At 68.2% G+C, this 57,160-nt stretch carries 53 protein-coding genes, 2 tRNA genes and 1 pseudogene (2 of these 56 running past the window's edge); 37 read left to right on the forward strand and 19 right to left on the reverse strand.

Going from position 1 to position 57,160, the window contains the following annotated elements; translation table 11 throughout:
* The 3 genes from ACZYVJ_RS21850 to gatB form a co-directional block, all read left to right on the forward strand.
* Nucleotides 1–691 carry the 3' portion of an ATP-dependent 6-phosphofructokinase gene (locus ACZYVJ_RS21850; RefSeq protein WP_463833279.1) on the forward strand. Its footprint begins 341 nt before the window's first position, so the window shows 691 of its 1,032 coding nt (coding positions 342–1,032); its start codon lies off the left edge, out of view; its stop codon occupies nt 689–691.
* Nucleotides 692–983: 292 nt separating this feature from the next.
* Nucleotides 984–2,006: a MinD/ParA family ATP-binding protein gene (locus tag ACZYVJ_RS21855; RefSeq protein ID WP_463833280.1), complete on the forward strand. Its 1,023-nt coding sequence runs from the start codon at nt 984–986 to the stop codon at nt 2,004–2,006.
* An 83-nt stretch (nt 2,007–2,089) separates the two neighbouring features.
* On the forward strand, nt 2,090–3,604 hold the full coding sequence (gene gatB, locus ACZYVJ_RS21860) for an Asp-tRNA(Asn)/Glu-tRNA(Gln) amidotransferase subunit GatB (protein ID WP_463833281.1): 1,515 nt from the start codon (nt 2,090–2,092) through the stop codon (nt 3,602–3,604).
* A 32-nt stretch (nt 3,605–3,636) separates the two neighbouring features.
* On the opposite strand, the gene ACZYVJ_RS21865 is transcribed toward gatB, so the two are convergent.
* Nucleotides 3,637–4,767, reverse strand: coding sequence for a PQQ-dependent sugar dehydrogenase (locus tag ACZYVJ_RS21865; protein ID WP_463833282.1), 1,131 nt, complete (start codon nt 4,765–4,767; stop codon nt 3,637–3,639).
* A 263-nt stretch (nt 4,768–5,030) separates the two neighbouring features.
* Here ACZYVJ_RS21865 and ACZYVJ_RS21870 point away from each other — a divergent pair, with 263 nt between their 5' ends.
* Complete coding sequence (locus ACZYVJ_RS21870; protein WP_463833283.1) at nt 5,031–5,897, forward strand: DoxX family protein; 867 nt, start codon at nt 5,031–5,033, stop codon at nt 5,895–5,897.
* A 9-nt stretch (nt 5,898–5,906) separates the two neighbouring features.
* Here ACZYVJ_RS21870 and ACZYVJ_RS21875 read toward each other — a convergent pair whose 3' ends face one another.
* The gene (locus ACZYVJ_RS21875) at nt 5,907–6,263 is read right to left on the reverse strand and encodes a PH domain-containing protein (RefSeq protein ID WP_463833818.1); all 357 of its coding nucleotides are present in this window, start codon (nt 6,261–6,263) and stop codon (nt 5,907–5,909) included.
* A gap of 446 nt (nt 6,264–6,709) precedes the next feature.
* Here ACZYVJ_RS21875 and ACZYVJ_RS21880 point away from each other — a divergent pair.
* The 3 genes and pseudogenes from ACZYVJ_RS21880 to ilvC all read left to right on the forward strand — a co-directional run.
* Nucleotides 6,710–8,496, forward strand: a pseudogene (locus tag ACZYVJ_RS21880) (acetolactate synthase large subunit); the annotation flags it as partial.
* Nucleotides 8,496–8,996, forward strand: coding sequence for an acetolactate synthase small subunit (ilvN, locus tag ACZYVJ_RS21885; RefSeq protein WP_463833284.1), 501 nt, complete (start codon nt 8,496–8,498; stop codon nt 8,994–8,996). The pseudogene ACZYVJ_RS21880 and the gene ilvN, both read left to right, overlap by 1 nt.
* A 62-nt stretch (nt 8,997–9,058) precedes the next feature.
* Complete coding sequence (gene ilvC / locus ACZYVJ_RS21890) at nt 9,059–10,060, forward strand: ketol-acid reductoisomerase (RefSeq protein WP_007775535.1); 1,002 nt, start codon at nt 9,059–9,061, stop codon at nt 10,058–10,060.
* A 72-nt stretch (nt 10,061–10,132) separates the two neighbouring features.
* Here the strand turns inward: ilvC and wrbA are convergent, their stop codons facing one another.
* Nucleotides 10,133–10,735 (reverse strand): NAD(P)H:quinone oxidoreductase, encoded by a 603-nt coding sequence (wrbA, locus tag ACZYVJ_RS21895; protein WP_463833285.1) that lies wholly within the window; start codon nt 10,733–10,735, stop codon nt 10,133–10,135.
* The gene (locus ACZYVJ_RS21900; protein WP_463833286.1) at nt 10,732–12,183 is read right to left on the reverse strand and encodes a phytoene desaturase family protein; all 1,452 of its coding nucleotides are present in this window, start codon (nt 12,181–12,183) and stop codon (nt 10,732–10,734) included. Before ACZYVJ_RS21900 ends, wrbA begins: the two co-directional genes overlap by 4 nt.
* 29 nt (nt 12,184–12,212) lie before the next feature.
* Between ACZYVJ_RS21900 and serA the strand changes: the two genes are divergently transcribed.
* Both serA and ACZYVJ_RS21910 read left to right on the forward strand, forming a co-directional pair.
* The gene (gene serA / locus ACZYVJ_RS21905; RefSeq protein ID WP_463833287.1) at nt 12,213–13,799 is read left to right on the forward strand and encodes a phosphoglycerate dehydrogenase; all 1,587 of its coding nucleotides are present in this window, start codon (nt 12,213–12,215) and stop codon (nt 13,797–13,799) included.
* A gap of 46 nt (nt 13,800–13,845) precedes the next feature.
* Complete coding sequence (locus ACZYVJ_RS21910; RefSeq protein ID WP_463833288.1) at nt 13,846–14,856, forward strand: 3-isopropylmalate dehydrogenase; 1,011 nt, start codon at nt 13,846–13,848, stop codon at nt 14,854–14,856.
* On the opposite strand, the gene ACZYVJ_RS21915 is transcribed toward ACZYVJ_RS21910, so the two are convergent.
* On the reverse strand, nt 14,756–16,060 hold the full coding sequence (locus ACZYVJ_RS21915; RefSeq protein WP_463833289.1) for an MFS transporter: 1,305 nt from the start codon (nt 16,058–16,060) through the stop codon (nt 14,756–14,758). The genes ACZYVJ_RS21910 and ACZYVJ_RS21915 overlap by 101 nt on opposite strands.
* A gap of 144 nt (nt 16,061–16,204) precedes the next feature.
* Here ACZYVJ_RS21915 and ACZYVJ_RS21920 point away from each other — a divergent pair, with 144 nt between their 5' ends.
* The 4 genes from ACZYVJ_RS21920 to ACZYVJ_RS21935 all read left to right on the forward strand — a co-directional run bounded on the left by ACZYVJ_RS21920 (nt 16,205) and on the right by ACZYVJ_RS21935 (nt 18,875).
* Nucleotides 16,205–17,011: a fumarylacetoacetate hydrolase family protein gene (locus tag ACZYVJ_RS21920; protein WP_463833290.1), complete on the forward strand. Its 807-nt coding sequence runs from the start codon at nt 16,205–16,207 to the stop codon at nt 17,009–17,011.
* Nucleotides 17,008–18,495 (forward strand): glutamate--tRNA ligase, encoded by a 1,488-nt coding sequence (gltX, locus tag ACZYVJ_RS21925; RefSeq protein ID WP_463833291.1) that lies wholly within the window; start codon nt 17,008–17,010, stop codon nt 18,493–18,495. The genes ACZYVJ_RS21920 and gltX overlap by 4 nt, the downstream gene beginning before the upstream one ends.
* 151 nt (nt 18,496–18,646) lie before the next feature.
* Nucleotides 18,647–18,718, forward strand: a tRNA-Gln gene (locus ACZYVJ_RS21930).
* A gap of 84 nt (nt 18,719–18,802) precedes the next feature.
* Nucleotides 18,803–18,875, forward strand: a tRNA-Glu gene (locus ACZYVJ_RS21935).
* Nucleotides 18,876–18,887: 12 nt separating this feature from the next.
* Here ACZYVJ_RS21935 and ACZYVJ_RS21940 read toward each other — a convergent pair.
* Both ACZYVJ_RS21940 and ACZYVJ_RS21945 read right to left on the reverse strand, forming a co-directional pair.
* Nucleotides 18,888–19,400, reverse strand: a complete 513-nt coding sequence (locus ACZYVJ_RS21940; protein WP_463833292.1) for a pyridoxamine 5'-phosphate oxidase family protein — start codon at nt 19,398–19,400, stop codon at nt 18,888–18,890.
* Between the two features lie 119 nt (nt 19,401–19,519).
* Nucleotides 19,520–20,221, reverse strand: a complete 702-nt coding sequence (locus ACZYVJ_RS21945; RefSeq protein ID WP_463833293.1) for an IclR family transcriptional regulator — start codon at nt 20,219–20,221, stop codon at nt 19,520–19,522.
* Nucleotides 20,222–20,306: 85 nt separating this feature from the next.
* On the opposite strand from ACZYVJ_RS21945, the gene leuC reads away from it, so the two are divergent.
* The 3 genes from leuC (at nt 20,307) to ACZYVJ_RS21960 (ending at nt 23,219) form a co-directional block, all read left to right on the forward strand.
* Nucleotides 20,307–21,746, forward strand: a complete 1,440-nt coding sequence (leuC, locus tag ACZYVJ_RS21950; protein ID WP_463833294.1) for a 3-isopropylmalate dehydratase large subunit — start codon at nt 20,307–20,309, stop codon at nt 21,744–21,746.
* Nucleotides 21,747–21,772: 26 nt separating this feature from the next.
* Nucleotides 21,773–22,369, forward strand: coding sequence for a 3-isopropylmalate dehydratase small subunit (gene leuD, locus ACZYVJ_RS21955; RefSeq protein ID WP_463833819.1), 597 nt, complete (start codon nt 21,773–21,775; stop codon nt 22,367–22,369).
* Nucleotides 22,370–22,580: 211 nt separating this feature from the next.
* Nucleotides 22,581–23,219 (forward strand): HU family DNA-binding protein, encoded by a 639-nt coding sequence (locus ACZYVJ_RS21960; protein ID WP_463833295.1) that lies wholly within the window; start codon nt 22,581–22,583, stop codon nt 23,217–23,219.
* A gap of 123 nt (nt 23,220–23,342) precedes the next feature.
* Here ACZYVJ_RS21960 and mutT1 read toward each other — a convergent pair whose 3' ends face one another.
* From mutT1 to cofC, 3 genes are all read right to left on the reverse strand, one after another.
* On the reverse strand, nt 23,343–24,290 hold the full coding sequence (mutT1, locus tag ACZYVJ_RS21965; RefSeq protein ID WP_463833296.1) for an 8-oxo-(d)GTP phosphatase MutT1: 948 nt from the start codon (nt 24,288–24,290) through the stop codon (nt 23,343–23,345).
* An 84-nt stretch (nt 24,291–24,374) separates the two neighbouring features.
* Nucleotides 24,375–26,564 carry an RNA degradosome polyphosphate kinase gene (locus ACZYVJ_RS21970; RefSeq protein WP_463833297.1) on the reverse strand — a complete coding sequence of 730 codons (2,190 nt, stop codon included), beginning with the start codon at nt 26,562–26,564 and terminating at the stop codon, nt 24,375–24,377.
* A gap of 88 nt (nt 26,565–26,652) precedes the next feature.
* Nucleotides 26,653–27,315 carry a 2-phospho-L-lactate guanylyltransferase gene (gene cofC, locus ACZYVJ_RS21975; RefSeq protein WP_463833298.1) on the reverse strand — a complete coding sequence of 221 codons (663 nt, stop codon included), beginning with the start codon at nt 27,313–27,315 and terminating at the stop codon, nt 26,653–26,655.
* A gap of 119 nt (nt 27,316–27,434) precedes the next feature.
* Between cofC and ACZYVJ_RS21980 the strand changes: the two genes are divergently transcribed.
* Nucleotides 27,435–28,469 (forward strand): NAD(P)H-dependent glycerol-3-phosphate dehydrogenase, encoded by a 1,035-nt coding sequence (locus ACZYVJ_RS21980; protein ID WP_463833299.1) that lies wholly within the window; start codon nt 27,435–27,437, stop codon nt 28,467–28,469.
* Nucleotides 28,470–28,550: 81 nt separating this feature from the next.
* Nucleotides 28,551–29,696 carry a D-alanine--D-alanine ligase family protein gene (locus ACZYVJ_RS21985; RefSeq protein WP_463833300.1) on the forward strand — a complete coding sequence of 382 codons (1,146 nt, stop codon included), beginning with the start codon at nt 28,551–28,553 and terminating at the stop codon, nt 29,694–29,696.
* 52 nt (nt 29,697–29,748) lie between these two features.
* Here the strand turns inward: ACZYVJ_RS21985 and ACZYVJ_RS21990 are convergent, their stop codons facing one another.
* Nucleotides 29,749–30,309: a DUF3515 domain-containing protein gene (locus ACZYVJ_RS21990; protein ID WP_463833301.1), complete on the reverse strand. Its 561-nt coding sequence runs from the start codon at nt 30,307–30,309 to the stop codon at nt 29,749–29,751.
* 138 nt (nt 30,310–30,447) lie between these two features.
* Between ACZYVJ_RS21990 and ACZYVJ_RS21995 the strand changes: the two genes are divergently transcribed.
* From ACZYVJ_RS21995 to ACZYVJ_RS22005, 3 genes are read left to right on the forward strand one after another with little or no spacing between them, the layout of a single operon-like run.
* On the forward strand, nt 30,448–31,410 hold the full coding sequence (locus ACZYVJ_RS21995) for a thiamine-phosphate kinase (RefSeq protein ID WP_463833302.1): 963 nt from the start codon (nt 30,448–30,450) through the stop codon (nt 31,408–31,410).
* 41 nt (nt 31,411–31,451) lie between these two features.
* Nucleotides 31,452–32,135, forward strand: a complete 684-nt coding sequence (locus tag ACZYVJ_RS22000) for a uracil-DNA glycosylase (RefSeq protein ID WP_463833303.1) — start codon at nt 31,452–31,454, stop codon at nt 32,133–32,135.
* A gap of 5 nt (nt 32,136–32,140) precedes the next feature.
* Nucleotides 32,141–33,070 carry an NADP-dependent oxidoreductase gene (locus tag ACZYVJ_RS22005; protein ID WP_463833820.1) on the forward strand — a complete coding sequence of 310 codons (930 nt, stop codon included), beginning with the start codon at nt 32,141–32,143 and terminating at the stop codon, nt 33,068–33,070.
* 30 nt (nt 33,071–33,100) lie between these two features.
* Here ACZYVJ_RS22005 and ACZYVJ_RS22010 read toward each other — a convergent pair whose 3' ends face one another.
* Genes ACZYVJ_RS22010 through ACZYVJ_RS22025 form a run of 4 tightly spaced genes read right to left on the reverse strand, consistent with a single transcriptional unit; the run spans nt 33,101 to nt 36,822 of the window.
* Nucleotides 33,101–33,931, reverse strand: a complete 831-nt coding sequence (locus tag ACZYVJ_RS22010) for an oxidoreductase (protein WP_463833304.1) — start codon at nt 33,929–33,931, stop codon at nt 33,101–33,103.
* A 1-nt stretch (nt 33,932) separates the two neighbouring features.
* Complete coding sequence (locus tag ACZYVJ_RS22015) at nt 33,933–35,177, reverse strand: hypothetical protein (RefSeq protein WP_463833305.1); 1,245 nt, start codon at nt 35,175–35,177, stop codon at nt 33,933–33,935.
* On the reverse strand, nt 35,167–36,375 hold the full coding sequence (locus ACZYVJ_RS22020) for a sulfotransferase family protein (RefSeq protein WP_463833306.1): 1,209 nt from the start codon (nt 36,373–36,375) through the stop codon (nt 35,167–35,169). The genes ACZYVJ_RS22015 and ACZYVJ_RS22020 overlap by 11 nt, the downstream gene beginning before the upstream one ends.
* A 3-nt stretch (nt 36,376–36,378) precedes the next feature.
* A complete protein-coding gene (locus tag ACZYVJ_RS22025) occupies nt 36,379–36,822 on the reverse strand; it encodes a nuclear transport factor 2 family protein (RefSeq protein ID WP_463833307.1) in 444 nt (147 codons plus the stop codon).
* Between the two features lie 95 nt (nt 36,823–36,917).
* On the opposite strand from ACZYVJ_RS22025, the gene ACZYVJ_RS22030 reads away from it, so the two are divergent.
* On the forward strand, nt 36,918–37,820 hold the full coding sequence (locus ACZYVJ_RS22030; protein ID WP_463833308.1) for an SDR family NAD(P)-dependent oxidoreductase: 903 nt from the start codon (nt 36,918–36,920) through the stop codon (nt 37,818–37,820).
* 2 nt (nt 37,821–37,822) lie between these two features.
* On the forward strand, nt 37,823–38,644 hold the full coding sequence (locus ACZYVJ_RS22035; RefSeq protein ID WP_463833309.1) for a mycofactocin-coupled SDR family oxidoreductase: 822 nt from the start codon (nt 37,823–37,825) through the stop codon (nt 38,642–38,644).
* 9 nt (nt 38,645–38,653) lie between these two features.
* Here ACZYVJ_RS22035 and rpmB read toward each other — a convergent pair whose 3' ends face one another.
* Nucleotides 38,654–38,848: a 50S ribosomal protein L28 gene (rpmB, locus tag ACZYVJ_RS22040; RefSeq protein ID WP_046185726.1), complete on the reverse strand. Its 195-nt coding sequence runs from the start codon at nt 38,846–38,848 to the stop codon at nt 38,654–38,656.
* Nucleotides 38,849–39,311: 463 nt separating this feature from the next.
* Here rpmB and ACZYVJ_RS22045 point away from each other — a divergent pair, with 463 nt between their 5' ends.
* From ACZYVJ_RS22045 to ACZYVJ_RS22060, 4 genes are all read left to right on the forward strand, one after another.
* Nucleotides 39,312–39,974: a hypothetical protein gene (locus tag ACZYVJ_RS22045; protein WP_463833310.1), complete on the forward strand. Its 663-nt coding sequence runs from the start codon at nt 39,312–39,314 to the stop codon at nt 39,972–39,974.
* Between the two features lie 177 nt (nt 39,975–40,151).
* Nucleotides 40,152–41,855: a DAK2 domain-containing protein gene (locus tag ACZYVJ_RS22050; protein WP_463833821.1), complete on the forward strand. Its 1,704-nt coding sequence runs from the start codon at nt 40,152–40,154 to the stop codon at nt 41,853–41,855.
* A gap of 2 nt (nt 41,856–41,857) precedes the next feature.
* On the forward strand, nt 41,858–44,077 hold the full coding sequence (recG, locus tag ACZYVJ_RS22055) for an ATP-dependent DNA helicase RecG (RefSeq protein ID WP_463833311.1): 2,220 nt from the start codon (nt 41,858–41,860) through the stop codon (nt 44,075–44,077).
* Nucleotides 44,074–44,787 (forward strand): HNH endonuclease family protein, encoded by a 714-nt coding sequence (locus ACZYVJ_RS22060; protein ID WP_463833312.1) that lies wholly within the window; start codon nt 44,074–44,076, stop codon nt 44,785–44,787. The genes recG and ACZYVJ_RS22060 overlap by 4 nt, the downstream gene beginning before the upstream one ends.
* Before the next feature lie 4 nt (nt 44,788–44,791).
* Here ACZYVJ_RS22060 and ACZYVJ_RS22065 read toward each other — a convergent pair whose 3' ends face one another.
* On the reverse strand, nt 44,792–45,637 hold the full coding sequence (locus ACZYVJ_RS22065; RefSeq protein ID WP_463833822.1) for an aldo/keto reductase: 846 nt from the start codon (nt 45,635–45,637) through the stop codon (nt 44,792–44,794).
* Nucleotides 45,638–46,076: 439 nt separating this feature from the next.
* On the opposite strand from ACZYVJ_RS22065, the gene ACZYVJ_RS22070 reads away from it, so the two are divergent.
* From ACZYVJ_RS22070 to ACZYVJ_RS22095, 6 genes are all read left to right on the forward strand, one after another.
* Nucleotides 46,077–47,195, forward strand: a complete 1,119-nt coding sequence (locus ACZYVJ_RS22070; protein ID WP_463833313.1) for an alpha/beta hydrolase — start codon at nt 46,077–46,079, stop codon at nt 47,193–47,195.
* Nucleotides 47,196–47,296: 101 nt separating this feature from the next.
* Nucleotides 47,297–48,064, forward strand: coding sequence for a DsbA family protein (locus tag ACZYVJ_RS22075; RefSeq protein WP_463833314.1), 768 nt, complete (start codon nt 47,297–47,299; stop codon nt 48,062–48,064).
* Nucleotides 48,061–48,708, forward strand: a complete 648-nt coding sequence (locus tag ACZYVJ_RS22080) for a vitamin K epoxide reductase family protein (protein WP_463833315.1) — start codon at nt 48,061–48,063, stop codon at nt 48,706–48,708. Before ACZYVJ_RS22075 ends, ACZYVJ_RS22080 begins: the two co-directional genes overlap by 4 nt.
* Before the next feature lie 10 nt (nt 48,709–48,718).
* Nucleotides 48,719–49,273, forward strand: a complete 555-nt coding sequence (rsmD, locus tag ACZYVJ_RS22085; protein ID WP_463833316.1) for a 16S rRNA (guanine(966)-N(2))-methyltransferase RsmD — start codon at nt 48,719–48,721, stop codon at nt 49,271–49,273.
* Between the two features lie 70 nt (nt 49,274–49,343).
* Nucleotides 49,344–49,826, forward strand: coding sequence for a pantetheine-phosphate adenylyltransferase (gene coaD, locus ACZYVJ_RS22090; RefSeq protein WP_463833317.1), 483 nt, complete (start codon nt 49,344–49,346; stop codon nt 49,824–49,826).
* A gap of 277 nt (nt 49,827–50,103) precedes the next feature.
* Nucleotides 50,104–51,813 carry a thiamine pyrophosphate-requiring protein gene (locus ACZYVJ_RS22095; protein WP_463833318.1) on the forward strand — a complete coding sequence of 570 codons (1,710 nt, stop codon included), beginning with the start codon at nt 50,104–50,106 and terminating at the stop codon, nt 51,811–51,813.
* A 5-nt stretch (nt 51,814–51,818) separates the two neighbouring features.
* Here ACZYVJ_RS22095 and ACZYVJ_RS22100 read toward each other — a convergent pair whose 3' ends face one another.
* Nucleotides 51,819–52,982, reverse strand: a complete 1,164-nt coding sequence (locus ACZYVJ_RS22100) for a permease (RefSeq protein WP_463833823.1) — start codon at nt 52,980–52,982, stop codon at nt 51,819–51,821.
* Nucleotides 52,983–53,447: 465 nt separating this feature from the next.
* Here ACZYVJ_RS22100 and sepIVA point away from each other — a divergent pair, with 465 nt between their 5' ends.
* The 4 genes from sepIVA to mutM all read left to right on the forward strand — a co-directional run bounded on the left by sepIVA (nt 53,448) and on the right by mutM (nt 56,427).
* Complete coding sequence (sepIVA, locus tag ACZYVJ_RS22105) at nt 53,448–54,185, forward strand: cell division protein SepIVA (protein WP_064880965.1); 738 nt, start codon at nt 53,448–53,450, stop codon at nt 54,183–54,185.
* A 68-nt stretch (nt 54,186–54,253) separates the two neighbouring features.
* On the forward strand, nt 54,254–54,853 hold the full coding sequence (locus ACZYVJ_RS22110; protein ID WP_463833319.1) for a YceD family protein: 600 nt from the start codon (nt 54,254–54,256) through the stop codon (nt 54,851–54,853).
* Between the two features lie 17 nt (nt 54,854–54,870).
* Entirely contained in the window at nt 54,871–55,563 is a 693-nt protein-coding gene (gene rnc, locus ACZYVJ_RS22115; protein WP_463833825.1) for a ribonuclease III, read from the forward strand.
* 15 nt (nt 55,564–55,578) lie between these two features.
* Entirely contained in the window at nt 55,579–56,427 is an 849-nt protein-coding gene (gene mutM / locus ACZYVJ_RS22120) for a DNA-formamidopyrimidine glycosylase (RefSeq protein WP_463833320.1), read from the forward strand.
* Nucleotides 56,428–56,442: 15 nt separating this feature from the next.
* Here the strand turns inward: mutM and ACZYVJ_RS22125 are convergent, their stop codons facing one another.
* Nucleotides 56,443–57,160, reverse strand: the 3' portion of a protein-coding gene (locus tag ACZYVJ_RS22125) for a PIG-L deacetylase family protein (RefSeq protein WP_463833321.1). 59 nt of this gene lie beyond the right edge of the window; 718 of the gene's 777 nt are visible here — the last part of the coding sequence; the start codon falls outside the window, past its right edge — the gene reads right to left on this strand; it ends in the stop codon at nt 56,443–56,445.

Here is a 57,160-nt window from a genome sequence, read left to right on the forward strand (position 1 = left end):
GGACGAGAACGTGCCCGTGGTCGGTGTGCCGAAGACCATCGACAACGACATCGATTGCACCGACGTGACTTTCGGCCACGACACCGCGTTGACCGTCGCCACCGACGCCATCGACCGGCTGCACAGCACCGCCGAATCGCACCAGCGGGTGATGCTGGTCGAGGTGATGGGCCGCCACGCCGGCTGGATCGCGCTGAACGCGGGCCTGGCTTCGGGCGCGCACATGACCCTGATCCCCGAGCAGCCCTTCGATGTCGAAGAGGTCTGCCGGCTCGTCAAAAGGCGCTTCCAGCGCGGGGATTCGCACTTCATCTGCGTGGTCGCCGAGGGCGCCAAGCCCATTCCCGGATCGATCGCGTTGCGCGAAGGCGGGATTGACGAATTCGGCCACGAGAAGTTCACCGGGGTGGCAGCCCAGCTCGGTGCCGAAGTGGAGAAGCGGATCAACAAGGACGTCCGGGTGACCGTGCTGGGCCACGTCCAGCGAGGCGGCACCCCGACGGCGTACGACCGGGTGCTGGCCACCCGGTTCGGGGTGAACGCGGCCGACGCCGCACATGCCGGGGAATACGGCCAGATGGTGTCGCTGCGCGGGCAGGATATCGGTCGGGTGCCGCTGGCGGACGCGGTGCGCCAGCTCAAGCTGGTGCCGGAAAGCCGCTACGACGACGCCGCCGCGTTCTTCGGTTAGCCGCGGCGCCAGGCGAACAACCGGTGGATCTCAGGGAACCGCGGCTTGAATTAGCCCGCTAATGATCCAGGTGGTTCGTAATTGCGACGATTTGGTGGTTTCCGGACCGGTCCTCAGGGGTTATACCGGGGGTATGAGCCACCGCGGTGCGATTCGCGGATTCGTTCAGCAATCCGCTGTCGCGGCGAGACCACCGGGCTCGCCGAATCAGATGCCAGGTCCGCGCAGGCGGCGCGCCGACGGCGACCCCGCAGCGGCGACTGTGCCGCAGTCCCACGGTCCGAATCAGCCCGTGGCCGGACCGCCACAACCTCCGCCGGCCGCGCCGTCGCCACTCCGGCGGGTGCCACCACCACCGCCTCGGCCCGAGCCGACGCTTGGCGCGACGGCGCTGGACCGCTTCGACGCGCACGACACGGACGCCGCGGGGTTCAACTGGCGGCAGCTGCTTCATCGCGTCACCGGGATCGAGGTCGGCCCGGGCAAAAACACGGCCTATGAGAACGAGCTGCGGCGACACATCCGCGCGACCGTGGGTGGCGCCTTCCCGATCGCCGTGCTCAACCTCAAGGGTGGGGTCGGCAAGACCACGGTGGTCGAGGCGCTGGGGTCGACGTTCGCCGCCGTGCGCGACGACCGGGTGCTGGCCCTCGATATCGATGCCGGAGACCTGGCGGAGCGCCACGGCCGGCGCAATCCGCACAGCATCGCCGACCTGCTGCACGGCAAACCGGCGGCGCAATACGAGGACATCCGCGCGCTGACGTATATGAACGGCTTCGGGCTGGAAGTGCTCGGGTTGCCGGACTCCGACTGGCGTCTGGAGCGCCCCGACATGCTGCGGGCCTTCTCGATGCTGCGAAACCAGTACTCGCTGATGTTGGTCGACTGCGTCAAAACGCTCAATTCCGGTGTGATGGACGCCGTTCTACCGGAATCGCGCGCCCTGGTGGTGGTCACCAGCCCCGCCATCGATGCGGTACGTAAAACACGGGCGACGCTGGAGTGGTTGTGCCACAACGGGTATCAATCATTGATGCAGTGGACCGTGCTGGCGGTCAACCACGTCGAGCCGGCCAAGGTCGACGGTGTGGCCGTCACCGAACTCGACCGGCTGTCCGCCCGCGTCGGCGCCACGGTGGTGCTGCCGTTCGACCGGCACGTGCACGATGGCCGAAAGATCGCGCTGGACCGGTTGAGCAAGGAGAGCCGGCGCAGTTATCTGGAGATGGCGGCCGTGCTGGCCGACATGTTCCCGGGCCGGGGAGGGCAGCGCGACCGCTTCCCGGCGGCGCGATCACCGCGCACGGGTTGATACAGGTGCACCACTGATTCGATCGGTGGTGACCCGCTTCGCCCGGCTCCGCCGCGCTCGCGATCACCACTAGGATCGAGCGCATGAGTGTTGCCGCCAGCGCCGATCTGATGGACTACGACGACGTCATCGCGCGTTTCGATCCGGTACTCGGCCTCGAGGTGCACGTTGAACTGTCCACCGTCACCAAGATGTTCTGCGGCTGCACCACCGCATTCGGCGCCGAACCCAACACCCAGGTGTGCCCGGTGTGCCTCGGCCTACCCGGCTCGCTGCCCGTGCTCAACCAGAGCGCGGTCGAGTCGGCAATCCGCATCGGGCTGGCATTGAACTGCGAGATCGTGCCCTGGTGCCGCTTCGCCCGGAAGAACTACTTCTACCCGGACCAGCCGAAGAATTACCAGATTTCGCAGTACGACGAGCCGATCGCAATCAACGGCTACCTCGAGGCACCGCTGGAGGACGGCACCACGTGGCGGGTCGAGATCGAGCGCGCGCACATGGAGGAAGACACCGGCAAGCTCACCCACATCGGCAGCGAGACCGGCCGCATCCACGGCGCGACCACATCGTTGATCGACTACAACCGCGCCGGCGTGCCGTTGATCGAAATCGTCACCAAGCCCATCGAGGGTGCCGGAGCCCGCGCACCGCAGATCGCCCGTGCCTATGTGACGGCGCTGCGAGACCTGTTGCGCGCCTTGGACGTATCCGACGTCCGGATGGACCAGGGATCGATGCGCTGTGATTCCAACGTGTCACTCAAGCCGACCGGTGCGACCGAGTTCGGCACCCGGACCGAAACCAAGAACGTCAACTCGCTGAAAAGTGTTGAGGTCGCGGTGCGTTACGAAATGCAACGCCAAGCCGCAGTCTTGGTGTCAGGTGGCCGAATCATCCAGGAAACCAGGCACTTTCACGAAGCCGGCGGCTACACGAGTCCGGGCCGCACCAAGGAGACAGCCGAGGACTACCGGTATTTCCCTGAGCCGGACCTAGAGCCCGTCGCGCCCAGCCGCGAGCTGGTCGAGCGGCTGCGTCAGACCATCCCCGAGCTGCCGTGGTTGAGCCGCAAGCGCATTCAGGACGAGTGGGGCGTCTCCGACGAGGTGATGCGTGACCTGGTCAACGCCGGGGCGATCGAATTGGTCACCGCGACCATCGGGCACGGCGCATCCAGCGAGCAGGCCCGCGCCTGGTGGGGGAACTTCCTGATGCAGAAGGCCAACGAGGCCAACGTGGTGCTTGACGAGCTGGCCATCACACCAGCCCAGGTCGCCGCGGTGGTGGCGCTGGTCGACGAGGGCAAGCTGTCCACCAAGCTGGCCCGCCAGGTCGTCGAGGGTGTGCTGGCCGGCGAGGGCGAACCCGAAGAGGTGATGACCGCCCGCGGTTTGGCGCTGGTGCGCGACGACTCGGTGACGCAGGCCGCGGTCGACGAGGCTTTGGCCGCCAATCCCGATGTGGCAGAAAAGATTCGCGGGGGCAAGGTGGCCGCGGCCGGCGCGATCGTCGGCGCGGTGATGAAGGCCACCCGCGGCCAGGCCGACGCCGCGCGGGTGCGCGAATTGGTGTTGGCCGCCTGCGGCCAGGGCTAGCGCCCCGGGTCAGTCGACCGACGGGCGAGACGTCAGCTCTTGTCGTCGCTGTTGCGCGGGAACCCGCCGCCCTGCGGGAAGAGCGGGAACACCACGTCGTCGAGCTTCTCGGCGTCCCCGGCCGTCTTGTTGACCGTTGCGCCCCAGACGTTTCCATCCGGCGACATGCGCAGCGCCCAGGCGTGCGCGTGGGTGTCCTTGCGAACGACGTCGGGCTCACCGGTGACGGCGCCGGTGGCCGGCGCCAACCGGACCGCGACCGTCAGCTTGGTGTTGATCAGGTTGACCAGCACGGTCCCGTCCATCGCCGCGCATCCGGCCACGCCCGGCTTGTCCGGCCAGGTCCATACCGTGGACACGTCCGACGTTTTGGTGATGCGCTGCAACCGATCCGCCGTCGGGGTGCGGTCGGCGACATACAGTGAGCCATCCACCGGGTCGGTGCACAGACCGCCGCCTGCGCCCACCCCGGACAGCGCGGTCGTCGGCGGCGCCTGGCCTACGGTGGTCGGCTGCTCGATCCGCAGCACCTTGCCGGCCAGCGATTTGGGGTCGGCGGCCAGCGCTGGATTGCCCGCGTCGCCGGTCATCACGACCAGCGTGGTGGGGCTGGTGAAGATCAACGCTCCGGTGTTCCCGGTGGCGCCCTTGGGGATTCCGGTCAGGATGTCCTTGGGGATGTCGCCGTCGGCCACCCGGATGACCCGGTTGTCGGTCGGCGTACTGATGTAGGCGTACATCAGGCGGTCCTGCGTGTATGTGGGCGACATGACGATGTCCATCAGGCCGCCATCCCCGGACCCGTCCACCGGGATCACCATCTTCACCTTCGGCTCGGCGCTGACGGAGATCTCCTTGACCGCCCCGGTGGTGCGCTCGGCGACGAGTGCGGTTTTGCTGTCGGGGCCCATGATCAGGCCGCTGGTGCTCTCCAGGCAGCCCTGCATCACCCCGGGAGCGGGGCAGGCCTTGGGAAATGGCGTGGGCGGCAGCGGCGGCGGTGGGGGAGGCGTCGAGCTGGGCTGCGGCTTCAGTTCGGGGGCGGTGGTGAACGGTTGCGATTGGGCGTCGTTGAAGCGTGCGCACCCGCTCGTTACCAGCACGAGGGCGCACAGCACGGCGAACCCGCGCCGAACCGACCGCCCCGATCGCCCTAGTCGCATGACCGTCAGGCTACGGACACTGCCAGCGGCGCCGCCACACACGTCCCCGATGGCCGCCGCCGAAAACGCGGCCACGACCGCTTTCGGCCCGTACCCGGCGCCGCCTCCGGCGAACAGCGATCTCGCGCCGCGGGCCCCCGAAACGGGCTCGGGAGGCAATTTGGCGCCGATCCGGGCCGGTTTGACGGGCAACCCACCGATTGCCAGGCGAAAGCGCCGCTCAAATCCCCAATTCAGGACCGAATGCCCTTACCCTGACACCCGTGACCAGTCAACCGAATGACGCACATTGGCAACGGCCCGGTGAATCGCCGGAGCCGACCCCGGGACGCCCCGCCTCGGCGCGGCTGGTCGATCCCGAAGATGATCTGACGCCAGTCGGCTACCCCGGCGACTTCAACCCGTCGACCGGAACCACCACCGTCATACCCTACGGCGCCGCCCCCGCGGTCGCCGGCTCCGGGGCCGGGGGCTACAACCTGCTGGAACAGCAGGAGCCCCTGCCTTACGTCCAGCCGCATCCGGCGGCCCGGCACGCCGCCCCCGAGGCCACCGACATCGACGACGACGACGATGAACACCACGACCGGTTGCATGACGTCGGCCGGCGCGGAACGCAGCATCTCGGTTTGCTGCTGCTGCGCGTCGGGCTGGGCGTGGTGCTCGGCGCCCACGGGCTGCAGAAGCTGTTCGGCTGGTGGGGCGGATCCGGTGTGACGGGGTTCAAGAACTCACTGTCCGACGTCGGTTACCAGCACGCCGACATCCTCGCCTACGTGAGCGCCGGCGGCGAGGCCGTCGCGGGCGTTCTGCTGATACTGGGCCTGTTCACACCGGTGGCCGCGGCCGGCGCGCTGGCGTTCTTGATCAATGGCCTGCTGGCCAGCGTCTCGGCGCGGCCGCACACCCGCATCTTCTCGTTCTTCCTGCCCGAGGGCCACGAATACCAGATCACCCTGATCGTCATGGCCGCCGCGGTCGTCCTGTGCGGACCCGGCCGCTACGGCCTGGACGCGCGCCGGGGTTGGGCGCATCGACCCTTCATCGGGTCCTTCGTCGCCCTGCTGGCGGGCATCGCGGCCGGTGTCGGGGTCTGGGTGGCCCTCAACGGCGTGAATCCGATCGGCTGACCGGCCTTCTCACTGGTAGGGGTTGGGAACCCGCCCCGCGCTGGCCTCGGTCAGCTCGGGCAGCGTGGAGAACGTGACCGCGGGCAACCGCACCTCGGCGCCGCTCTTGAGGCGCGCGCGTCCCCACTTACCGCGGTGGAAACGCAGCCCGTCGATGTCGTCCCAGCGCACCCGCTGACTGCCGAAAAGCGTACGAACGGTCACACCCTGGTCGTCGGCGACGGTGCGTAACCGAACGATCAACGCCGACAGCAGCACCGGAAGGAACAGCAGCGGAAGCGACGGCGGCCACAGCATCACCGGAATCAGCAACCCCAACGTCAAGAACCCGACGGCCAGATGCGCTATCGGCGACACCTTGATCACGACGGGCGCTGCGGAGGGTGTTTGGGGAGACGATCCGGTGACCACCCCACCATCATTTCACCCGGCACCGGGCAGCGATCCCGCGAGCGCCCGCCGGGCGCTGTCGCCGACCGTGCTGCTGACCGGTCGCCGAAGGTCACGGATTTGACTGCTGAGCTGTGCGAAGGCTACCGTCGGACGCTATGGATACCGCCGGAAAGCCCGGGATGCTCGTAGTAATTAGTCAGCGCGTTGGTGCCTGACTTGCCCTTCGGCATTTGAAGCAATCCAGCACCAGCGCGCAACCCTCGTGCAGCAGATGAGCTGTCGGGGGTTTTTTGTTGCCCCCAGCGAGATTCCCGGAATGAATAAGGACTGAACGACAGTGAGCGCTCCCATCAGGCAGTACGCCTCCGCGGCACCGGACGCTGCCGACATCGCCACGGACGCGACCAAGCCCGCCGCCAAGTCCGTGGCCGGCAAGCCGAAACGTGTTGGGCCCGAGCAACTTACCGGCGCACAGTCGGTGATCCGCTCGCTGGAGGAACTCGGCGTAGAGGTCATCTTCGGCATCCCCGGCGGCGCGGTGCTGCCGGTGTATGACCCGCTGTTCGACTCGAAGAAGCTGCGCCACGTGCTGGTCCGCCACGAGCAGGGCGCCGGCCACGCGGCCAGCGGCTACGCGCACGCCACCGGCAAGGTCGGCGTCTGCATGGCGACGTCGGGGCCCGGCGCCACCAACCTGGTAACCCCGCTGGCCGACGCCCAGATGGACTCGATACCCGTCGTCGCCGTCACCGGCCAGGTCGGACGCGCGCTGATCGGCACCGACGCCTTCCAGGAAGCCGACATCTCGGGCATCACGATGCCGATCACCAAACACAACTTCCTGGTCCGCTCGGGCAACGAGATCCCGCAGGTGCTCGCCGAGGCATTCCACATCGCCTCCTCGGGCCGCCCCGGCGCGGTGCTCGTCGACATCCCCAAGGACGTGCTGCAGGGCCAGTGCACGTTCAGCTGGCCGCCGCGGATGGATCTGCCCGGATACAAGCCGAAAACCAAGCCGCACAGCCGCCAGATCCGCGAGGCCGCCAAGCTGATCGCGGCCGCCCGCAAGCCGGTGCTCTACGTGGGCGGCGGCGTCATCCGCGGTGAGGCGACCGAGCAGCTGCACGAGCTGGCCGAGCTGACCGGCATCCCCGTGGTGACCACGCTGATGGCGCGCGGCGCGTTCCCCGACAGCCATCCGCAGCACATGGGCATGCCCGGCATGCACGGCACCGTCGCCGCGGTGGCGGCGTTGCAGCGCAGCGACCTGCTGATCGCGCTGGGAACCCGCTTCGACGACCGGGTGACCGGGAAGCTGGACACCTTCGCCCCCGAGGCCAAGGTGATCCACGCCGACATCGACCCGGCCGAGATCGGCAAGAACCGCCACGCGGACGTGCCGATCGTCGGCGACGTCAAAGCCGTCATCATCGAGCTGCTCGAGTTGCTGCGCCAGGACGGGATCCCCGGCAAGCTCGACATCACCGAGTGGTGGGGCTACCTGAACGAAGTTCAGTCCACCTACCCGCTGAGCTACGACCCGCAGAGCGACGGCAGCCTCGGCCCGGAGTACGTCATCGAGAAGCTGGGCCAGATCGCCGGTCCGGACGCCCTGTACGTCGCCGGCGTCGGCCAGCACCAGATGTGGGCGGCTCAATTCATCTCGTACGAGAAGCCGCGCACCTGGCTCAATTCCGGTGGGCTGGGCACCATGGGGTTCGCCATCCCGGCGGCGATGGGCGCTAAGATGGCCCGCCCCGACGCCGAGGTGTGGGCCATCGACGGCGACGGCTGTTTCCAGATGACCAACCAGGAGCTGGCCACCTGCGCGATCGAGGGCGTGCCGATCAAGGTGGCGCTGATCAACAACGGAAACCTCGGCATGGTGCGCCAATGGCAGACGCTGTTCTACCAAGAGCGTTATTCGCAAACCGATCTGGCCACGCATTCGCACCGCATCCCGGACTTCGTGAAGCTCGCGGAGGCGTTGGGCTGCGTCGGATTGCGTTGCGAGCGTGAAGAAGACGTCGAAGACGTGATCAACCAGGCCCGGGCGATCAACGACCGCCCGGTGGTGATCGACTTCATCGTCGGGGCCGACGCGCAGGTGTGGCCGATGGTGGCCGCCGGCACCAGCAACGACGAGATTCAGGCGGCCCGCGGAATCCGCCCGCTGTTCGACGACGAGAGCGAAGGGCACGCCTGATGCACACGCACACCCTGTCGGTGTTGGTCGAGGACAAACCCGGCGTGCTCGCCCGCGTGGCGGCGCTGTTCTCGCGGCGCGGGTTCAACATCGAATCGCTGGCCGTCGGTGCCACCGAGCAGAAGGACATGTCGCGGATGACCATCGTGGTCTCCGCCGAAGAGACCCCGCTCGAGCAGATCACCAAGCAGCTCAACAAGCTGATCAACGTCATCAAGGTCGTCGAGCTCGACGACGACAACTCGGTGTCCCGGGAATTGGCGCTGATCAAGGTGCGCGCCGACGCGGGCATCCGCAGTCAGGTGATCGAAGCGGTGAACCTGTTCCGCGCCAAGGTGATTGACGTGTCGCCGGAGGCGCTGACGATCGAGGCGACGGGTGACCGCGGCAAGATCGAGGCGCTGCTGCGGGTCCTGGAACCGTTCGGGATCCGCGAGATCGTCCAATCCGGAGTGGTGTCGCTGGCTCGCGGTCCGCGCGGAATCGGCACGGCTAAGTAAGTTTTCAGTGCAAACAAGAAGGAGATAGTGAAGTGGCTAACCCGTCTGGGGAGACATTGCCGATGTTCTACGACGACGATGCGGACCTGACGATCATCCAGGGTCGCAAGGTCGGTGTCATCGGATACGGCAGCCAGGGACACGCGCACTCGCTGAGCCTGCGCGACTCCGGCGTGCAGGTGAAGGTGGGCCTCAAAGAGGGTTCGAAGTCGCGGGCCAAGGTGCAAGAGCAGGGCCTGGACGTCGACACCCCGGCCGAGGTCGCCAAGTGGGCCGACGTCATCATGCTGCTGGCGCCCGACACCGCGCAGGCCGACATCTTCAAGAACGACATCGAGCCCAACCTCAAGGATGGGGACGCGTTGTTCTTCGGCCACGGCCTCAACATCCACTTCGACCTGATCAAGCCGCCGGCCAACGTCACCGTCGCGATGGTGGCACCGAAGGGCCCGGGGCACCTGGTGCGCCGGCAGTTCGTCGACGGCAAGGGTGTGCCCGCGCTGATCGCCGTCGACCAGGACCCGAACGGCGACGGCGAGGCGCTGGCCCTTTCCTACGCCAAGGCCATCGGCGGCACCCGCGCCGGCGTCATCAAGACCACCTTCAAGGACGAGACCGAGACCGACCTGTTCGGTGAGCAGGCCGTGTTGTGCGGTGGCACAGAGGAATTGGTGAAGACGGGTTTCGATGTGATGGTCGAGGCGGGCTACCCGCCGGAGATGGCCTACTTCGAGGTGCTGCACGAGCTCAAGCTGATCGTCGACCTGATGTACGAGGGTGGCATCGCCCGGATGAACTACTCGGTGTCCGACACCGCGGAATTCGGTGGCTACCTTTCGGGTCCGCGCGTCATCGACGCCGGTACCAAGGAGCGGATGCGAGAGATCCTGCGCGACATCCAGAGCGGCGACTTCACCAAGAAGCTGGTCGCCAACGTCGAGGGCGGCAACAAACAACTCGAGCAGCTGCGCAAGGAGAACGCCGAACACCCCATCGAGGTCACCGGCAAGAAGCTGCGCGACCTGATGAGCTGGGTCGACCGGCCGATCACCGAAACGGCCTAGCGTTTGCGCGCCGAAGGTGCACTCAGGGCGAGTATTCAGCGATTGTTTCGCCGTGAGTGCACGTTCGGCGGCTCAGGACGCCGCGAGGCGTCCCGCCGTCTCGACCACCCGGCGGGCCAGATGCTCGAGGGCGGCGCCGGTCGGCTCGTCCAAATCCTTGATGTTGTCGTGGGTGGTGACCAGGCTCGCCCCATAGGGATTGCCGTCGACGAACTTGCACGGGTCCGTGTAACCGGGGGGCACGATGATGCCGCCGAAATGCATCAGCGTGATGTACAGCGATACCAGGGTGGTCTCCTGACCGCCGTGCACGGTGTTGGACGACGTGAAGCCCGCGTACACCTTGTCGGCGAGCTTGCCCTGGGCCCACAGCCCGCCCAGCGAGTCGAGGAAAGCGCGCAATTGCGCTGCCGGAGAACCGAACCGGGTCGGTGAACCGAAGATCACCGCATCCGCCCAGACGACGTCGTCACTGGTGGCCGCCGGAAGGTCCTTGGTGGCCTCATAGTTCGCCGTCCAGGCCGGGTTGTGGGCGAACGATTCGGGATCCTGCGTTTCGGCGACGTGCCTCAGGCGGACTTCGGTGCCCGCCGACTCGGCCGTGGCGGCGACGCGGTGCGCCATCGTGGTGTTATGGCCGGTGGCCGAGTAGTAGATGATCGCAAGTTTCGTCACGGCGTCATCGTAGGCCGCAGATCCGGAATCGTGTCGATCCCGAATTCCCGGCGCAACAACGTGCGGGCCGCGTAGTAGCCGGCCATGCCGTGCACACCGCCGCCCGGCGGTGTGGCCGCGGAGCACAAATACACCTTGGGAATGGGTGTGCGCCAAGGGTTTAACCGCGGTGTCGGCCCGGCGATCGCCCGCCAGGCGGAATTGCCGCCCATCCCGATGTCGCCGCCGACGTAGTTGGCGTTGTGGTCGCACAACCGGGCGGCCGGCACCGCGCGCGCCGCCACCACGACGTCGCGGAAGCCGGGGGCGAACCGCTCGACCACCGCGGTCACCGCTTCGGTCGCGTCGATGGTGGACCCCGACGGCACGTGGGCATAGGTCCAGAAGGGCCGGCGTCCGGCGGCGTCGATTCGGCCGGGGTCGGCGACGTGCGGCGACGCGGCCAGCACCATGGGCCACTGCGCGTGCCGGCCGGCGGCGATGTCGGCCTCGGCGCGAGCCATCTGCGCGCGGCTGCCGCCGAGATGCAGGGTGGGGGCCTGCCGCAGCCGGGCGTCCGACCACGGGATCTCGTCGCCCAGCACGAAGTCGACCTTGGCAACCCCCGGGCCAAAGGTATAACGCCGCAACGCTTTAGCGTAGCGGTCGGGCACGGCGTCGCCGTAGATCGCCAGCAGCGCGGTCGGCGCGGTGTCGAAGGCGACGACTGAGCCCGGGGGGCCGGGCGGCTCCGTCACTTCGGTGCCCGCCGTGAGTTCGCCCCCGTGTGCGCGTAGGTCGGCGATCAGGGCGTCGGTGATCGCCTGGCTGCCGCCCACCGGAATCGGCCAGCCGACCGAATGCGCGAGGGTGGCAAGCATCATGCCGGCGCCGGCCGCGGTCAGCGACGGCATCCGCGAAATGATATGCGCGGCAACGCCAGTGAACAGCGCGCGGGCGTCCTCGCCGGCCAGCGTCCCCCACGCCGGGGTGCCCTGGGCCAGCATCCGCAGCCCCAGCCGCAGCGCCGACGGCACCGACTTCGGCACCGACCGTTTGTCGCCCAGCAGCAGGGCCACCACGTCGTCGGAACGCTCGACCAGCGGGCCGAGCAGGCGTCTGAAGGACGCGCCGTTCTCGAGTTCGGCGCAGGTGCGGTCCAGGTCGCGGTAGGCGATGACCGCGGGGCGCCCGGGCAGCGGGTTGGCGTACGAAATCTCGGGTACCGCCAGTTGGACGCCGCGGGCGGGCAGGTCGAACTCCTTGAAGAACGGCGACGCCAGCGCCAGCGGGTGCACGGCGGAGCAGATGTCGTGCAAGACTCCCGCAGAATCTGGGTCGGGTGCGGTGCGCGCACCCCCGCCGAAGGTCGGCTGAGCTTCGACGACCTGCACTTTCAGGCCGGCCCGGGCGCAGATTACGGCAGCCGTCAACCCATTGGGTCCGCTGCCGACGATGGTGACGTCCACGCGTCAATTACAGCCGATAGGCTGGCCGGGTGAATCTGCCTGTTGTACTCATTGCCGACAAGCTCGCCGAATCCACCGTCGCCGCTCTGGGTGACCAGGTCGAGGTGCGCTGGGTAGACGGCCCGGATCGGGAGAAGCTGCTGGCCGCCGTGCCGGAGGCCGACGCGCTGCTGGTGCGTTCGGCCACCACGGTCGATGCCGAGGTGCTGGCGGCCGCGCCCAAGCTGAAGATCGTCGCCCGCGCCGGGGTAGGCCTGGACAACGTCGACGTCGACGCCGCCACCGAGCGCGGTGTGCTGGTGGTCAACGCGCCGACGTCGAACATCCACAGCGCCGCCGAGCACGCGCTGGCGCTGCTGCTGTCGGCGGCCCGCCAGGTTCCGGCCGCCGATGCCTCGCTGCGCGAGCGCGCCTGGAAGCGGTCGTCCTTCTCGGGCACCGAGATCTTCGGCAAGACGGCCGGTGTGGTGGGCCTGGGCCGGATCGGGCAGTTGGTTGCCCAGCGGCTCAGCGCCTTCGGCACCCACCTGATCGCCTACGACCCCTACGTGTCGCCGGCACGCGCCGCGCAGCTGGGCATCGAACTGCTGACGCTGGACGAACTGTTGGGCCGCGCCGACTTCATCTCGGTGCACCTGCCGAAGACGCCGGAAACCGCGGGCCTGATCGACAAGGACGCGCTGGCCAAGACCAAGCCGGGCGTCATCATCGTCAACGCCGCCCGCGGTGGCCTGGTGGACGAGGCCGCGCTGGCCGACGCGGTGCGCAGCGGACACGTGCGCGCGGCCGGCCTGGACGTCTTCTCCAAGGAGCCGTGCACCGACAGCCCGCTGTTCGAGCTGCCGCAGGTAGTGGTCACACCGCACTTGGGCGCATCGACCGAAGAGGCGCAGGACCGGGCCGGCACCGACGTCGCGGCGAGCGTGAAGCTCGCTCTGGCCGGGGAATTCGTTCCCGACGCGGTCAACGTCGGCGGCGGGGTGGTCAACGAGGAGGTGGCGCCCTGGCTGGACCTGGTGCGCAAGCTCGGGGTGCTGGCCGCCACGCTGTCCGACGGCCCGCCGGTGTCCTTGTCGGTGCAGGTACGCGGCGAGCTCGCCTCCGAAGATGTTGAGGTGCTTAAGCTTTCGGCGCTGCGCGGGTTGTTCTCGGCCGTCGTCGAGGGGCCGGTGACGTTCGTCAACGCCCCGGCGCTGGCCGAAGAACGCGGCATCACCGCCGAAATCGGCACCGCGTCGGAAAGCCCGAACCACCGCAGCGTGGTGGACGTACGCGCGGTTGCGCACGACGGCACCGCCGTCAACGTCGCCGGCACCCTGTCCGGGCCGCAACTGGTGGAGAAGATCGTGCAGATCAACGGGCGCAACTTCGATCTGCGCGCCCGGGGCACCAACCTGGTGATCAACTACGTCGACGCGCCCGGCGCGCTGGGCAAGATCGGCACTCTGCTGGGTTCGGCCGGGGTGAACATCGAAGCCGCGCAACTCTCCGAGGACGCCGAGGGCCCGGGTGCGACGATTCTGCTGCGCCTGGACCGCGACGTGCCGGGCGACGTGCGCGCCGAAATCGGTGCGGCCGTCGGTGCCAACAAGCTTGAGGTGGTTGATCTGTCGTGACCCGAGCCGGCGACGATGCAGAGCGAAGCGATGAGGAGCGGCGCCAATGAAGTTGGCGGTGATCGAGGGCGACGGTATCGGGCCCGAAGTCGTTTCCGAGGCAATCAAAGTCCTGGACACGGTGCTGCCCGGGGTGGACAAGACCAGCTACGACCTGGGTGCGCGGCGCTATCACGCCACCGGTGAGCTACTGCCGGATTCGGTCGTCGACGAGCTGCGCGCGCATGACGCCATCCTGCTCGGGGCCATCGGTGACCCGTCGGTGCCCAGCGGCGTGCTGGAGCGAGGGTTGTTGCTGCGCCTGCGTTTCGAGCTGGACCATCATATCAACCTGCGGCCGGGCCGGCTGTATCCGGGAGTGAACAGCCCGCTGGCCGGCAACCCCGAGATCGACTTCGTGGTGGTGCGCGAGGGAACCGAAGGGCCCTACACGGGCACCGGCGGCGCCATCCGCGTCGGAACGCCCAACGAAGTCGCCACCGAGGTCAGCCAGAACACCGCTTTCGGTGTGCGCCGGGTGGTGGCCGACGCGTTCGAGCGGGCCCAGCGACGCCGAAAGCACTTGACACTGGTGCACAAAACCAACGTGCTGACCTTCGCGGGCAAGCTGTGGTCGCGCATCGTGGCCGAGGTCGGACGCGACTATCCCGACGTCGAGGTGGCCTATCAACACATCGACGCCGCGACCATCTTCATGGTGACCGACCCCGGTCGCTTCGACGTGATCGTCACCGACAACCTGTTCGGCGACATCATCACCGACCTGTCGGCGGCGGTGTGCGGCGGAATTGGCTTGGCGGCCAGTGGAAATATCGACGGCACCCGTACCAATCCCTCGATGTTCGAGCCCGTCCACGGCAGTGCACCGGACATCGCCGGCCAGGGCATCGCCGATCCGACCGCCGCCATCATGTCGGTGGCGCTGCTGCTCGCCCATCTCGGCGAGGACGCGGCAGCTACGCGGGTGGACCGGGCCGTCGAGCAGTATCTGGCAACGCGTGGGGACGCACGGCACGCCACAACCGAAGTCGGCGAACGGATTGCTGCCGGGCTCTAGTCTCCAGGCCGGGGGGCACCAACCTCGTCGGCACCAGCGGCATCGCCGCCAGCGGGAACAACGCGCACAAAATCCATGCCGGTGGATATTTCGCGGCCGAGATCAACGCACCGAACAGTGGGGGGCCCGCGGCGGCCATCATCCGCTGGGTGGTGTTCTGGATGCCCAGGGCGCGTCCGCTCCAGTACGGGCCGGCGAATTCGGTGATGGCCGTGGCCTCTAGCCCGTTGTCGAGGACCGCGATCACCGAGATGGCGACCATCAGCCCCGCCTGCCATTGGGAGTTCATGTAGTCGGCCCACGCCAGCAGCAGCAGGATCAGCACGGCGGCGGCCGCGATGTAGCGCACCGGCCGCATGCGTGAACCGAGTCGATCGGACCAACGGCCCACGGCCACGCGGCCGAGCGCGCCGAGCAGCTGCGACAGAGTGACCAACGCACCAGCGGCCGCGACCGACCAGTGCAGGTTCTTGATCAGCCACACCAGCATGAACGTCACCGTGACCGTTTGCGGCATCATCATCAGGCCCGCCACGGCGTGAATTCGCCATAGCGTCAACGACCCTCGATACGGGCTGGCGAGTTCCTGATTGCTGGCACTGGCGCGGGGTTTGCGCGGCGGGTCGACGATTCCGACGACGCTCACTACCGCTCCGATCACGCACGCCAGCGCGGTGAACCGGAGGCCGGCCTGCGGTCCGTGCTCGGCGAGCTCGGGAATTATCATCGCGCCCAAGGCGATTCCCAGGGGTTGCGCGGTTTGGCGGATGCCCATGGCCAACCCGCGCTGGTGTGGTGGGAACCAGGCGGACACCAGCCGCCCGCCGGCCGTGTTGCAACTGGCGGCGGCCATACCGCCGAGGAACAGGTACATGGCGATCATCACCATCGAATGCGCCGACGCCGCGGCGTAGGCGGCTATCGCGGTGAGCGCCGAACCCGTGGCCATCACCACCCGCTCGCCGACCCGGTCGAGCACGTATCCCCAAAGCACCAGCGTGACCACCATGCCCCAGCTGGGCATCGAGGCCAGCAGACCGGCCTCGTCGAGCCGGATCCCACGGGCGCTTTGCAGCGACGGGATAAGGAACGCGACGCCGTTTATGAAGAGGAACGAACTTGCCGTTGTCAGCAGCGAAACGATCATGATCGACCAGCGGGCGCCCGCGCCGATTTCAGACGTGGCGGCCGGGTCGGACTGCATCCCCCATGCTTGCATACCGGTGGGAAATTTAGGGGCAGGACTTGTGCGTTTGCCCGTTGTTGCCGCCCGCGATTTCGCCGCGATAAGTGACGGCCCGCCACGCCCGGCTACGCCGCGCTCGCGACCGTCACTAGGCTCAACCGAATGCGCCTTGGTCGAATCGCCAGCCCGGACGGTGTCGCCTTCGTCAGTATCGAAGGTGACCTGAACGACCCAGCCGAGATGATCGCGCGCGAGATCGCCGAACATCCGTTCGGCACGCCGAACTTCACCGGCCGTTCCTGGCCGCTGGCCGACGTCCGGCTGCTCGCCCCGATACTGGCCAGCAAGGTGGTGTGTGTCGGGAAGAACTACGCCGATCACATCGCCGAGATGAAGGACATGACCGGACCCGCGCCGGTGGATCCGGTGATCTTCCTCAAGCCCAACACCGCGATCATCGGGCCGAACGTGCCGATTCGGTTGCCGGCCAACGCATCACCGGTGCACTTCGAGGGCGAGCTGGGGGTGGTCATCGGCCGGCCCTGCAAGGATGTCTCGGCAGCGCAGGCGGCGGAGAACATCCTCGGCTACACCATCGGCAACGACGTCTCGGCGCGCGATCAACAAAAAGCCGACGGCCAGTGGACCCGGGCCAAGGGGCATGACACCTTCTGCCCGGTCGGACCGTGGATCGTCACCGACCTCAAACCGCTGGACCCCGGCGATCTGGAATTGCGCACCGAGGTCAACGGCGACGTCAAGCAGCACAGCCGTACCTCGCTGCTGATCCACGACATCGGCTCCATCGTCGAGTGGATCTCGGCCGTGATGACCCTGTTGCCCGGCGACATCATCCTCACCGGCACGCCGGCCGGTGTCGGCCCCATCGAGGACGGCGACACCGTTTCCATCACCATCGAGGGCATCGGCACCCTCACCAATCCCGTGGTCCGCAAAGGAAAATCGTGACTGCACCCGCACAAGCAGGCCTGGTCCGGGTCCGATTCTGTCCCTCGCCCACCGGCACCCCGCACGTCGGAATGGTCCGCACGGCGCTGTTCAACTGGGCCTACGCCCGACACACCGGGGGCACCTTCGTCTTTCGCATCGAGGACACCGACGCGCAGCGCGACAGCGAGGAAAGCTACCTGGCGCTGCTGGACGCGCTGCGCTGGCTCGGCCTGGACTGGGACGAGGGGCCCGAGGTGGGCGGACCCCATGCCCCGTATCGCCAGTCGCAGCGCAGTGAGATCTATCACGACGTGGTGGCCCGGCTGCTCGAAGCGGGCGAGGCCTACTACGCCTTCTCGACGCCGGAAGAGGTCGAGGCGCGGCACGCCGCCGCGGGCCGTAATCCCAAGCTGGGCTACGACAATTTCGACCGGCAGCTGACCGATTCCCAGCGCGCCGCGTTCCTGGCGGAGGGCCGCAAACCTGTGGTGCGGCTGCGCATGCCCGACGAAGACCTCGCGTGGGACGACCTGGTTCGCGGGACCACCAGCTTCGCGGCCGGGTCGGTGCCGGATTTCGCGCTGACCCGCGCCAACGGAGATCCGTTGTACACCTTGGTGAACCCGTGTGACGACGCGATGATGAAGATCACCCACGTGCTGCGCGGCGAGGACCTGCTGCCGTCGACCCCGCGGCAGCTGGCGCTGTATCAGGCGCTGATCCGCATCGGCGTGGCCGAGCGGACTCCGCAGTTCGGGCACCTGCCAACGGTATTGGGGGAGGGCACCAAAAAACTCTCCAAGCGCGACCCGCAGTCGAACCTGTTCGCCCACCGCGACCGCGGCTTCATCCCGGAAGGGCTGCTCAACTATCTCGCCCTGCTCGGCTGGGCCATCGCCGATGACCACGACGTGTTCAGCCTCGACGAGATGGTGGCCGCGTTCGACGTGGTCGACGTCAACTCCAATCCCGCCCGCTTCGACCAGAAGAAGGCCGACGCGCTCAACGCCGAGCACATCCGGATGCTGGCGGCCGACGACTTCGCCGCCAGGCTGCGCGAGTATCTGAACGTTCACGGCCATCGCCTCGAACTGGACGACGCCGGCTTTGCCACCGCCGCCGACCTGGTGCAGACGCGGATCGTGGTGCTCGGTGACGCGTGGGACCTGCTGAAGTTCCTCAACGACGACGAATACGCGCTCGACCCTAAGGCCGCCGCCAAGGAGCTGGGCGCCGACGGCGCCGCGGTGCTGGACGCGGCGCTGCCCGCCTTGGACGCCGTGGCGGACTGGACGGCGCCGCAGATCGAGGCCGCGCTCAAGGCCGCGCTCACCGACAACCTGGGCCTCAAACCGCGCAAGGCGTTCGGCCCGATCAGGGTGGGGGCCACCGGGACGACGATCAGCCCGCCGTTGTTCGAGTCGCTGGAACTGCTGGGCCGCGACCGCAGCATGGGGCGACTGCGGTCCGCGCGCGAGACGGCCGGGCGGCCCCCCGCGTGAGCGAGGAGGGACCACGCGTGCGGAGTGTCAGCCGAGACTTTGGTAGTCTGCACTGCGGTTTAGGAAAGGCCGACAACGGCTGGCGGCGGCGGACTCCAAAGAGCTTATGAAGGCCCGCAATCCACGTTGACCAGCGGTTTTAGGCAGCCAATGGGGTATGGTGTAATTGGCAACACAGCTGATTCTGGTTCAGCCATTCTAGGTTCGAGTCCTGGTACCCCAGCAAAACTCTCGCTAAAAACTCCCAGCCTCAAGCGATTAGGTGGGCTTAGCGGGGTGAGCTATGCTGACTGCTCGGATCGTTTCTGGCCCCGTCGTCTAGCGGCCTAGGACGCCGCCCTCTCACGGCGGTAGCGTGGGTTCGAATCCCATCGGGGCTACAAATATCGCGGCTACTGGCCGGTCCCCAGGACCGCCGGTGCTGTCGTTCCACCCACCGGCATGGCCGCCAAGCCGAGTTTGCGGTGATCCCACGAACGAGCCCGTCGGGCCACGATACGAACGCAGACCCGCTTGTTCATCATCTGCTCGACGAAGGGCTTCATGTCGTCGCTGTAGGGACCGGTGTAGCGCTCCCAGACGCTGACGCCCACGCGGTGTGAGACGTCGGGATCGTCGACGATCTCGGCCACGCCCTCGAACGACACCCCGCGCAGTGTGTCGTAGGTGTGGCCGTCCTCGATCAGAAAGCTCACCCGCGGATCGCGCTTGAGGTTGATGGCCTTCTGCGATTTGGCCTTGGTCTCCAGCCAGATCTCGCCGTCGACGACGGCGTACCACATGGCGGTCAGGTGAGGCTGCCCGTCGGCGGCGATGGTGGCCAGCGTGCCGGTGCGGCTTTTCACGACGAAATCGGCGATCTCGTCTTCGGACATGACGATGCTCGCGCGCTGATTGGTTCCCATGCCGGTCAGTCTGTCAGGCGGCCTGCGGTGATTTGTGCACTGGTGGCGTTGCACGTGCGCCGAGGGCTTACAAATTCCCGATTAGGCCGCCCTGGACGCACACTCGCCACCGGAACAGCTCAGAGGCGGCGGGTGAGTGCCTCGGCGGCGGACAGGAGGTCGGCGGCCCAGCGTGCCCCCGGGCGCCGGCCGATCCGGTCGATCGGACCCGACACCGAGATGGCCGCGACGACGGCGCCGCGAGCATCTCGCACCGGCGCCGACACACTCGCCACCCCCGGCTCGCGCTCGGCCACGCTTTGGGCCCACCCCCGCCGCCGCACTTCGGCCAGTGTTCGTTCGGTGAATTTCGCCGTCGCGAGCACGGCCTTCTGGGTGGCCGCGTCGCTATGGGCCAGTAGCACTTTGGCGCCCGACCCGGCCGTCATCGGCAATCGCGCACCGATCGGAACCGTATCGCGAAGGCCCGCAGCGGGTTCCAGGGCGGCCACGCAGACGCGGTCGGTGCCCTCGCGACGGTACAGCTGCACGCTCTCACCGGTGGTTTCGCGCAACAGCGGCAGCACCGCGCTGCTGGCGGCCAGCAGCGGATCGTTGACGTGGGCCGCGAGTTCGCTGACGGCCGGACCGAGCAGCCAGCGTCCTTCGTCGTCGCGCGCCAGCAGGCGGTGCACTTCGAGGGCGGCGGCCAGCCGGTATGCCGTGGCCCGGGGCAAGGAGGTCCGCTCACACAGTTCGGCTAACCCACAGGGTGATTGGGAGATCGTGTGGAGGATACCCACGGCTTTGTCCAGGACGCCGATGCCGCTATGCTGTCTCACAGGAAGATACTAGCGTCTCGCATTCTGAGATCACAGCCCGAATGATCGGCGAGCCGCTAACGAGGCGAATTGAGGCGAGTTCGATATGGGAATCGACCAAGGGGCGGCGGGCGCCGCCACCAAACCGCGCACTCTGGCCGAAAAAGTTTGGGATGACCACGTTGTGGTATCCGGCGGCGCCAGCGAGCCGGACCTGATCTACATCGATTTGCATCTGGTGCACGAGGTCACCAGCCCGCAGGCCTTCGACGGCCTGCGCTTGGCGGGCCGGCCGGTGCGCCGCCCCGATTTGACCCTGGCCACTGAGGATCACAACGTTCCGACCACCGATATCGACAAGCCGATTGCCGACCCGGTGTCGCGGACCCAGGTCGAGACATTGCGGCGAAATTGTGCTGAATTCGGTGTGCGGCTATATCCAATGGGCGACGCCGAGCAGGGCATCGTGCACGTGGTCGGGCCGCAACTCGGCCTCACCCAGCCCGGAATGACGGTCGTCTGTGGGGATAGTCACACCTCGACGCACGGCGCATTCGGGGCGCTGGCCATGGGAATTGGCACGTCGGAGGTCGAGCACGTGCTGGCCACCCAGACCTTGCCGCTGCGGCCGTTCAAGACGATGGCGGTCAATGTCGACGGGCAGTTGCCCGCCGGCGTGACGGCCAAGGACATCATTCTCGCGCTGATCGCCAAAATCGGTACCGGCGGCGGTCAGGGCCACGTCATCGAATATCGCGGCAGCGCCATTGAATCGCTCTCGATGGAAGGCCGGATGACCGTCTGCAATATGAGCATCGAAGCCGGTGCCCGGGCGGGAATGGTGGCTCCGGACGAAACCACGTTCGACTACTTGCGTGACCGCCCGCACGCCCCGCAGGGCGCGCAATGGGATGCGGCAATGAGTTATTGGCAGCAGCTGCACACCGACCCCGGAGCCGAATTCGATACCGAGGTCTACCTCGACGCCGCGTCGCTGAGCCCGTTCGTGACGTGGGGCACCAACCCCGGCCAGGGCGTTCCGCTGGCCGACGCGGTGCCGGATCCCGAGCTGATGACCGACGACGCGCAGCGTCAGGCGGCTGAGAAAGCATTGGCGTATATGGACCTTCGGCCGGGCACGCCGATGCGTGACATCGCCGTCGACACGGTGTTCGTGGGCTCTTGTACCAACGGTCGTATCGAAGATCTGCGCGTCGTCGCCGACGTGCTTCGCGGTCGCAAGCTCGCGCCCGGGATGCGGATGCTGGTGGTACCGGGCTCGATGCGGGTGCGCGCGCAGGCCGAAGCCGAAGGGCTGGGTGAGGTTTTCACGTCCGCGGGCGCCGAATGGCGCCAAGCGGGCTGTTCAATGTGCCTGGGGATGAATCCCGACCAGCTTGCGCCGGGGGAGCGGTGCGCCGCGACGTCCAACCGCAACTTCGAAGGGCGCCAGGGTAAAGGCGGCCGCACGCATTTGGTGTCTCCGGCCGTTGCCGCGGCGACCGCCGTTCGCGGCACATTGTCTGCTCCGGCCGATTTGAGCTGACTTAATCGACTGTTGAAGGGATGAGCATGGAAGCATTTCACACCCACACCGGTATCGGTGTGCCGCTGCGGCGCTCCGATGTCGATACCGATCAGATCATTCCGGCGGTGTATTTGAAGCGTGTCACCCGAACCGGTTTCGAGGACGGCTTGTTCGCCAGCTGGCGGTCGGATCCGTCATTCGTGCTCAACCTCAGCCCCTTTGACCGGGGGTCAGTGCTAGTCGCAGGGCCCGATTTCGGGACGGGGTCGTCGCGTGAGCATGCGGTGTGGGCACTGATGGACTACGGGTTCCGGGTGGTCATCTCGTCTCGATTCGGTGACATTTTCCGGGGCAACGCCGGCAAGGCGGGGCTGCTGGCGGCCGAAGTTTCTCAGGATGGGGTGGAACTGCTCTGGAAGCTCATCGAGCAGAGCCCGGGCTTGGAAATCACTGTCAATCTTCAAGATCGAAATATCACCGCGGGAACGACGGTGCTGCCGTTCAAGATTGACGACCACACCGCATGGCGTCTACTCGAGGGGCTGGACGATATAGCCCTTACGCTGCGGAAACTCGATAAAATCGAGTCATTCGAGATCGAGTATCCGGACTGGAAACCGCGTACTCTGCCCACCTCTTGAGCGGTCGGCCGGCGCCGATTTTCTGCTTGATCGGCTAACTAAACCGACCCGATTTTTAACACCCGCCACCGGTCAAGGGCGGCAACCAGATTGCGAAATCGGCGGGCGCCTTGCCCTGAAATTGCGCGTGGCTCTTGGAAATTTGCTGGGTGAGGGTTTACCGTGTCCACTAGTCGGTTCAAATCGAGGACCACTAGTGTCGGAGGGATTGATGAACAAGGCAGAGCTCATTGATGTGCTCACAACTAAATTGAACACGGACCGTCGACAGGCGACCGCTGCGGTCGAGAATGTTGTCGACACCATTGTGCGTGCGGTACACAAGGGCGACAGCGTCACTATTACCGGGTTCGGTGTGTTCGAGCAGCGGCGCCGCGCAGCGCGGGTGGCCCGCAACCCGCGGACCGGTGAGACGGTGAAGGTGAAGCCGACGTCCGTCCCGGCGTTCCGCCCCGGTGCTCAGTTCAAAGCGGTTGTGTCTGGCGCACAGCGCCTCCCGTCGGACGGCCCAGCCGTCAAGCGTGGTGTTGTAGCGGGTGGTGCGGCCAAGAAGACCGCCGCCAAGAAGGCTCCGGCCAAGAAGGCTGCAGCCAAGAAGGCTCCCGCCAAGAAGGCCGCGGCGAAGAAGGCTCCGGCCCGCAAGGCCGCGACCAAGGCCCCGGCCAAGAAGGCCGCGACCAAGGCTCCGGTGCGCAAGGCCGCGACCAAGGCTCCGGCCAAGAAGGCCGCGGTCAAGAAGGCTCCGGCCAAGAAGGCCGCGACCAAGGCTCCGGCCAAGAAGGCCGCGAGCAAGGCTCCGGCCCGCAAGGCTCCCGCCAAGAAGACGACCGCACGTCGCGGTCGCAAGTAAGCGGAGTCAAGTTCTAGACACGAATACCCTTCGGGCGGCAGCGGTGCCCCCGAAGGGTATTCGTGCGCTTAGCGGCGGTCGAAAGCGCGGCGAAGCCGGGCGTAGCGGGCCGCCGCCATCACGCTAGGCCCGGACGTTGGCGGCCAGCGCACCGCCGATGTGGTCGGCCGCCACCAATCGGCCGTCAAACAGCGACAGCACCCAGGTGCTGCCCTTGTGGTTACGTGACTTGTCGGGCCGAACGCCATCGCGCTCACACCACCACGCGATCAGGTCCGGAATCACCTTGCCCTGCGTGCAGACAACCGGTGTGCCTTGCTTCTCGGCGATGTCCAACATTCGGTGGCGTCCGCGTTTCGCGTTCTTGGCGTAGGCCTCTTCGGTGAGGGCGGGCTCGTTGAGCACGGGCACGCCCAAGTCCTCGGCAAGCGGTTCCACGGTCTGATGGCAGCGGACCCGGTCGGCCGCGTACACCTGCGACGCGCCGAAGGCGAGGAGTTGTGGAACCAGCGCCTCGGCCTGCGCGCGTCCGCGCTTATCCAGCGGTCGCTTGGCGTCATCACCGGAGAAACGCGATTTGCGGCCGGCTGTGCCGTGCCGGACCACCAACATGGTTTTCGTATCGGCCGGCTTTTTGTTGAAGTGGCGCAACACTTTTCGGTCCTGCGCGTAGTCGAGCCTCTGCATCGCCTCGGCGAGCGGCAGCCAGAGCAACCGGTCCACCTCATTGCCCGGCACGAATTCACCGCCGATGGCGCGTGCCGCCCAGTAGTAAACCTTTTTGACGCCCTGGTCGATCGGATAGCTCACCAAGTCGAGCCGTCGGCCGAGGATGGCGCGCTGACCCGTCTCCTCGTGCACCTCGCGCACGGCGGCCACCGGGGCCGTCTCGCCGGGGTCGACCTTGCCTTTGGGCAGCGACCAGTCGTCATACCGGGGACGGTGAATGACGGCGATTTCGATGTCGTGATCGGCCGCGTCACCATTGCCGGGTCGCCACAGCACCGCGCCGGCGGCATAGACGACCCGGCTTCCCGAGCGCCGAGCGGTGGACGAATTGTGGGTCGGCACCTCAACTCCTGCAGATCAATTCACTTCAGAGCACGCTTAATCGAGATGCGGCCGGGAGAAACAACCGGAAGTCACCGCACAGAGCTAAGGACTGCGATGGCGCTCCATCAACGATACTTGGTGGTCACGCACCGTATGGCCGGCCTGTGGCGACGGGGTCCACTGCCCGTCGGGCCCCAGTTCCCAGCACCGGGTGGACGGATCCAGTGCGGATTCGAACAATTCGTCGAGCTGCACGGTGAGCTTGGGGTCCTTGACCTGAGCCAGCACCTCCACCCGCCGATCGAGGTTGCGATGCATCATGTCCGCGCTACCGATCCAGAACTCGTTGATGTTGCGGAAATGGATGATCCGCGAGTGCTCTAAGAAGCGGCCGAGAATGGAGCGGACGAAGATGTTTTCGGAGAAACCCTCGGCGCCCGGGCGCAGCGCGCAGATCCCGCGCACCACGACCTCGACCCGTACCCCCGCCTGCGACGCCCGATACAACGCGTCGATCACCTGCTCGTCGACAAGCGCATTCATCTTCAGGCGGATGCGCCCGTCGCCGCGTTCGCGGTGCGCCTCGATCTCGCGTTCGACCCGTTCGATGATGCCGGCGCGAATTCCGTGCGGCGCCACCAGCAGATTGCGGTAGGAGACCTTACGCGAATAGCCGGTAAGCGAATTGAACAAATCGGTGAGGTCCGCGCCGATGTCGGGGTTGGCCGTCAGCAGGCCGACGTCCTCATACAGGCGGGCGGTCTTGCTGTTGTAATTGCCGGTTCCGATGTGGCAGTACCGCCGGATCGCCGAACCCTCGCGGCGCACCACCAAGCAGGTCTTGCAGTGCGTCTTGAGGCCGACGAGCCCGTAGACCACATGCACGCCCGCCTGCTCGAGGGCGCGCGCCCAACGGATGTTGGCCTGCTCGTCGAAGCGCGCCTTGATCTCGACGAGCGCCACGGCCTGCTTTCCGGCCTCGGCCGCTTCGATCAGCGCCCGCACGATCGGCGAATCACCGGATGTGCGGTACAGCGTCTGCTTGATCGCCAACACGTTAGGGTCGGCGGCGGCCTGCTGGATGAAGCGCTGCACGCTGGTGGAGAAGGAGTCGTACGGGTGATGCACCAGCACGTCGCCCTCGCGCAGCGTCGCGAAGATGCTCTTGGGAGATTCGCGGTCGGCGAAGGCGGGGTGGGTGTCCGGTACGAAGGCCGGGTCCTTGAGCGCCGGCCGGTCCAGGCCATAGATCTGCCACAGCGACGAAAGGTCGAGCAGGCCCGGCACTTCGATGACGTCACCGGGATGCACGTCGAGTTCGCGCAGCAGCAATTCCAGCATGCCCTCGGTCATGTCGTCGGCGATCTCGAGTCGCACCGGCGGGCCGAACCGCCGGCGCGCCAATTCCCGTTCCAGCGCCTGCAGCAGATCCTCGTCGCGGTCTTCCTCGACCTCCATGTCGGCGTTGCGGGTGATGCGGAAAGCGTGATGCTCCACGATTTCCATGCCCGGGAACAGAAGAGGAAGGAAGGCCGCGATCAGCTCTTCCATCGGCAGGTAACGGACGATGGCCCGCCCCGAGCCGTCAGCGCTGCTGATGGCGGGGAGTTCGACGAAGCGATCGACGTTGTTGGGCACCTTGACTCGCGCGAAGTGCTGCCCGCCGTCCTCGGGCTGGCGCACCATGACCGCGAGGTTCAGGCTCAGCCCGCTGACGAACGGGAAGGGGTGCGCGGGATCGACGGCCAGCGGTGTCAGGACGGGGAAGACCTGTTGGGTGAAATAGTTCGACAATTCGTCGCGCTCGTCCTGGTCGATTTCGGCCCACGTGACGATGTGGATGCCTTCCTCGGCGAGCGCCGGCCGCACCGAATCGAGGAAGACCCGCGCGTGGCGGGTCGCGATCCGCTGAGTCTGTTCCCCGATCAGGGCAAGCTGCTTGCGCGGCGTCAAACCGTCGGCGGAGCGAACCGACAGCCCCATCTCGTCGCGGCGTTTGAGGCCCGCGACGCGGACCATATAGAACTCGTCGAGGTTGGAGGCGAAGATCGCCAGGAACTTGGCGCGTTCCAGCAGCGGCAATGAGTTGTCGTCGGCCAGCGCCAGCACGCGGGCGTTGAAGTCCAGCCAGCTCAGTTCGCGGTTGAGGTAACGATCGTCGGGCAGATCGGTCAGCGCGGCCTGGGTCGCAGCCGGTGGTGCCGCCACGGCCGAGTCGCCCGAATGCCACAAATTCTCGTCGGGTCGCGCCTCAGCTTCGATTTCAGTCACCCTGCGATCATTGCTCATCACGCGCGGGTGCTGCTAGCGCTCGGGGGACATCCATTCGCCGTTGGGACGACGTTCACCCCTGGGAAAGATTTGCCCAGGGTGATCGAAATCAGTGCGGCGCGATGGCCCGGGCTGTCGCCGCCCCCACTCCGAGGCGGCGGGCGGCCGCGAGGTCGGTGGGAGTATCGACGTCGCACCGCAGGCCGGGCCAGGCGCCGGTCAGCTCGATCGCACCCGAACTGCGGTGCCGCGCCGAGGAATCGGACCCGAACCGTGGGTCGAGCGGGCTGCCGAACGCAAACAGTGCGGCGGTGCCCGTCGCCAGCCGGTCGGCGACGAAGCTGCGCCGGTGCTGGCGTGCGGCGGCGATCGCCTCATTGAGCTCCTGAGTCTGCAGTGCGGGTAAATCACCCTGCAGCGCAACGACATTGGCGAAGGAACCGCCCACCGCGCGCTCCGCGGCGGCGATGGCGTTGTTCAACGGATCGGGGTGACCCTCGGGCGTCGGGTCGGCCAGCACGTCGGCGCCCAGCTGGGTGGCCGCGGCCGCCGCGGCGTCGTCGGGCGTGATCACGGTGATCGAGCCCAGCGATCGGACACGTGCGGCGGCGGTCAGGGTGTCCGTCAACATGGCGAGCACCACGCTTTCCCGGGTGCGCGCCGAGAAGACCGGGGCCAGCCTGGTCTTGGCGGCGGCCAGCCTCTTGACGGCGATGATCAATGCCACGTCGCCAGCGCCGTTGGCCGCGCCGTCGGCCTGTATGCCGCTCATGAGATGTCATCCTGCCAGCGCCGCGTCGCGGCTCGCGTGACGCCCGGTCCGTCGCTGATCTAGGGTGTAGCGGCCGCGCGTGCCGCGTGAGCAACACCGACCACGGACAGGGGTGGTACATGACCAGCGCATCGTCGGGCGCCGTCGCGGTGATGGGTGCCGGGGCGTGGGGAACGGCGCTGGCCAAGGTGCTGGTCGAGGCCGGGGGACCGGAGGCCGGGGTCACGCTGTGGACCCGCAGGCCCGAGCTGGCCGAGCAGATCAATTCCACCCGGTCCAACCCCGACTATCTGCCCGACACGGCGTTGCCCCCGGGCATCCGCGCCACCGCCGACGCCGCCGAAGCGCTGCGCGACGCCTCGACCGTGTTGCTGGGGGTGCCGGCGCAGACCATGCGTGGCAACCTCGAGCGCTGGGCGCCGCTGATTCGCGAGGGCGCGACCCTGGTCAGCCTGGCCAAGGGCATCGAGCTGGGCACGCTGATGCGGATGAGCCAGGTCATCGTCTCGGTCACCGGCGTCGACCCGTCTCAGGTCGCGGTGATCTCGGGGCCGAACCTGGCCAGCGAAATCGCCGTATCCCAGCCCGCCGCCACCGTCATCGCGTGCAACGACTCGGGCCGGGCGGTCGCCCTGCAGCGCATGCTGAACACCGGATACTTCCGCCCCTACACCAACAGCGACGTGGTCGGCACCGAGATCGGCGGGGCCTGCAAGAACGTCATCGCCCTCGCGTGCGGGATGGCCGTCGGCGTCGGGCTCGGCGAGAACACCTCGGCGGCGATCATCACTCGCGGCCTGGCCGAGATCATGCGGCTGGGGATTGCGCTCGGCGCCAAGGGCGCGACGCTGGCCGGGCTGGCCGGGGTGGGCGACCTGGTGGCCACCTGCAGCTCGCCGCGTTCCCGCAACCGTTCCCTGGGCGAACGGCTCGGCCGGGGAGCGACCATCCAGTCGCTGCTGGGGGGCACGCCCGATGGCGGCGACGGGCACGTCGTCGAGGGTGTGACGTCCTGCGAGTCGGTGCTGGCGCTGGCCGCCAGTTACGACGTCGAGATGCCCCTCACCGACGCCGTGTACCGCGTGTGCCACAAAGGCTTGTCGGTCGACGAGGCGATGGCCCTGCTCCTGGGCCGCCGCACCAAGCCCGAGTAGGCGGCGCCGAACATATGAGAAGGCCAGGCAAAGGGCCGCCACCCGACCGGACCGGGTGTCACCCGGTAGCCTCTTGAGATTGTGAATGCCAGCGAGCGGTCGACGCCGCACCCCAGCTCACGGGGTGGCGATCGGGTACGCGTCGCCGTCGTTTTCGGCGGGCGCAGCAACGAACACGCCATCTCGTGCGTCTCGGCGGGCAGCATTCTGCGCAACCTGGACCCGGAGCGGTTCGACGTGGTCGCGATCGGCATCACCCCGGAGGGTTCGTGGGTGCTCACCGACGGCGACCCCGCCGCGCTGGCGATCACCAACCGCCAACTGCCTGAGGTGACATCCGAATCCGGAACCGAATTGGCGATGCCGGCCGATCCTCGGCGCAGCGGCCAGCTGGTGTCGCTGGCACCGGGGGCCAGTGAGGTGCTGGCCTCGATCGACGTGGTCTTTCCGGTGCTGCATGGTCCCTACGGCGAGGACGGCACCATTCAGGGTCTGCTGGAACTCGCCGGCGTGCCGTACGTGGGCGCCGGTGTGCTGGCCAGCGCGGCCGGCATGGACAAAGAGTTCACCAAGAAGCTGTTCACCGCCGAAGGATTGCCGGTCGGCGACTATGCGGTGCTGCGCCCGGCGCGCTCGAGGCTGCGCCCCGAGGAGTGCGAGCGGCTGGGCCTGCCGGTGTTCGTCAAACCCGCACGGGGCGGCTCCTCGATCGGTGTGAGCCGGGTATCGAGCTGGGATCAGCTGGACGGCGCGATCGCCGCCGCGCGCCGCCACGACCCCAAGGTCATTGTCGAGGCGGCGATCATCGGCCGCGAGCTGGAATGTGGTGTGCTCGAAATGCCGGACGGCACAGTCGAAGCCAGCACGCTGGGCGAGATCCGGGTGGCCGGGGTGCGCGGTCGCGAGGATTCGTTCTACGACTTCTCCACCAAATACCTCGACGACGCGGCCGAATTGGACGTGCCCGCCAAGGTGGACGACGAAATCGCCGACACGGTACGCCGATTGGCGGTCCGGGCGTTCAGGGCCATCGACTGCCAGGGGCTGGCCCGGGTGGACTTCTTCCTCACCGAGAACGGGCCGGTGCTCAACGAGATCAACACCATGCCCGGATTCACCACGATCTCGATGTACCCGAGGATGTGGGCGGCCAGCGGCGTGGATTATGCGACCCTGCTCGCGACGATGGTCGAGACCGCGCTGGCCCGTGGCGTGGGCCTGCGCTAGCGGCGATCGCAAGCGCGGCGTGGCCGGGCGCGGCGGGTCGCCGCCATTGGAGCTAACCAGGCTGGCCCGGGTCGATGGGCGCCGCCGGGATGTTGTGGTCGATCACCTCGGACAGCCGCTGGATCGGCGTCGGGCCCGACCCGGTCGGCAGCGTGAGCGCCACATAGGTTCCGCGGTCCACGGCGTACCAGGTGGACCTGCCCGCGTCCCCGGCGGATTGCTGTTCGGCGCGCACCTGGAACCACTGCACCCGATCGACGACCTGAATCGGGGATCCGAGGACGAACTCGGCCGGGCGGTCCAGCCCGCAACGCAGTACCACCGGATCACCGTCCGGCACGCTGCGCCAGGCGGCGGCCCCCTGCGGGGCCGGCTGCTCGAGGGGCGCGCGCTGGTAGTCCCCGAGCCGCTGCGGCAGCGCGCCCATCAGCGCCCGGCACGCCGAGCCGTCGGCCTGCGGCGCGGGGACCGCGGGAACGGCCACCGAACGCGGGGGGGCCTCGCGGGTGGCCGCGATGGCCAGGATCACGCCGATCGTCGCGACGGCCAGCGCGATCGCGGCGATGATCAGCGCGCGCGGCGGCCCGGCATCGGTGTCCGCTTCGGCTGCCACCGCCCGTACCTCCTTGTCCCGCTAACCACTATCGCCTTCGTTTACCCCGGTGCCAATTTATTCTCGGTCCGAAACCGGTCCGGGTAGCCCCACGGTCCGTCCGTCCGGCGCGGTAGGAGCGACAACACGAGCCCTATCGTGGGTGGCGTGCAAGAGGAATCGGGCGAGTCGCTGCAGCAACTCGGCGAGTTCGCCGTGATCGATCGCGTGGTGCGAGGGCGCGAGCAGCCCGCCGCGGTCGTGCTCGGGCCGGGGGACGATGCGGCGGTGGTGTCGTCGGGTGATGGCCGCCTCCTGGTGTCGACCGACATGCTGGTGCAGGATCGGCACTTCCGGCTGGACTGGTCGACGCCGCACGACATCGGGCGCAAGGCGATCGCCCAGAACGCCGCGGATATCGAGGCGATGGGCGGTCGGCCGACGGCCTTCGTGGTCGCCTTCGGCGCGCCCGGGGATACGCCGGCGGCGAAGGTGGACGCCCTGGTCGACGGGATGTGGTACGAGGCCCGGCAAATCGGCGCCGGCATCGCCGGCGGTGACCTGGTCGGTTGCCCGCAGTGGGTCATCTCCGTGACGGCGTTGGGCGACCCGGACGGGCGTGCACCGGTGCGGCGCTCGGGTGCGAAGCCCGGTGCGCTGATCGCCGTCGCCGGCGACCTGGGCCGTTCGGCCGCAGGATTCGACTTGTGGGGCAACGGCATTGACGGCTTCGATGAGCTGCGGCGCCGGCATGCGGTGCCGCGGCCGCCCTACGGTCAGGGACCGGTGGCCGCGGCCGGGGGTGCGCAGGCGATGATCGACGTCTCCGACGGCCTGATCGCCGACCTGCGCCACGTCGCCGAGGCGTCGGGGGTGGGCATCGATCTGTCGACGGCGGCGCTGGCCGCGGACCGCGATGCGCTTGCCGCCGCCGCGGCCGCGGTCGGCGCCGATCCCTGGCAGTGGGTGCTGGGCGGTGGGGAGGACCACGCCCTGGTGGCGTGTTTCGCCGGGCCGGCGCCGGCCGGATGGCGGATCATCGGGCGGGTTCTCGATGGGCCGGCACGGGTGCTGGTCGACGATCAGGAGTGGAGCGGCCACGCCGGCTGGCAGTCGTATTAGGGTGACGCGGTGACCGTTTACGCGATCGCGAAGAGCCGATGATGACCGCGCGTCCGCTGGGGGAACTGGTCGAGCCGGGTTGGGCGAGTGCGCTGCAGCCGGTGGCCGACCAGGTCGCCGAGATGGGGCAATTCTTGCGGGCCGAGATCGCGGCCGGGCGCAGGTATCTGCCGGCGGGGCCGAATGTGTTGCGTGCCTTCACTTATCCCTTCGACGACGTCAGGGTGCTGATTGTCGGGCAGGACCCGTATCCGACACCCGGACACGCTGTGGGGCTGAGCTTTTCGGTGGCACCCGAGGTGCGGCCGCTGCCGCGCAGTCTGGCCAACATCTTTCAGGAGTACACCGCGGACCTGGGCCATCCGCCACCCTCGTCCGGTGACCTGACGCCCTGGGCGCAGCGCGGCGTGCTGCTGCTGAACAGGGTGCTCACGGTGCGCCCCAGTAATCCGGCTTCGCACCGCGGCAAGGGCTGGGAGGCGGTGACCGAATGCGCCATCCGGGCGCTGACGGAGCGGTCGCGTCCGCTGGTGGCGATTCTGTGGGGACGCGACGCGTCCACACTCAAACCAATTCTCGCCCAAGGAAATTGCGTCGCCATCGAGTCACCGCATCCGTCGCCGCTTTCGGCGTCGCGCGGGTTCTTCGGGTCGCGCCCGTTCAGCCGCGCCAACGACCTGCTGGCCGAGAGGGGCGCCGACGCCATCGATTGGCGCCTGCCGTGACCGAGATGACCGCGCTGCGGGCGCACCGGCGGGGCGGCCCGGAGCAGCTGGTGCTCGAACGGGCGCCGACACCGGTACCGGGCGCGGGTGAGGTCTTGGTGGCCGTGCACGCGGCCGGGATCACCTTCGACGAGCTGACGTGGGACGAGACCTGGATCCGCGAAGGGTCCAGCCGCGTCCCGGTGATCCCGTCACACGAGGTGTCGGGCGTCGTCAAGGAGGTCGCCGCCGACGTCACGGATTTCGCGCCCGGCGCCGAGGTGTACGGGTTGGTCGGGTTCGACCGCGACGGTGCCGCGGCCGATTTCGTCGCGGTACCCGCGGCCGACCTGGCCACCAAGCCGTCGACGGTGTCGCACGCCATGGCCGCCGCGCTGCCGCTGGCCGGCCTGACCGCCCTGCAGGCGTTGGTCGACCACGCCGCGGTGCAGCCCGGAGAGGCCGTCCTGGTGACCGGGGGTGCCGGGGGAGTGGGCCTGTTGACGGTTCAGCTGGCCGCGCTGCTGGGTGCCCGGGTCACCGCGACCGTGCGCAGCGACACCGCCAACCTCCTGCGCGGGTGCGGCGCGCAGCGCGTGATCGACGTGCGCACCGAGGCGTTCGACGAAACCGGCGCGGGTTACGACGTCGTCATCGACACGGTGGGCGGCCAGACGCTGGAGCGCTCGTTCGGCGTGCTGCGCCGCGGCGGCCGGCTGGTCACCTTGTCGGCACCGCCTCCGGCCGGCAGGGCCGACGAGTTCGGCGTCACCGCAACCTTCTTCATCGTCACGCCGAATCGCGATCAGCTTGACGAACTGGCCGCGCTGGTGGACGGCGACCGGTTGCACGTCGCGATCGCCCAGACGTTCGGCCTCGACGAGGGCCGGGCAGCGTACGAAAGCCGCGCCAACGGCAGGCGCGCCGGCAAGACGGTCCTCATCGTGCGGGACTGACCCAGCCCCACAGCCGGGCAGTCAGTGGCGTCACGAGTCCGCGAAATTGACGTCCTTCGTGACGGCCTTCCACTCCTCGATCGACGCCGACATCGCAGTGATCTTGTCCCGCATGGCCTTCAGCACGTCACGACCCAGCAGCAGCCGCAGCGGCGGTTCGTCGAGCGTGGTCACCATGAGCACCGCGTCGGCCACCTTCTTCGGGTCGCCGGGCAAGTGATCGGCGAACTGCTTGATCAGGTCCTTGCGCGCGGCCACGTCGGCGTAGTCGGAGATCGGGCTGCCGGATTCCTTCATCGATCGCGTCGCCCAGTCGGTGCGGAACGCGCCCGGCTCGATCGCGGTCACCTTGATGCCCAGCGGGCGCACCTCGGCGGCCAGCGCCTCGGTCACCGCCTCCAGCGCGAACTTGGTCGACGAGTAATACGCGTTGGGCGGGTTGGCCACCAGGCCGGTCATCGAGGAGATGTTGATGATGTGCCCCGACCCGCGGGCGCGCATGGCCGGCAGCACCGCCTTGATCATGTCGACGGCACCGAAGTAGTTCACGTCGAACAACTTTCGAACCTCGGCGTCCTCGCCCTCTTCGACCGAGGACAGGTAGCCGTGGCCGGCGTTGTTGACCAGGACGTCGATCCCGCCGAATGCCGCGTCGGCCGCCGACACCGCCGCCGCGATCTGGCCGGCGTCGGTCACGTCGAGGGCCACCGCGACGGCCCGATCCCCGAACTCGTCGGCGATATCCCGCACCGCCTCGGCCCGCCGCGCGGTCACCACCACGCTGTGGCCGGCTTGCAGCGCGGCGCTCGCGATCTCGCGGCCAAAGCCGGTGGAGCATCCCGTGATCAGCCAGCGCGCCATCTCAGATCGTCCCTTCTGGCAGGCGACGCAGATAGGCCTTGCGCCGCTGCGCCAGCTCGGTGGCCCGCTGCTGCTGGCTCACCCGCGGCAGGTGCGGCACCTCGGCGTCAAGCCGGTCAAGCTTGATCACCCGCCCGCATGCGCCGAGGTTTTCCCGCGGACCGCCCTCGCCGAACTCGGCCATGCGCAGGGTCAAAATGGCCTCCCGCAGACCGTCGGAGTCGATCCAGTTCGCCACGCCGGGATCGACGGGAGAGATCACGTAGGTGTACGAGCCGTCCTCGTTGGGCACCGACTGCGCCTTGTTGAGGCTGCCGGCGCGGTCGACGAGATCGAGCGTGGTGCCCCAGATGTTGCTCAGCGGCACCGTGAAGTATTCGGCGCCACCGTCGTTCAGGTCGACGACGAAAGCCTCGTCGGGGGCGAGGTCGAACCGGCCCATGACGTAGACCTGGTTGCGCATCGCGCCGACCTTGTCGGCCGACCAGGCCAGGTTGAAGTGGTTGGCCGGCATCTTGTAGACGCCGTGGCTGAGCTTGCCGGTGAAGTTCGCGAAGTAGTCCATCATCGCCGCGGTGGCCTCGGCCTGTTCGTCGAGCGTGCGTGCCGGGGTGGCGGGCGGGCCGCCGAGCCGTTGCACCTCAATGTGATTGGGGTCGTCGCGGCCCCAGTCCAGCAGCACGTCGCGGATGTAGAACTCGTGGGCTTCCGCGGTGGACTGCACGTGGTTGGGCCGGCCGTTGGCGGGCTCGGAGTCGACGGTGATGGTGTAACTGCCATCGGAGTCGACCCGCATGGTGCGGCCGTTGAGCACGGCAACGGTGCCCATGTGCGCGTCCCACAGGGTGAAGTAGTTCTCGGTCATGCGGTGTTCGCCGACCCGGCCGTGGATCTCGTAGCGCTCGTCGCCCGAGATCGGGATCACCCGGTACACGCTGTCGGGATTGTCGATGCCCCAACGCGATCCGGGAATGCGGCGGCCGTCCACCGGGTGCGCGAGCCGGGTGATGCAGCTGACCTTCGGCCGCAGCTTGTCCTGATTGGACGACCACACCGCCGCCGAGAACATCACCTCGGCGAAAGCGTCGTCGAACCGTTCGCGCATCGCGGCCGATGCCTTGGCCCGACCGAGCCAGGTCTCGGCGACCGTGCGGTAGGCGGCCTTGACGGTCGGGTGCTCGATCAGGTCGAGGGCCGCCAGCTCCTGTTCGTGCTGGGACGCCGTCGCGACCGGGTCATCTCCCATGTGCTGTTCCTCCGATGTGCTGTCCAAAACGCCTGTTGTACAACGTGAATCGCTCGTCAACCTGCTCGGGGCGCAGGCCGTAGTTCTCCAGCCCGTAGGGCGGGCGCGGCAGCTCCCGGGGGCGGTGCGCAAGCCACCGCCGCATCGCCTCCTCGGCGTCTGCCGTCAGCGCCAGCCCGATCGCGTCGTAGACGCGGGCCACCTGACCGATCGGGTCGGCCACCGCCTCGTCGAATCCGATGTCGGTGACCACGGCACCCTCATCGGTCCAGCCGTCGCGGATGGCCATCGCCCGATCATTGGTCCAGCCCATCCGCTGCAGCCATTGCGCACCGACCCGGTCCACGTCGACGGCGTCGGCGTGCATCGCGTGCAGGGTCGCGTTCAGGCTGGCTCCCGAGGCGATCGTGGTGCGCGGGTCGCGATGCATGTGCACGATGTGCAGATCGGGAAACCGCGCGCGCAGTAGATCCAGATACCCAAGGTGCGCAGGCGATTTGAGCACCCAGCGCCGGCCGTGGGCGCCACGCTGCCGTTTCTGCCACTGCAGGAACTGCAGCATGCGGTGCAGATAGCCGTAGGCGGGGGAGAAATCCTGCTCGTCGAGCCAGGACCGGTACCGCGGCAAGTGCGCGCCCGACTCCGGGACGTGCGACAGGAACGCGTCGGCCAGAAAGACGATCTCCTCCTCGGCCTCGCGGGCGTACATCGGGTGGATGGCGAACAGTTCCGGCGCCAGTTCGCGCGATTTCGCTTCTCGCGCTTCGCTGATCGCGATGCGCGGATCGGCGGCCTCGGTGAATCGGTGCTCCAGCCGTGGCGCGGCCTCGACCACCTCCCAGCCGTAGGCACAGACGAAGCGCGGGTCCGCGGCCAGCAGCCGCTGCAACAGCGTGGTGCCGCTGCGCATCATTCCGACGACGACGATCGGCGCGGCCACCCGCTCGTCGAGGATCTCCGGGTTCCGGCGGATCCACTCCTGTGTGCGCAACCGCATCCGCAGGCTGTGCACGATGCCCGACCGCAGGATGTGCACGCCGATGGCGTTGAGGTCGGCGCGGGCATAGTCGGCCAGCAACACCGCCAGCGGCCCCTCGAATTCGCCGGGGCCCCAATCGGTGAGGTCTTCCTTGCGTTGCGCATCGGCCAGCACCGCAGCCGGGTCGAACGAGCCGTCGGACGCGCTCGCGGATGCCACGGGTCAGAACTTCAGATGCTGGCTGACGTCGCCGACCTGGTCGACGAACATGGTGCGGCTGTCAAAGCACCAGGCCCCGCCCACGCGGTGGAACGTGTCCTTGTAATGCCCGGTCACGATGACCTGCAGCGGCAGCTCCGGGGTGGCCTGCGTGACGCAGTAATACGAGGTGCTCCGCGCGGTCCCGGCCGCCTCGTCGATGTAGAGCTGCACGTTGCTCGTGTTGTGTTTGGTCTTCGGGGTGCCGTCCTCGTAGATCCGCGTGGCCATGTCATACATCTCCCGCACCCGCGCGGAACCGGCGAACACCGTCTCGGGCGGGCCATCCTCCATCCCGCAGATGCGGCCGTGCTCGAACAGCCGGGCCACGCCGTCCAGGTCGCCGCCGTCGAGAAGCTGCGCATAGGTGTAGATGAGGTTGGTGATCTCGGTGGCGCTGTCACTCATTGTCGAACCGCCTCGGGAGTCTTCCGCTCTATTCCGCAACAATGTTGGCAGAACCGGTCGAACTTACATAGAACCGACCATTACTCTTGATCGCCGTGACCCTACCGTGGACGCCCAGCCGGCTCGGCAACCTCACCGGCAAACGCGTGATCGTGACCGGAGCTACCAACGGCGTCGGGCTCGGCACCGCGCGTGCGCTCGCCAAAGCCGGTGCGCATGTGATCCTGGCCGTGCGCAACACCCAACTCGGCGAGCAACGCGCCGCGGAAATTTCTGCGATGGGCGGCCGCCTGACATCTGTGGTCAAGCTCGACCTCGCCGACCTGGCGTCGGTGCGCGCGTTCGCGGCTCAGATCGACGAGCCGGTGGACATCCTGGTCAACAACGCGGGGGCCCTGACCGACCGGCGCACCGAGACGGTCGACGGCTTCGAGATGACGCTGGGCACCAACCTGCTCGGGCCCTTTGCCCTGACCAACCTGCTGCTGGGAAAGGTGCGCTCACAGATCATCAACGTCGGCTCCGACGCGCACCGCTCGGCGACGCTGCGGCTCGACGACCCGCACCTGCGTCAGCACAAGTGGACGCGGCTGGGCGCCTACGCGCAGTCGAAGCTCGCGGTCATGCTGTGGGGGCTGGAGCTGGACCGCAGGCTGCGCGCGGCCGGATCGCCGATCGTCACGCAGCTCACCCACCCGGGCTGGGTGGCCTCCAACCTGTCGAACCTGGGCGATTCGCCGCTGATGTCGGTGGCCCACAAGGGGGTCAAGATGATGGCCGACCGATTGGCCAACGACATCGACGAAGGGGCGGCGCCCACGCTCTACTGCATCAGCGAACCGATTCCGCCGGGCAGCTACGTCGGGGTCAGCGGCAGGTTCGGGCTGCGCGGCGGTCCGGTGCTCATCGGCCGCACGGCGCTGGCCTGCGATTACGACACTGCCGGACGCTTGGTGGCCTTCGCCGAGCGCGAGACCGGCACGACACTGGAGGTGTAGTCATGGGTGAATTCGACAACACGGTTGCCGTGATCACCGGCGCCGCGCGCGGCCAGGGTCGCAGCCACGCCATCGCGCTGGCCGAGCGGGGCGCCGACATCATCGCCGTCGACATCTGCGCCGATCTCGAGGCCATCCCCTACGCCCTGGGGTCCAAGGCCGATCTCGAGGAGACGGTACGGCTGGTCGAAGCCGCGGGTCGCAGGGCCGTGCCCGTGGTCGCCGACGTACGCGACTTGGCGCAGCTGGAGGCCGGGGTTCAGGGCGCGATCGATGCGATCGGAGAGGTGGACATCGTCATCGCCAACGCGGGAGTGGTCGCGATCGGTGACGCCGACGCCCATTCCGAGCCGGTGTTCAACTCGATCGTGGACACGAATCTGAAGGGGGTCTGGCACACGCTGCTCGCGACGGTGCCATCAATCATCCGCAAGGGCCGGGGCGGCTCGATCGTGATGATCAGCTCGTCGCAGGGTCTGACCGGCCGGGGCGGCGACGGCAGTTCCGCGATGTTCGCCTACGCCGCGTCCAAACACGGGGTGGTGGGGTTGATGCGTTCGGCGGCGAATGCCTATGCGCCGCACAAGATTCGGGTTAACTCGATCCACCCGGCCGGTGTCATGACGCCGATGATCCTCAACGACTTCGTCGTCAACCGGATGCTGGAGAACCCGAATCCTGCCGTCTCCCAGATGCTGCTGCCGGACGTGCCGCTGGTCGAAGCGCAGGACGTGACGGAGGCGGTGCTGTGGCTGGCCGGCCCGAAAGCCCGCTATGTGACGGGCGTGTCGGTGCCCGTCGACGCCGGGCACATCGTGATGTAGCCGCGGCCTCTAGCCGCGGACGACCTTGCCGGCCTTGATGCAGGACGTGCAGACGTTCAGGCGCTGCTTGTTGCCGCCCGGACGGGTGACGACGTGCACGGTCTGGACGTTGGGGTCCCACCGGCGGCTGGTGCGGCGGTGGGAGTGCGACACCGACTTACCGAAGCCGGGGCCTTTCCCGCAGATGTCGCACACAGCGGCCATTGTTCAAGCTCCTCAAATCTCGGGGGTCCGGCAATCCGACCGGGACAGCCCAGCTTCACCCGGGCCCAACCAGAATACCGATTGTCGTGGTAACCACCAAAACGACAACGGCCGGCCCTGGGGTCACACCGGGTGGGCTGTGTGCCGCGACCCCCTGCGCCGTAAACACCGAGTCGATCACAGTACCGGGGCGAATCCGGGCTGCTCGGCCGCGGCGCCGCTAGGGTGACAGTGCCGCCGATGGTCGGCGCGGTCGCTGCCTATGTCGGCACGCGGACGCTGCGCCGGGCAGGCTGAAGGTCTTTCCTGGCGGCGCCGGCCCCCGCGGAGCTGCGGATGAGGCTGGGAAGAGCAAATATCGGCAGGCTTGAGGGGAGTGCGCGGGGTGGTTGCGCGCGCCGAAAACACCGCTGGTTCCGCCCGCGTCGAAAACCGACGGGGCTGTCCCGCGGGCGTACGACGGTTGGCATCGCTGTTGCGACGGGTCGCGGCGGCTTATCTGGTGGTGACGGCGCTGGGCAGCGTCGCTATCGGCGGTACCTCGGGTAACAGCCCAGCCGGCGGCGGCGGACCGGGCCCGAAGGCGTCATGGGCCGGCCCAGCCGGGGCCGTACCGTCTTGGTGGCAACCCGATGCTCGTCGTGCTGCGGTGCCCGAGGCTGCCGCCGCCCCGCGCGGGATCCAGCTGCGGGACGTGGCATTCGACGGTCGGGGGGTATGGCCGGACGGACCGGACGCGGTCCGCGGCTACCTGGAAGTGGCGCTGACGCGGATAGGGATTACCGAGGCGCCGGCCCGCGACCATTGGATCGAGGGAATGATGACGATCGCCGATCACGAGGCTCAGTTTCACTCGAATGCCATCAACCTGTCGGACAGCAACGCCTATGGGCCGCCCCAGCTCGACGGAGGCCCGCTACACGCGACCCGGGGCCCGTGGCAGGTGATGCCGGATACTTTCGCGGCTTTTCACCAGGCTGGCACGTCGAACTCGGCATGGGATCCGGTGGCCGCCGCGTGCGCGTCGATCAACTATCAGATGAGTCGCTACGGGGTGAGCCGCGACGGCAGCAATCAGCGCATGCTCGTGGGGCAGGCCAATCCCGGTATCAGGCAGGGCTATTAAGCCCGCCCGCGGTTTATTCTTGCGAGGGTGAATGGCGTCGAGGACTACCTCGATCAGATGGATCTGATGCTCGCTGCTCGGGCTTTCGCAACGGCGCCGAGCAACTGAACGCAGCGGCTCCATCGCACGGCTACGCTGGCGCCCACCCCGGAATCGGTGCGGAGGAGGTGGGTCACCCTGGGCACTGCTGACACGTCGCAGGATCGTCTCCTGGACGCGATCACCCTGCGCGACTGGGCGCACACCGCCGTCAGCGACCTGATCACGCACATCGACGAGATCAACCGGCTCAACGTCTTCCCCGTCGCCGATTCCGACACCGGCGCCAACATGCTGTTCACCATGCGATCGGCCCTGGCCGAGGCCAAGGTGGGCGCCGGCGCCGAGGGCGGCTCGACCTGCGTGGCGCGGGCCGCGGCGGCGCTGTCGGCCGGTGCGCTGAACGGCGCCCGCGGCAATTCGGGGGTGATCCTGTCGCAGATCCTGCGGGGCATCGCCGACGCCACCGCGACGGCCGCGGCCGACGCCGGGGGCGAGCTCGCCCACATCGACGTCGTCGTCCTGGGTGCGGCGCTGCGGCGCGGCGTGGAGCTGGTGATCAGCTCGATGGGCGGTGAGGAGGTCCCCGGGACCATCGTGTCGGTGCTGCGGGCGGCCGCCGGTGCGGTGGGGCAGTGCGCCAGGGCCGGGGACGGGCTGGTGCCGGCAGTCATCGCCGCCGGTGACGCGGCGGTGGTGGCGTTGGAAAAGACCCCCGAACAGCTCGACGTACTGGCCGACGCCGGCGCCGTGGACGCCGGCGGGCGCGGCCTGCTGGTCCTGCTGGACGCGTTGCGGTCGACCATCACCGGCCAAGCGCCGGCCCGCACGGTGTACGAGCTGTCGCCGCGAGCGCCCCAGCCGGAGGCGGCCGCGCAGCGCCCGGCGCCCCAGTTCGAGGTGATGTACCGGCTGGACGGCTGCGAGCCCACGGCGGCCGACACGCTGCGCGACCGGCTGGGGGAGCTGGGTGATTCGGTGGGCATCGCCTCGGCGCCGTCGTCGGCGCAGCGGACGTACTCGGTCCATGTGCACACCGACGACGCCGGCGCCGCCGTGGAGGCGGGGCTGGCCGCCGGGCGGCTCAGCCGGATCGTCATCTCGGCGCTGAGCTCCGGCACCCCCGGGCTGCCCACCGGCGGCTGGACGCGGGAGCGCGCGGTGCTGGCCGTGGTCGACGGCGACGGCGCGGCCGACCTGTTCGCCGGCGAGGGCGCCTGCGTGCTGCAGCGCGAGCCGGCCGGGCACGATCCCGTCACCAACATCAGCGCGCACCAGCTGATGCGGGCGGTCGTGGACACCGGCGCCGCCCAGGTGATGGTGCTGCCAAACGGCTATGTGGCGGCCGAGGAGCTGGTGGCCGGCTGCACCGCGGCCATCGGCTGGGGGATCGACGTGGTGCCGATCCCGACCGGGTCGATGGTGCAGGGCCTGGCGGCGCTGGCCGTGCACGAAACCGACCGGCAGGCGGTGGACGACGGCTACACCATGGCCCGCGCCGCCGGTGCGGCGCGGCACGGCTCGGTGCGCATCGCCACCGAGAGCGCCTTGACCTGGGCGGGTCGCTGCCGCCCCGGCGACGGCCTGGGCATCGCGGGCGACGAGGTGCTGATCGTGGCCGCCGACGCGGTCGGAGCGGCGATCGGCCTGCTCGATCTGCTGTTGGCCTCGGGCGGCGACCTGGTCACGGTGCTGCTGGGCGCCGCCGTCGACACCGACGGCGAGGCGGGCGCGGTCAGCGACATCCTGGAAGAGCACATGCACGATCACCACCCCGGGACCGAACTGGTCACCTACCGCACCGGCCACCACGGTGACGCGCTGCTGATCGGGGTCGAGTAGCGATGGTGTCGCTGACCGACCGGCTGGACTTTGTGGTGGGCGCCAAGGCCGCCGAACAGCTTGACGAGGTGTTCGGCATCCGCACCGTCGACGACCTGTTGCGCCACTACCCGCGCAGCTACACCGAGGGCGCGAGCCGCTGGGAAGCCGACGGCGAGCTGCCCGAAACGGGCGAGCACATCACCATCATCGACACGATCGCCGAAACCAAGACGTTCCCGATGAAGAAGACCCCGAAGAAGCTGTGCCACCGCATCACCCTCGGCGCCGGGCGCAACAAGGTGACCGCGACCTTCTTCAACGCGAATTACCTGAAAAAGGACCTGACCAAGGGCGCCAAGGTGATGCTCTCCGGCGAGGTCGGATTCTTCAACAACGTGATGCAGCTGACGCACCCGGCGTTCCTCGTCCTCGACTCCCCGGATGGACGCAACTTCGGCACCCGATCCCTGAAGAACATCGCCAACGTCTCGGGCGCCACCAGCGGCGAAGAACTGCTGGACGCCTACGAACGCCACTTCTTCCCGATCTATCCGGCCAGCACGAAACTGCAGAGCTGGGACATCTTTTCGTGCGTGCGCCAGGTGCTCGACGTGCTCGATCCGGTGCCGGATCCATTGCCCGAGGACCTGCGCGCAAGACTCGGCCTGGTCTCCGAGGACGAGGCGTTGCGCGACATCCATCTGGCCGAGAGCGAGCCGCGGCGGCAGCGGGCCAGGGAGCGCCTGACCTTCGACGAAGCCGTCGGCCTGCAGTGGGCGCTGGTGGCCCGCCGCCACGGGGAACTGTCGGAGTCGGGCCCGCCGGCCCCACCGCGCCCGGACGGTTTGGCCGCAGAACTGTTGGGGCGCTTACCCTTCGAGCTGACCGCGGGGCAGCGCGACGTGCTCGGTGTGCTGTCCGACGGGCTCGCGGCGACCCGCCCGCTGAACCGCCTGCTGCAGGGTGAGGTCGGCTCCGGCAAGACGATCGTCTCGGTGCTGGCGATGCTGCAGATGGTCGACGCCGGCTATCAGTGCGCACTGCTGGCTCCCACGGAAGTGCTTGCCGCGCAACATCTCCGGTCGATTCGCGACGTGCTCGGTCCGTTGGCGATGGCGGGCCAGCTCGGCGGTGCCGACAACGGCACCCGGCTGGCGCTGCTGACCGGTTCGATGACCGCCGCGCAGAAGAAGCAGATCCGTGCCGAGATCGCCGGCGGCGAGGTCGGGATCGTGATCGGCACCCACGCGCTGCTGCAGGACGCGGTGGAATTCGACAACCTGGGCATGGTGGTGGTCGACGAACAGCACCGCTTCGGTGTCGAGCAGCGAGATCAGTTGCGCGCCAAGGCGCGTCCCGGCGTGACACCGCACCTGCTGGTGATGACGGCGACGCCGATCCCGCGCACCGTCGCGCTCACTGTCTACGGGGACCTGGAAACCTCGACGCTGCGCGAACTTCCGCGCGGCCGCCAGCCCATCACCAGCAATGTCATCTTCGTCAAGGACAAGCCCGCGTGGCTGGACCGGGCCTGGCGACGCATCAGCGAAGAGGTGGCCGCAGGCCGCCAGGCCTACGTGGTGGCACCGCGCATCGACGAGAGCGACGATCCGGGTAACGAGGAGCAGAATGCGAAGGCCCCGGAGACCGCCGAGGGCCTCTACGCCCGGCTGCGCTCGGGGGAGCTGGCGAACCTGCGACTGGGCCTGATGCACGGGCGGCTCTCGGCGGAGGAAAAGGACGCCGCGATGGCGGCCTTTCGGGCCGGCGAGGTCGATGTGCTGGTGTGCACCACCGTCATCGAGGTGGGCGTCGACGTGCCCAACGCCACCGTCATGCTGGTGATGGACGCCGACCGGTTCGGCATCAGTCAGTTGCATCAGCTGCGCGGCCGGATCGGCCGCGGCCGGCATCCGAGCCTCTGCCTGTTCGCCAGCTGGTCCGCGCCGGGTTCGTCGGCCGGCCGGCGGCTGAGCGCGGTGGCCGGGACGCTGGACGGCTTCGCCCTGGCCGACCTCGACCTCAAAGAACGTCGGGAGGGAGATGTGTTGGGCCGCAACCAGTCCGGCAAGGCGATCACGCTGCGGCTGCTGTCTTTGGCCGATCATCTGGAATTCATCGAGGCGGCCCGGGACTTCTGCGTCCAAACCTACACCGACGACCGCTCCAACCCCGGCTTGGCCGCGCTGGCAGCGCGATTCACCGACACCGACCGCATCGAATACTTGGACAAATCGTGAACCGCAAAGTGCTGCTGTGGCTGGCCGCGGCGGCGGCGCTCGCGCTGCTGGTGGCCTACCAGACGGTGGGCTCCTCGACGGCCCGGCATTCGGCCGAATACGCCGCTCGCGCTGACGTTCCGACGGTGCAGCCCGGCACCGACGTGCTCGCGGGCGTCGCCGTCGTGCCGCTGCGCCTGCACCGCTACGACTACCTGCGGTCGGCATTCGGCGACGCCTGGGACGACGACAACGGTGCGTCGATGGGGCACAACGGATGTGACACCCGCGACGACATCCTCAACCGCGATCTCGTCGACAAGACCTACGTGTCGGTCAAGCGGTGTCCGGACGCGGTGGCCACCGGCACGCTGCACGACCCGTACACCAACAAGACCATCGCGTTTGCGCGTGGGCCCAAGGTCGGCGAATCCGTTCAGATCGACCACATCGTCCCGCTCGCCTACGCCTGGGAGATGGGCGCCAGCGGCTGGCCCGCCCCCGAGCGGCTCCGTTTCGCCAACGATCCGGCCAACCTGCTGGCCGTCGACGGGCAGACCAATCAGGACAAGGGCGATTCGCCGCCGGCGCAGTGGATGCCGCCGAACGGGGCGTTCGCATGTCAGTACGCCATGCAGTTCATCGCGGTGCTGCGCGGCTACGCGCTGCCGGTGGACCAGGCGTCGACCGGCGTGCTGCGGCAGGCCGCGACGACCTGCCCGACGGGATAGCGGGTTACGAGCCCGTGTAGGTCTCCGGGTCCGGGCGCAGCCGGGTGCCGTCGTTGAGGCCGTTGATCGCATCCATGTGCTCGTCGGCCAGCTCGAAGTCGAACACGTCCACGTTGGAGGCGATGTGCTCGGCGTTGGCCGACCGGAAGACGACCGCGTTGCCCAGCTGCAGGTTCCACCGCAGCAGCACCTGCGAGGCGGTCTTGCCGTATTCGCCGGCGACCGAATTCACCGTCGGGTTGTCGTTCAGCTTGCCCAGCGCCAGCGGCGTATAGGACTGCGTGAGCACGTTGTGCTCGGCGTTGGTCTTGCGCAGCGCTTCCTGGTTGAGCAGCGGGTGCAGCTCGATCTGGTTGACCGCCGGGGTGACGAAGGTGAGGTCGATGACCGTCGTCAGGTATTCGTCGGTGAAGTTGGAGACGCCGATCGAGCGGGCCTGACCCTCCGCGCGGGACTGGATCATGCCGCCGAAAGAGTTCACATAGGTGCCCAGCGAGGGGGCGGGCCAGTGGATCAGGTAGAGGTCGACGTAGTCCAGGCCGAGGCGCTCCAGGCTGGCGTTGCAGGCATCCATCGCCCCCTTGAAACCCTGGTCGGCGGTGGCCAGCTTGGTGGTGACGAACAGGTCGGCGCGGGGAATGCCGGAGGCGGCGATCGCGCGCCCGACGGCGGCTTCGTTCCCGTAGGCCGCGGCGGTGTCGATCAGCCGGCAGCCGACCTCCAGCGCCGCCGACACCGCGCGTTCGGTCTCGTCGTCCGACAATTCCGCGACGCCGAGGCCAAGGGCCGGAATCGTGTTCTCGTCGTTGAGAGCAATTGAGGGTAAGGCGGAGCCCGACTCGCCGGCCAATTCATTCACCTGCCTGTGAAATTGAAGGTTCGAGATTGTGCACCGAGCCGGGTTCCGTCATCGAGCGCAGCGTTGAGTTCGATATCGAACACGTCGAAGTCGCTCGCAATCCGATGAAGGCTCACCGACCTGAGGACCACGATATTACCGAGTCAGTAAACTCAACTAATCAACACCTGGGCAGATGTCGATCCGCGCCTTCGGCGCCCGGCACGCCACCACGTACAGTTAGGCGCGCGGCACACCGGAATCGGCGGCCGCTCGGCTGGTCTTGCGCATGACGCCGGTGCGGCGGCAACGTCGATTTGCCGGATAACCGACGGCGGCGTCGACCGCTTGTTTGGTCGCCGCCGGGGCCGGCAAGACTCCGAAACGGCGGGGACTGAATAACGGGTTCGCCGGCGAGCGTTAGCACGTGTTGTTTAAAGTGGGGTTGCCCATGACCAGGCCTCTGTCCGGCGCGCCGGAGCTCGACCTCGGAGCCGACCGCGCCTCGCTGCCGCTGGCCAGTCGCATCCAGGGCGCCGTCACCAGCGTCGGGGCCAAGGTCATCCCGTGGATCCCGACCGCCATCAGGCGCGGGCTGGTACGCGGTCGTTCGGTCATCATCGACGGCAACACGTTGGATCCGACGCTGCAGCTGATGCTGTCGGGCCTTCGGGCCGTCGGCATCGACGGGCTGGTCGTGGACGACGACCCGCAGGCGTCGCGCGCTCAGATGCGCGAGTCGACCGTCGGGTTCCCCGGTCCGCAGATCCACGTCGACGTGGACGAGCTGTCGCTGCCCGGTCCGGCCGGCGACATCCCGGCGCGGCACTACCGCCCGGCGGGCGGCGAGGCGGCGCCGCTGCTGGTCTTCTTTCACGGCGGGGGCTGGTCGATCGGCGACCTGGACACCCACGACAGTCTGTGCAGGCTGACCTGCCGCGACGCCGGCATCCACGTGTTGTCGATCGGCTACCGGCTGGCCCCCGAGCACCCGGCGCCGGCCGCCATCGAGGACGCCTATGCGGCCTTCGCCTGGGCCTACGAGCACGCCGGCGAGTTGGGTGCGGCACCGGGGCGGGTCGCGGTCGGTGGCGACAGCGCCGGCGGCAACCTGGCCGCCGTCGTCAGCCAGATGGCGCGCGACAAGGGCGCCCCGGCACCGGTGCTGCAATGGCTGATCTATCCGCGGACCGACTTCACTGCCAAGAACCGCTCGCTGACCCTGTTCTCGCGCGGCTTCCTGCTGACCAAGCGGGACATCGACTGGTTCGAATCGCAGTATCTGCGGCGTTCGGAGCTGGACCGCACCGATCCGCGGGTGTCGCCGGCGCTGGCCGAATCGCTGACCGGACTCGCTCCCGCGCTGATCGCGGTCGCCGGCTTCGACCCGCTGCGCGACGAGGGCGAGAGCTACGCCGAGGCGCTGCGGGCCGCCGGGGTCGCGGTGGACCTGCGGTACCTGGGCACGCTGACCCATGGCTTCGCCAATCTGTTCCAGCTCGGCGGCGACAGCATGGTCGCGACCAGCGAGCTGATTTCGGCCCTGCGCGCACACCTGAGCCGGGTCTGATTCCTTGAGCGCCCGGCGCCGGTAATCTAGAGGCGCTTTGTCCGATCGCTTTGTCCGCAGCCGGGCAGACCGACAACTCGTACCGAAAGATCAGGGAACCTGTGGCCGACAAACCCAAACGTCCCCCGCGATTCGACATGAAGTCGGCCTCCGGCGGTAAGTCGAGCCGGCTGATCCAAATCGGCGGCACCGCATTCGTGGTGATCTTCGCGGTCGCCCTCGTCTTCTACATCGTGACGTCGCACCACAAGAAGACCGGTCCCACCGGCGCCGGCGATACGGTGCGTGTTACGTCGAGCAAGCTGGTCACCCAGCCGGGCAGCAGCAACCCCAAGGCCGTGGTGACGTTCTACGAGGACTTCCTGTGCCCGGCGTGCGGCAACTTCGAGCGCACCTTCGGCCCGACCGTGTCCAGGCTGATCGACCTCGGCGCCATCGCCGCCGACTACTCCATGGTGTCGATCCTCGACAGCTCGCGGAATCAGAACTATTCGTCGCGCGCGGGGGCCGCGGCCCTGTGCGTCGCCGACGAGTCCCAGGACGCGTTCCGGCGCTTCCACTCCGCGCTGTTCAGCACCGACATCCAGCCGAGCGAGACCGGCAAGACCTTCCCCGACAACGCGCGGTTGATCGAACTCGCCCGCGAGGCGGGGGCGGCGGGCAAGGTGCCGGACTGCATCAACAGCGGCAAGTACCTGTCCAAGGTCACCGGCGAAGCGGCGACCGGGCACATCAATGCGACGCCGACCATCAAGATCAACGGCGACGACTACGACCCGTCGACGCCCGATGCGTTGGTCAACAAGATCAAAGAGATCGTGGGCAACATCCCGGGCATCGACGGCGCGGTCGCGCCGGCCGCCATGTGACCGGTGCGGTGTCCACAGCAGCAGCCGACCCCACCGGCGACCTGACGCTGGATACGGCGCCGGCACCGCGAGTGCCGGCGCTCAGCGCCTGGTGGGTACTGATCGCCGGTCTGATCGGCCTGGTGGCGTCGATGACGCTGACGGTCGAGAAGATCGACATCCTGGAAAACCCGTCATACGTGCCGTCCTGCAACATCAACCCGATCCTGTCCTGCGGCTCGGTGATGATCACGCCGCAGGCGTCGTTGCTCGGCTTCCCGAACCCGCTGCTGGGCCTGGTGGCGTTCAGCGTGGTGGTCGTCACCGGGCTGCTGGCGCTGACGAAAGTAGCGCTGCCCCAATGGTATTGGGTGGGGCTAACGTTCGGGGTGCTGGTCGGTGCGGTGTTCGTGCACTGGCTGATCTTCCAGAGCCTGTACCGGATCAACGCGTTGTGCCCGTACTGCATGGTGGTCTGGGCGGTCACCATGTCACTGCTGGTGGTGGTCGCCTCGATCGCCTATCGCCCGGCGCTGCAAGATCGGCAGACCGGCCCGGTGTGGGTGCTCTTCCAATGGCGGTGGTCGCTCGCCGCGCTCTGGTTCACCGCGGTGTTCCTGCTGATCATGGCGCGGTTCTGGGACTACTGGTCGACGCTGCTGTAGGTAGTTGCAGGTGACCCGGATTATTGGCGGCGCGGCCGGGGGCCGTCGCATCACGGTCCCGCCGCGCGGCACCAGGCCCACCACCGACCGGGTCCGCGAGTCGCTCTTCAACATCCTGACCGCGCGCCTGGAGCTGACCGGGCTCAGCGTGCTGGATCTCTACGCCGGTTCGGGCGCACTGGGATTGGAGGCGCTCTCGCGCGGCGCCGCCGCCGCGCTCTTCGTGGAGTCCGACCCGCGCACGGGATCCGTCATCGCGCGCAACATCAAAACCCTGGGCCTGCCCGGCGCGACGCTACGCCGCGGAGCCGTGGCGACCGTGCTGGCGGGCGGGACCGCGGTGGCGTTCGATCTGGTGCTGGCCGATCCGCCCTACGATGTCGGCGCCGCCGAGGTCGAGGGCGTGCTGGCCGCGTTGGCCGCGCACGGCTGGGTGCAGGGCGGCAGCGTCGCGGTGGTGGAGCGGGCGGCCGGCAGCGCGCCACTGAATTGGCCGCAGGGGTGGTCCGTATGGCCGCAACGGGTGTACGGCGACACCCGTCTGGAGCTGGCCGAGCGTCAGTGAGGTGGCGTGTAGCGTCATTCGTCATGATCGCCGACGGACGGAGACCACCCCTGCACATCGGAGCACCCGCATGACCGGCGCGGTGTGCCCGGGTTCGTTCGACCCGGTGACGTTGGGCCACATCGACGTCTTCGAGCGCGCGTCGGCTCAGTTCGACGAGGTGGTGGTGGCGATCCTGACCAACCCCGCCAAAAAGGGCATGTTCGATCTGGACGAGCGGATCGCGATGATCAACGAATCGACGACGCACCTGCCCAACCTGCGGGTGGAAGCCGGGCAGGGTCTGGTGGTGGACTTCGTCCGGTCGCGCGGCATGACCGCCATCGTCAAGGGGCTGCGCACCGGCACCGACTTCGAGTACGAGCTGCAGATGGCGCAGATGAACAAGCACGTCGCGGGCGTGGACACCTTTTTCGTCGCCACGGCCCCGCGCTATTCGTTCGTGTCGTCCTCGCTGGCCAAAGAAGTCGCGATGTTCGGCGGTGACGTGTCGGAACTGCTGCCCGAACCGGTCAATCGTCGCCTGCGCCAAAGGCTTTCGGAAAAGTCCTGACCCGGTTGCCCGACGCCGAAACCCCTGCGTGGCAATCGGATTGACGAGGCCGGCGGCGGCCTGGAGTACCCGGGCGCACAGTGGGTACCCGATGGTGTCGAGTTCTGGCGTCGATTACCCGTGAGTCCCTCGCAAGGGGCAGTCGACGGGTTCGAGCGCGCCCGGGCAACCCAGTCCACCGGAAAAGATCGCAGACGCCCACGCAGAACGTATCTTGAAGATCTGATCCGGAGGAGGGGTACGCGAGGTCGCCGACGTCGATAGGAGAACGGCAGCCATGACGGTAGACAATCTGTTCGACGTACCCGAGGCCGCGGCCGATCTGATCGCGCTGCTCGCCGACGAGGGAGTCGCGCACTTCTTCATCAATCCCGGAACAGATTCCGCGCCGATCCAGGAGGCGCTGGCCGCGGCGCGCGCCGCCGGCACGCCGAGCCCGCAGGCGGTGTTGTGCGTGCACGAGAGCATCGCCCTGGCGGCGGCCATCGGCCACCACATGGTCAGCGGCCGCCCGCAGGCGGTCATGGTGCACGTCGACGCCGGGACACTGAACCTGGGCTGCCAGTTGCACAACGCGCAGCGCAACGGAACTCCGGTGGTGATGTTCGCCGGGCGTACTCCCTACAGTTCGGCGCCGCAGGTGCGCGGCCACCGCGATACCTACATCCATTGGCAGCAGGAGCAACTCGACCAGCCGGCGGTGGTGCGCAACTACGCCAAGTGGCACATGGAGGTGCCCCGCGGCCGCGAGCTGGCCCCGATCGTGCGTCGGGCGTTCCAGGTCGCCCAATCCTGCCCGTCCGGCCCCGCCTACGTCATGCTGCCGCGAGAAGCGTTGATGGAGCCCGGCGTTGGTGCGTTGCCGCGCCGGCTGCCGCCGGCCGTACCGCCCGGGCCGGACCCCGGAGCGCTCGGACGGTTGGCGGGAATCCTGGTGGCGGGCAAGCGGGTTGTCATCGTCACGTCCAGGACCGCCGCCGACCCGGGGACCGCGACCGTGCTGGGCCGCATCGCCGAACTGCTCGGCGCGCCGGTGATCGATCAGGGCGACCGCGCCAACCTGCCGCCGGGGCATCCCCTGCACGTGGTGGGCGATGCCGCCCCGCTGGAAAGCGCCGACACCGTGCTGCTGCTGGACTCCGAGGTGCCCTGGGTGCCGTCGCAGCTGGCCCCGCCCGCGCACGCCCGCGTGGTGCAGATCGACGGGGATCCGGTCAAACCGAGCATGCCGCTGTGGTCGTATCCGGTCGAGGTCGCGTTGACCGCCGACACCCGCGTAGCGCTGCTGCTGCTCGAGCAGACCCTGTTGCGGCTGGCCACCGACGAGTTGCGGGAGAAGTGGGCCGCGCGCAGGCAGGCCGCCGAGGCCGACACCGCCGAACGGAGCCGCGAAGCGATCCGCCGGGCCGCCTCCGACCACCCGGCGGATGTCCCCGATGCGATGCTGGCCGCGCTCGGGCGCGCCCTACCCGACGACGCGGTCGTGGTCCAGGAGGCCGTGACCAACCGGCCCGCCGTGGCCCGCCAGGTGCGCCGGGCACCCGGACACCTGTTCGACACGGGCGCACCGGCTTTGGGTTGGGCGCTCGGCGGCGCCTTCGGCGTCAAACTCGCCAGGCCGGAGGCGCCCGTCGTCGCCATCTGCGGTGACGGTTCGTTCAACTTCGGCGTGCCCACCGCCGCGTTGTGGTCGGCGCATCGCCACGGCGCGCCGTTCCTGACGGTCGTGTTGAACAACGGGTCTTACCTGGCCTCCAAGCTGCCGGTGATGGGGTTGTACCCGGACGGAGTGTCGGTGCGGGAGAACGACTTCGGTGAAACCCGGCTCACCCCGGACACCGACTACGCCGCCCTCGCCAAGGCATGCGGCGGCAGCGGACGCAGCTTGCACACGCCCACGGAGATGAGCGAGGCCGTCGATTGGGCGCTTGGCGAGGCCAACCAAGGGCGTTGCGTGGTGCTGGACGTGCGGTTGCCGCAATCCTGAGCCGGTCAGTGCTGATGTTCGGCTTCGCCGGCGTCGGGGGAGCCGCCCATCATGCGCACCATCGGCAGGCCCCCGGACGTGACGAACCGGGCGACCAGGACGAGCGCAAGCGCCAGGAACGCGATGTTGAGCCAGGTCGTGTAGTTCCAGGAGATCGACGCCTCGATCACCGTCGCGTTGCGCTGCGTGGGAATGAGATGGGTTGTGCCGAAGATCAATTCGACCAGATACCCGGCGACGACCATCGCGGCGTAGAAGGTGCCCAGCAGCGTCAGCATCATCTTGGTTCCGTAGTACTTGCGGTAGATATTGAGGATCGGAAGGATCAGCAGGTCCGCGTAGATGAACGCGATGACACCGCCGAAGCTGATGCCGCCGTTCCACAGCACCGCGGCCAGTGGGACATTGCCGATGGAGCACACGAAGGACACGATCGCCACGATCGGCCCCACGATCGGTCCCCAGATCGCCGAGAGGCCCGGATGATCGGCCAAAAAGAAGACCTGCCAGAACTTTTCGGGAACCCAGGCCGCGACGGCGCCCGCGATCAGCAGGCCCACGACGAGGTCGCGCAGGATCGCCAGCCACTCCATCACGAACACGTGCGAGACCGAGGTCAGGCCCGCGGGGGAGAACAGCCGTCGCCAGAACGAGCCTTCTCCCGGGATGGACATGTCCATGGCGGCGTGGCCTTCCATCGAGCCGGCGATCCCGCGCTCGGCCTGCTCGCGGGCGGCGTCGACGAGCCGTGACCGCACGAACAACCGGAACAACACGGCCAGCACCACGATCATCAGTGGGCCGCCGACGAATTCGGCGGCGGTGAACTGCCAGCCCATCAGCAGCGCCAGGATGATGCCCAGCTCCACCACCAGGTTGGTCGACCCGATCTCGAAGGCCATCGCGGCGGTGAAGTTCGCGCCCTTGCGGAACAGCGATCGCGCCAACGCCACCGCGGCGTAGGAGCACGACGACGACGCCGCGCCCAGCCCGGCCGAGACGGCCAGGGTGCGCGGGCGGTCGTCGCCCATCAGCGCCACGATCGTGGAGCGGCGCACCACGGCCTGCACCACCGCCGACAGGGCAAAGCCCAGGATCAGCGCCCACAGGATTTCCCATGTCATCGAGCCCGCGAGCGTCAGAGCGTGGCCGACCGCCGATAGCACCATCACTGTGTCCTCCTGCGGGAATCGAGTCGCTTTGGGGGGCCGCCGCACCCAACTGTGGACTATACCCCTTGGGGGTATAAATGAAGGGCCGGATGCCGCATCGTGCCCGCCGCGGACGACGGCGCGGATCGTGCCCCGGCCGTCCGCGACCTAGAATCGCTGGCAAAGAGCCGGGCCCCGGCGCGTCGACGCGAATACCGGGCCTGCGCCCGCCCCGCTTCGGCGGGGACCCGGCAACGAATATGGATCAACCACCCCGCCGGCCGCCGTGGCCGCGGTAACAGGTGAACGGGCGCTTCATGACAGTGACTTCCAACGGCCGGGCCGAAAACACCGGACCAGGGCGTTTGAGGCGCCCCGAACGGGCAAATACCCGACACACCGGTGTCGCCAGCACAGTCACAGGGACATCACCAGGCACACTAGTAACAACAGGATTTTTGCAGACGCCAGGAGGGTATGGCCGTGTATCGAGTCTTTGAGGCGCTGGACGAACTCAGCGCCATCGTGGAAGAAGCCCGTGGCGTTCCTATGACTGCCGGCTGCGTCGTGCCTCGCGGCGACGTGCTGGAGTTGATCGACGACATCAAGGATGCGATCCCGGGCGAACTGGACGACGCCCAGGACGTCCTGGATGCACGCGACTCCATGCTGCAGGACGCCAAGACGCACTCCGAGTCCATGGTGTCCTCGGCGACCACCGAGTCCGAGTCGATGCTCAACCACGCCCGCTCGGAGGCCGACCGGCTGCTGTCCGACGCCAAGGCGCAAGCCGACCGGATGGTGAGCGAAGCGCGCCAGCACAGCGAGCGGATGGTCGGCGAGGCCCGCGAGGAGTCGGTGCGCATCGCCACGGCGGCCAAGCGCGAGTACGAGGCCAGCGTCGGGCGCGCCCAGGCCGAGGCCGACCGGCTGCTGGAAAACGGCAACATCTCCTACGAGAAGGCCGTGCAAGAGGGCATCAAGGAGCAGCAGCGCCTGGTCTCGCAGAACAGCGTGGTGGAGGCGGCCAACGCCGAGGCCACCCGGCTCATCGACTCGGCGCACGCCGAGGCCGACCGACTGCGCGGCGAATGCGACATCTACGTCGACAACAAGCTCGCCGAGTTCGAGGAATTCCTCAACGGCACCCTGCGGTCGGTGGGGCGCGGTCGTCACCAACTGCGGACGGCGGCCGGAACCCACGACTACGCGGTGCGCTAGCCCTTCGCGGCTGTTTGCCGGGCGGGCGCGCCCTGGAATTATGCGGTCGGCGCCGTAGGATTTCCGATATGACGCGCCAGCACAGCACACGATCGGCCCGCGGGGTGGCGTCGCGCCTGGCCGCACCGATGGCGTTCGACATCACCCGGCTCGGGCGCCGCCCCGGGGCGATGGTGACGTGGCAGAAAACCGTGCCCAGTCCGGCGCGCATCGGGCTGGACATGATCGCGATCGAGGCGGACGCCCCGCTCGAGCTGGATTTGCAGATCCAATCGGTGTCCGAGGGCGTCCTGGTGACCGGGACGGTGACCGCGCCCACCGCCGGCGAGTGTTCGCGGTGCCTGACCAAGCTCGAGGGACAGGTGCAGGTGCGGCTCACCGAGCTGTTCGCCTACCCGGACAGCACCACCGAGGCGACCACCGAAGAAGACGAGGTGGGCCACATCGTCGACGACATCATCGACCTCGAGCAGTCGATCGTCGACGCCGTGGGACTCGAACTTCCGTTCTCGCCCGTGTGCACGCCGGACTGCCCGGGGCTGTGCCCCGAATGCGGTGTTTCGCTGGCCGCCGAGCCGGAGCATCAGCACGATCGCATCGATCCGCGCTGGGCCAAGCTGGCGGGCATGTTCACCGCGGAGTCGGACGACCCGCGGGGCCAGCGGTGAGTTCACGCCAACCGCTGATGAACGCCCTCGGGGTTGAGCTGTCCGAGGAAATGCTGTCCCTGGCGCTCACGCATCGCAGCTACGCCTACGAACACGGCGGCCTGCCGACCAACGAACGCCTGGAATTCCTGGGCGACGCCGTGCTGGGCCTGACCATCACCGACGAGCTGTACCACCGTCACCCCGACCGCAGCGAGGGTGATCTGGCCAAGCTGCGGGCCAGCGTGGTCAACACGCAGGCGCTGGCCGACGTCGCGCGCAAGCTGTGCGACGGGGGCCTGGGCGTGCACCTGATGTTGGGGCGCGGGGAGGCGAACACCGGCGGCGCCGACAAGTCGAGCATCCTGGCCGACGGCATGGAATCGCTGCTGGGCGCGATCTACCTCGATCACGGCATCGACGTTGCGCGCGAGGTGATTCTGCGGTTGTTCGGCCCGCTGCTGGACGCCGCGCCGACGCTGGGCGCCGGGCTGGACTGGAAGACGAGCCTGCAGGAACTGACCGCGGCCCGTGGCATGGGCGCGCCCTCCTACGTCGTCACCTCCACCGGGCCCGACCACGACAAGGAATTCACCGCGGTCGTCGTGGTCGCGGAGACCGAATACGGCACGGGCGTCGGCCGCTCCAAGAAGGAGGCCGAGCAGAAGGCCGCGGCGGCCACCTGGAAGACGCTCGACGTGCTGGACCCCGCGGGGACGACGTCCGGCTAGATGGTGTCCGTCTAGATGCCCGAACTGCCCGAGGTCGAGGTGGTGCGCCGCGGCCTGCACGCCCACGTCGTCGGCAAGACGATGACGGCGGTCCGGGTGCATCACCCGCGCGCGGTACGTCGTCACGAAGCCGGACCCGCGGATCTCACCGCCCGGCTGCTGAACGCGCGGATCACCGGCACCGATCGGCGCGGCAAGTACCTGTGGCTGTTGCTCGATGGCGACGCGGCGCTCGTCGTCCACCTCGGCATGAGCGGGCAGATGCTGCTGGGCGCGGTGCCGCGCGCGGACCACGTCCGGATCTCCGCGCTGCTCGACGACGGGACGGTGCTGAGCTTCGCCGATCAGCGCACCTTCGGCGGGTGGATGCTCGCCGATCTGGTCGAGGCGGACGGCAGCGTGGTGCCGGAGCCCGTCGCGCATCTGGCGCGTGACCCGCTGGACCCCCGGTTCGATGCGGATGCGGTGGTAAAGGTGCTGCGGCGCAAGCACTCCGAGATCAAGCGGCAACTTCTCGATCAGCAGGTGGTGTCCGGCATCGGCAACATCTACGCCGACGAGGCGCTGTGGCGCGCCAAGCTGAACGGCGCCAGGATCGCCGACACGCTGAGCCGCAAGCAGTTGACCGCCGTGCTGGACGCGGCCGCCGAGGTGATGCGCGATGCGCTGGCCCAGGGCGGGACCTCGTTCGATTCGCTGTACGTCAACGTCAACGGCGAATCCGGATACTTCGACCGATCGCTGGACGCCTACGGCCGCGAGGGCGAAGCCTGCCGTCGTTGCGGGGCGGTGATGCGCCGGGAGAAGTTCATGAACCGCTCCTCATTCTATTGCCCGAAATGCCAACCACGACCGCGTGTTTGACTGCTTTCGGGCGACTCAATCGAAGATGTCGCGGCGCAGCGTCCCGGTCGGCAACGCCGGGTCCACGAACCACTCGTGGCTGAACAGCGCACCGAACACCTGGGGCGGCAACCGGAGCAGCAGTCCGAACATCCGCGCGGCCAGGCCGGAAGCGCCGATCTGAGAGCGGTGCGCGGCGAATGCGTCCCGCTTCTGGCGCGCGAAGCGAAAGACGTTGACGCGGTGGGTGATTGTGGCGCGCGGTGCGTATGCGCCGTGCACGATGTCGCGTTCGTACGGTCCGGGCAGCCGCAACAGGTGCGCGACATCGGTGACGCGGAGCAGCATTTCGCGTGGCATCGTTACTTCGAGCACCCGCGGGGTGGCGGCGAGTTCGGCGGCCCGCTTGCCGACGTGGTGCACCTGGACGTGGTCGCGGTGGCCGTAGCCGCCGTTGGGCTGGTAGCTGAGCAGCAGGTCGGCGTGTTCGTCGCGCAGGATGCCGGCCAGCCGTCCGGCGGCCTCGTCGAGATTGGCCCGACCGAACCGGGTGCGCCCGGGTGGGTCCGGATAGAACAGTGGGCCGTAGCCGCTGTCGGCGTACCCGAGGCACTCCACCCGGTGCGCCCCGAGAATCCTTGCGCTTCGGCGCAATTCGTCGAGCCGGTCGTTGTCGTCCTCGTTGTGGATGCGCCCGTCGGTGGCCGTGACCACGACCACCCGGTGCCCGGCGTCGGCCGCCCGCGCCAGGGTG

This window comes from Mycobacterium sp. IDUB_3 (genome assembly GCF_055419585.1).

Coding starts and splice junctions, on each gene's coding strand:
- gatB (WP_463833281.1), top strand. CDS start 2,090: ATGAGTGTTGCCGCCAGCGCCGATCTGATGGACTACGACGACGTCATC.
- ACZYVJ_RS21865 (WP_463833282.1), bottom strand. CDS start 4,767: ATGCGACTAGGGCGATCGGGGCGGTCGGTTCGGCGCGGGTTCGCCGTG.
- ilvN (WP_463833284.1), top strand. CDS start 8,496: ATGCACACGCACACCCTGTCGGTGTTGGTCGAGGACAAACCCGGCGTG.
- ilvC (WP_007775535.1), top strand. CDS start 9,059: ATGTTCTACGACGACGATGCGGACCTGACGATCATCCAGGGTCGCAAG.
- ACZYVJ_RS21910 (WP_463833288.1), top strand. CDS start 13,846: ATGAAGTTGGCGGTGATCGAGGGCGACGGTATCGGGCCCGAAGTCGTT.
- ACZYVJ_RS21915 (WP_463833289.1), bottom strand. CDS start 16,060: ATGCAGTCCGACCCGGCCGCCACGTCTGAAATCGGCGCGGGCGCCCGC.
- ACZYVJ_RS21920 (WP_463833290.1), top strand. CDS start 16,205: ATGCGCCTTGGTCGAATCGCCAGCCCGGACGGTGTCGCCTTCGTCAGT.
- ACZYVJ_RS21940 (WP_463833292.1), bottom strand. CDS start 19,400: ATGGGAACCAATCAGCGCGCGAGCATCGTCATGTCCGAAGACGAGATC.
- leuC (WP_463833294.1), top strand. CDS start 20,307: ATGGGAATCGACCAAGGGGCGGCGGGCGCCGCCACCAAACCGCGCACT.
- leuD (WP_463833819.1), top strand. CDS start 21,773: ATGGAAGCATTTCACACCCACACCGGTATCGGTGTGCCGCTGCGGCGC.
- ACZYVJ_RS21960 (WP_463833295.1), top strand. CDS start 22,581: ATGAACAAGGCAGAGCTCATTGATGTGCTCACAACTAAATTGAACACG.
- cofC (WP_463833298.1), bottom strand. CDS start 27,315: ATGAGCGGCATACAGGCCGACGGCGCGGCCAACGGCGCTGGCGACGTG.
- ACZYVJ_RS21980 (WP_463833299.1), top strand. CDS start 27,435: ATGACCAGCGCATCGTCGGGCGCCGTCGCGGTGATGGGTGCCGGGGCG.
- ACZYVJ_RS22000 (WP_463833303.1), top strand. CDS start 31,452: ATGACCGCGCGTCCGCTGGGGGAACTGGTCGAGCCGGGTTGGGCGAGT.
- ACZYVJ_RS22005 (WP_463833820.1), top strand. CDS start 32,141: ATGACCGCGCTGCGGGCGCACCGGCGGGGCGGCCCGGAGCAGCTGGTG.
- ACZYVJ_RS22010 (WP_463833304.1), bottom strand. CDS start 33,931: ATGGCGCGCTGGCTGATCACGGGATGCTCCACCGGCTTTGGCCGCGAG.
- ACZYVJ_RS22015 (WP_463833305.1), bottom strand. CDS start 35,177: ATGGGAGATGACCCGGTCGCGACGGCGTCCCAGCACGAACAGGAGCTG.
- ACZYVJ_RS22025 (WP_463833307.1), bottom strand. CDS start 36,822: ATGAGTGACAGCGCCACCGAGATCACCAACCTCATCTACACCTATGCG.
- ACZYVJ_RS22035 (WP_463833309.1), top strand. CDS start 37,823: ATGGGTGAATTCGACAACACGGTTGCCGTGATCACCGGCGCCGCGCGC.
- rpmB (WP_046185726.1), bottom strand. CDS start 38,848: ATGGCCGCTGTGTGCGACATCTGCGGGAAAGGCCCCGGCTTCGGTAAG.
- recG (WP_463833311.1), top strand. CDS start 41,858: ATGGTGTCGCTGACCGACCGGCTGGACTTTGTGGTGGGCGCCAAGGCC.
- ACZYVJ_RS22070 (WP_463833313.1), top strand. CDS start 46,077: ATGACCAGGCCTCTGTCCGGCGCGCCGGAGCTCGACCTCGGAGCCGAC.
- coaD (WP_463833317.1), top strand. CDS start 49,344: ATGACCGGCGCGGTGTGCCCGGGTTCGTTCGACCCGGTGACGTTGGGC.
- ACZYVJ_RS22095 (WP_463833318.1), top strand. CDS start 50,104: ATGACGGTAGACAATCTGTTCGACGTACCCGAGGCCGCGGCCGATCTG.
- ACZYVJ_RS22100 (WP_463833823.1), bottom strand. CDS start 52,982: ATGGTGCTATCGGCGGTCGGCCACGCTCTGACGCTCGCGGGCTCGATG.
- ACZYVJ_RS22110 (WP_463833319.1), top strand. CDS start 54,254: ATGACGCGCCAGCACAGCACACGATCGGCCCGCGGGGTGGCGTCGCGC.
- rnc (WP_463833825.1), top strand. CDS start 54,871: ATGAACGCCCTCGGGGTTGAGCTGTCCGAGGAAATGCTGTCCCTGGCG.
- mutM (WP_463833320.1), top strand. CDS start 55,579: ATGCCCGAACTGCCCGAGGTCGAGGTGGTGCGCCGCGGCCTGCACGCC.